The organism is Phytoactinopolyspora alkaliphila, assembly GCF_010550695.1.
In the GTDB taxonomy this organism is placed as follows: domain Bacteria; phylum Actinomycetota; class Actinomycetes; order Jiangellales; family Jiangellaceae; genus Phytoactinopolyspora; species Phytoactinopolyspora alkaliphila.
The window spans coordinates 115,343-172,344 of the sequence record NZ_JAAGOB010000012.1 but is presented as its reverse complement, the minus strand read 5'-3'; the positions used below and the strand labels follow the sequence as shown (position 1 = coordinate 172,344).

Genomic DNA, 57,002 nt, shown 5'->3' with positions numbered 1-57,002 from the left:
GTGTTCGGGCGCACGCTGGAAGGTGACGGTATGAACGAACGTGCGGCAGAACAAGGGTGACACGCCAGGAGGACGACATGCAGGCACACACGGGAGATCATCTGGTCATCGAGGGCGCGAAGGTCGGTCTGAGTCGCCGTGACGGAGAGATCCTGGAGACCCACGGCCCCAACGGCCAGCCGCCGTTCCTGGTCCGGTGGGCGGACAGTGGTGCCGAGGCCCTGGTCTATCCGGGTCCGGATGCTCACGTGCAGCCAGTCCACGACAATCACGCACGGTGAGCATTCCGCACGCCTTCGCGTGACCGTGCCCCGGCACCGCGGACCGGACGACCAGGCACAAGATACGCATACCCGCTGTAATCGGACATGCAGGCGACCGGGTAGTCTCGTCTCCTCCCCTGTCGTCGGAGGCTTTCGAACATGCCCGGTCGCCACGCTTCCGCGGTGCACAAGGATGTGCCGTGGAGCAGGATCCTGGCCATTGTGGTGGCGGCCGTCGCGGTTCTCGGCGCAGGCGCGCTCGGCGTACGCGAGATCATCGATGCTCGTGCCGATTCCTGCGATTCCACGCCGGTCGCGGTGGCGGTGGATCCGGCATTGGCCGAGGCGGTGACCGATCTCGCGCGTGAGTACGAGACCGACGCCCGGCGGTCGCCCGATACATGTGTCCAGCTGAGCGTCAGTGGCGCCGCGGGGGCGGACGTGGCGAGCTCGCTCGGTGGCGCGCAGCGTCCCGCCATGTGGATACCCGACAGCAGCACATGGACGTTGCGCGTCGACGAGCCCGACGCACTGGAGAACCTCGGCCAGGTCGCCAGTTCGCCCCTGACGGTCGTGACGGCTCGTTCGGCGGCCGCGGAACTCGGCTGGCCCGATGGCGACTTCTCCTGGCAAGCCCTCGCAGCCAATGATCAGGTGCGGGTTTCTGATCCGGCGACCACGGCGGAGGGTCTGACGAGCGCGCTCGCGATCCACGCCGCTCTCGGCGAGCTCGACGACGTTCAGCGTGTGGGTGCGCTCTCCGCGATGTCGCGGGCCGTGGTGCCCACCATCAGCGACGCGTACGCGAGCTTGTCGGAGGGCGACTCCGGCATCATCGTGGCCAGCGAGCAGTCCGTCATCGCGCACAACGCGTCCGCGGACGGGGCGGGCGTCGTGGCGATCTACCCGGTGGAAGGCACGTTCGAGCTCGACTTCCCAGCCCTCGCGGTCACGCCGGCCGACGCACCGCAGCGCTCCCGGGAGATCGTCACCGGTTTCGCCGACTTCTTGCAGAGCGCCGAGGCTGCGGACCGTCTGCACGCCGCCGGGTTCCGCGATCCCACTGGAGCGGCGGCACCCGGGGCAGGCATTACCGACGGCACTCAGCCGGCGATGCCGGAACTGCTCGAGCTGCCCGAGTCCGAGGCGGTGGCGCAGTTCATGCAGCAATGGGCCGCGCTCTCCCAGGAGATGCGCATGCTCACCGTGATCGACGTCTCCGGCTCGATGAACGAGAACGTCCCCAGCGGTGGCAGCAGGATCGAGGTCACCCGCGACGCCGCACTCGAGGCGGTCGAACTATTGCCGGCCAGCAGCGAGGTGGGCCTCTGGGTCTTCTCGATCCTGCGTGACCCGCCGGACCGTCACCACTTGGAGCTCGCGCCGGTGGGCCCGCTGAACGAGGAGACCGAGGGTCTGCCGCACCGGGACGAACTCACCGCAGCCTTGGAGAGCCTGCCTGAACGCGTCGTCGGTGGCACCGCCCTCTACGACACCACGCTCGCCGCCTTCCGCCACATGCAGGAGACGTACGTACCAGGCAAGGTGAACTCCGTGGTCCTCATGACCGACGGCCGGGACGAGGACAATCCGGCGAGCATCGGGCTCGACGCCCTGATCGACACGCTTCGCGACGAGTTCGACCCACAGGCCCCGGTCCCCGTCATTACCATCGGCTTCGGGCCGGATGCGGACATGGCCGCCCTGCACGAGATCTCAGACGCCACCGGGACCACGGCGTATCAGGCCGAGGACGCCGACGACATCGAAGAGGTCTTCCTGCGGGCGATGATCGAGCGGCAATGCCGCCCGGATTGCTGACATTTCGGGCGCCGGTACCGGCGAGTCGTTCGCTGCCTCGAGTGTTGATCGATTACGATCAAGAAAACGGACACGTGCCTCGTGCTGGGGAGACACATGAAAGTGACGGGTCCCGTTCTGGCTGGTTGCGTCATCGGCCTGATCGCGTTCAACATGGGCAACGGCGCGGGTGAAACGTCGGACGACGTCGCCCGCGGCGCTGGTGACGGCGTCGTCTCCGACGGCAATTCGGCAGACGACGAACGCAACTCCGGAGACGACGACCGCAACTCTGGAGACTCTCCCGGCGACGACGGGACCAGAGGCGACGACCACGACGGCGAGGATCATCCGGGCTTCCCGGATACCGGCGGCGCGTCGGTGCCGGATCTGCCAGTCGCCAGCGACGGTACGGCTTCGGTGACCTTGACGTTCGACGACGGCCCGCATCCCGTCCACACGCCGCAGATCCTGGACATGCTTGCCGCCCACGACACCACCGCTGTGTTCTGTGTGGTTGGCGAGAAAGTCGACGAACGGCCCGAACTGGTCAGGCGCATCGTCGCCGAGGGCCATACGTTGTGCAACCACTCTTACCACCACGACGTCGATCTCTCTCAGAAGCCGTCAGACATGATCGAGAAAGACCTCGAGGACACCCTGGTGGCTATCGAGAAGGCCGCGCCGGGTGCGCCGGTGCACTTTTTCCGTCAGCCGGGCATGTTCGTCACCGCGGAAGTGGCCCCGGTCGCCGACAAGTACGGCTTGGAGATCCTCGACTGGACGGTCGATCCCAGAGACTGGAAGCGCCCGGAAGCCCGCACCATCGTGGAACGGGTGACCGACCAGGTCCATCCCGGGGCGGTCATTCTCCTGCATGACGGCGGCGGCGACCGGACCGAGACGGTGAAGGCGCTCGCCCAGATCCTCGTCGTTCTCGAAGCTGCCGGCTACCAGGCCGTCGTGCCTGCCCCGTCCTAGGGGCCTCGCGTTCAGGCCGGGACCACCGCGCCGTCCTCCGACGGGCCCGCCGCCGGTTCCTGGAACTGCTGCCGGTACAGCTCCTCATACCGTCCGCCCACCGCGAGCAGGTCCGCGTGCGTGCCACGCTCGACGATCCGTCCCTCATCGATGACCAGGATCTCGTCGGCGGCCCGCACCGTGGACAGCCGGTGGGCGATGACGATCGCGGTGCGGCCGGCCAGCGCCTCTCCCAATGCTTCTTGCACCGCAGCCTCCGATGTGGAATCGAGGTGTGCCGTCGCCTCGTCGAGAATGACCACCCGCGGCTGAGCAAGGAGCATCCGGGCGATCGTGAGCCGCTGCCGCTCACCGCCGGACAGCCGATAGCCTCGCTCCCCCACGATGGTGTCCAGCTCGCCTGGCAGTGCTGCGACGAGCGTGTCGATCCTGGCCCGGTGCAACGCGTCCCACAGCTCGTCGTCGGTGGCCTCCGGGCGTGCCAGCAGCAGGTTCGCGCGGACCGAGTCGTGGAACAGGTGGCCGTCCTGAGTCACCATGCCGACGGTCCGCCGGACGGACTCCGTCGTGAGCTCCCGAACGTCCTCGCCCGCAAGCCGGACCGCACCGTCGTCGACGTCGTAGAGTCGCGGAATCAGCGAGGCGATGGTGGACTTCCCGGCGCCGGAAGAGCCCACCAGGGCGATCATCGTTCCAGGTTCGGCCCGGAACGACAGATCACGCACCACCTGCGTTCCCCCGCGGTTGTCCAGCTGAGCCACCTCCTCGAGGGAGGCCAGCGACACCTTCTCCGCGGTCGGGTAAGCGAAGGTGACGTGATCGAACTCGACCGAGACGGGACCGTCCGGGACCGGGCGCGCCGTAGGCGACTCGCTGATCAGTGGCTTCAGGTCCAGCACCTCGAACACCCGGGAGAAGCTGACCACGGCGCTCATCACCTCCACCCGAGCGCTCGCCAGTGCCGTCAGCGGAGCGTAAAGCCTGGTGAGGAGGAGCGCGAGTGAGACGACCGCGCCGGCATCGAGCTCTTGGCGGAGGGCATAGAACCCGCCGAGGCCGTACACGAGGGCAAGCGCCAAGGCGCCCACCAGCGTCAATGCCGTGATGAAGACCCACTGCACCATGGCGGTCTTCACGCCGATGTCCCGCACCCGGCGAGCCCGGGACGCGAACTCGGACAGTTCCACATCCGGTCGGGCGAAGAGCTTGACGAGAGTGGCGCCGGGGGCCGAGAACCGCTCGGTCATCTGCGTGCTCACGGTGGAGTTGTGGTTGGCCGCTTCCCGCTCAAGGCGGGCCAGGCGGGAGCCCATCCGCTGTGCGGGAAGGACGAACACGGGCAGAAGGACCAGCGCCAGCAGCGTGATCTGCCACGAGATGCTAAGCATGACGGCCAGCGCGAGCACCAGCGTCACGATATTGCTCACAACGCCGGACAGAACATCGCTGAATGCGCGCTGGGCCCCGATGACGTCGTTGTTGAGGCGGCTGACGAGAGCTCCGGTCCGGGTGCGGGTGAAGAAGGCAATCGGCATCTTCTGGACGTGGTCGAACACCGCCGTGCGCAGGTCAAGTATCACTCCCTCGCCGATCCTGGCCGAGAACCAGCGTTCGACCAATCCGACGCCGGCTTCCGCCACGGCGATTCCCGCGATGACGATGGCCAAGGTGACGACCAGGCTGGCCGCTTCACCCTCGACGATCGCGTCGACCACCCGCCCGGCCAGTACTGGTGTCGCCACGGCCAGCGCGGCGCCGACGGCGCTCAGGATGAGATAGCCCACCAGCTCACGCCGGTGCGGCGTGGCGAACGTCGCGATCCGCCGCAGCGTGGCCCTGGAGAACGGGCGGCGGTCCTCCTGGGCATGCATGGCGTTGTATACCGCCGTCCATGCCGTCACTTCCATACTCATCCGTGAGACCTCCTGGCCTGTCAACCCCGGCCGGGTCAGTCCTCTTCCCGCCCGTGGGTTCCCGACTCTAAGACCTAAACCAATATTGAGGTCAACCGGCTCACTCCCAATGATCATGTAAACCATGCGTTCTCTTGCGATACCAGGTCTGCAGGCATGGTGAAGCACGAGAAGACATGGTTTACATGATCATTTGGGGCGGGCCGTCACAGGGTGAGGTAGGCGTCGACGAGGGTCTGGCCCCATACGACGGCCAGTACCATCCCGACCAGCATCGGTGGGCCGAACGGGATGGCGCTGCGCCGGCCCGCCCGACCGGCGACGATCAGCAGCAGGCCGAGCAGCGCACCCACCACGAAGGCGCTGAAGACTCCGAAGATCAGCACCGGCCATCCGATCCAGCCCAGTAGCAAGCCGATCACCGCGCTGAGTTTGACATCGCCCAGGCCGAGGTCGCTCGGGCGCAGCACCGCCAGGAAGAGATAGAAGGCGACGCAGGCACCGGCACCCGCCCACGCCCGGGCATAGGCTCCCCATTCGCCATCCACCCCGGCGGCCACCGCGAGCGCCACCGCGGCGCCCACCAGTGCTGGGTACGTCAACCAGTCGGGCAGTCGATGCTCGCGGATGTCCACGTAAGCCATCGCCACCCCGAGCGCGCCTACCAGAAGAAATGCGGGCAGGGCCGACGAGAGTTCGGCACGTGCCAAGCCCATGAAGGCCCAGATCCCCGCCGCCGACACTCCGAGAATGACCGGGAGGCCGTGAAGGCTGGACAACTCGCGATACGACGTGACAGCAGGCTCGCCGTCCGCCGGTGCTCGGTCCGGGATCCGGGAGATGCCCCACGGCAGCGCGGCGCCGACCATCAGGCCGGCCACGGCGAGTAGCGCGATCACGTCGCGGTGCGGGTGGCCAGGGCCTGCTCGGCGGAATCACGCAGCACCTTGACCGGCACCTCGCTGCCGGTCATCAACGTGATCTGTTCCAACGCCTGATGGACGAGGAGATCCAGGCCATTGACGACGACGCCTCCGCCAGCGGACCAGCCGGCAGCCAAGGGTGTCGGCCAGGGGTCGTAGATCACGTCGAACAACACCCGAGCCGGTGCCGCGGCGCCGGCCAAAGTGCTGGCGTAGGCGTCGACCGCACCACCCGGCGCCGTGTTCACGATGAGCTGGGCCTCATGGCAGTGCTCCGTCACGTCCCAGCCGGCGTGGCGTGCGGAGTGCCCGAACGCCTCCGCCACGTCGAGTGCTGCTTGTGCCCGCTCCGCGGAGCGGGCGTGGACGTGGGTGGAGCCGGCATCGAACAGACCCATGGCTGCCAGGACGCTCGCGGCGGTGGCTCCGCCTCCCCACACGCACACCGTCTCCGGCGCGGGCACTCCACGCTCTCGCAGGGCGGCGATGAAACCGGGCACGTCGGTGTTCTCGGCGAACCACCCGTCATCGGAGCGGATCAGGGTGTTCGCCGCGCCGACACGCCGGGCGAGATCCGACGTCTGCGTGGCGACCTGGAAGGCCACCCGTTTGAGGGGCATGGTCAGTGAGAGCCCTCGCCAGTCTTCGTCGAGGCCGGCGATGAAGTCCGCGAACGTCTCCTCGTCGACCTCATGGGCGGAGTACCGCCAGTCGAGCCCCAGGTGGCGGTAGGCCGCGCGATGAATCACCGGCGACAGCGAGTGCACCACGGGCGCGCCGAGCACCGCGCATTCGCGGCGTCGGCCCGGCATCGCGTCGTCCGGCGAACCGTTCAGCACTGATCGCTCTCCCGGCAGTACGCGCGCAATTCCTCCACGTTCGCGTTGTGCTCCGCCTCGGTGGCGGCGAACTTCGTCTCGCCTGTCTCCAGGTTCACCGTCACGAAGTAGCAGTTGCCCTCTTCCGCCGGATCCACAGCCGCGGCCAGCGCAGACTCTCCGGGTGAGGCGATCGGTCCGGGTGGCAGCCCGCCGTTCACGTAGGTGTTGTACGGCGAGTCGATCTGGCGCATCTCACGGGACGTGAAGACCGACGAGTAGTCGTCCACCGCGTAGTGCACCGTGGAGTCCATCTGAAGACGCCTGTCCGGCACTCCGGCGTCCGCGCATGCGCCCGAGAGCCGGTTGTAAATCACGTCTGCTACCAGAGGCATGTCCGCCTCGGAGCCGACCTCACGCTGGATGATGCTGGCCACGGTGACGACCTGCCGGACACTCAACTCCCGCTCGTCAGCACGGACGGTCAGGTCGAGCGAACGCTCCGCCTGGTCGAACCGGTCCACCATCGACTGCAGCAGGAACTCCGGCGTCGTGTCCTGCCGAAGATCGTACGTGGCGGGGAACAGGAATCCTTCGGCCTCGCCCTCGGCGTAGTCCGGTAGTTCGACCGACTCCAACGCCTCGGTCAGCGCCTCCTCGTCGAACTCGGTGTCCCGGGCCAGCCGCGCGATGGTCTGGCGTTCCCGGAAGCCTTCGGGAACGGTGACCCGCTCCGTGACCCCGCCACCTTCGATCAGAGCCGTGACCGCGTCTTCGGCGCTCATCTGCTGGGCGAGGGTGTAGGTGCCGGGCTGGATGGCGCCGCCGTTACTCTCCGCGGCCTGGACGAACGCCTCCCGGCTGGCGACGACGTCGGCTTCCTCGAGCACGCCACCCATCGCCCGTAGGCTGGCACCCTCTTCGATGGTGACGGTCACCTCACCGGTGCCCGGGCCGGGATAGTCTTCGGCGCCTTCGAACATGTCCGAGAACGAGCCGAGAATGGCGCTGCCGCCGTAGTAGATGCCGGCGAGCAGGCCGCCCACCACCGCCAGGGAGAGGATCACGGCGAAGAACGAGCCGATCTTGCGCTTCTTGCGCTTCCTGCGTCGTCCACCCCGGCGTCGGCGAGGAGGCGCCTCGGCGTCTTCAGCCGCATTGCCCACGTAGCTCATGACGCTGCTGTCACAACCTCTCCCGGCGGCGCTCCCTGTGTGCGCTCGGCGTCCAATGCGTCTTGCAAGATCACCATCGCGGCCGCCTGGTCGATCGTCTGCCGCCCGCGCCGGGCGGACACCCCACTGGCTCGCATGGCACGGGCCGCCACCGAGGTGGTCATCCGTTCGTCGACCAATCGGACAGGACATGGTGACACATGTTCAGCCAAAGTGGTAGCAAACGCGCGTACCTCTACCGCCGCCGGACCCTCGTCGCCGGAGAGGCTCCTGGGGAGTCCCAGCAGCACTTCAACCGCCTCTCGTTCGCGTACCAGGGCGGCCAGCCGGTCGAGATCGCCCGGTCCCCGCGGAACGGTTTCCACCGGGGAGGCGAGGACCCCGTTCGGGTCCGAGGCCGCCACCCCGATGCGCACCTTGCCGAGGTCCACCGCCAGTCTGACGCCGCGGCGCATCGCCGGGTCAGCCCCCACGCGTCACAGTCTCGCCGACGAGGTGCTCGACACGGCCGAGCGCCTCGGTGGTCTTCGCCGGATCGGTGCCCCCGCCCTGGGCGACGTCGTCCTTGCCACCGCCTCCGCCGCCGAGAGTCTGCGCGGCCACGCGGACCAGGGACCCGGCCTTGAGGCCCCACTCCCTGGCTCGTTCGTTGGTGGCGACCACGACCGTCGGGCGGCCGTTGGACCCGACCGAAGCCATCGCCACGACGGACGGAGCATCGGATCCCAGCTTGCCGCGGACGTCGAGCACCAGTCCGCGAAGCTCGTCGGCGGCGCTTCCGGCCGGGGCCTCGTGCGCGACGAACCGGACACCATAGACGTCCTTAGCGCCCGCGGCCAGCTGCCCCGCTTGCGCGCCGAGCTCCTGGGCCCGCAGCGCGGCGAGCTTCTTCTCCGCGTCACGCACCTGGGCGACTAGCCGGGATACCCGCTCCGGCAGCTGTTCGGGCTGAACGTTGAGGGTGTCGGCGAGCTGGCTGACCAGCGTGCGCTCCTTGGCGAGGTAGCGGAAGCCCTCGATGCCCACGAAGGCCTCCACCCGGCGCGAGCCGGCGCCGACCGAGCTCTCGCCGGTCAGAGTGACCAAGCCGATCTGCGAAGAGTGGGAGACGTGCGTACCTCCACAGAGCTCGCGCGACCATTCGCCGCCCATCTCCACGACGCGGACTTCCTCGTCGTAGGTCTCGCCGAACAGGGCGAGCGCACCGATCTCTCGCGCCTTCTCCAGCGGCATGTACGTGGCTGAGACGGGCAGGTCGCGACGGATGCCCAGGTTGGCGGCCTCTTCGACCTCACTGCGCGTGACCGGTCCCAGCGCCTGTCCCCACGCGAAGTCCAGCCGCAAATAGCCCGGCTTGTTGTAGGAGCCGCTCTGCAGCGCCTGCGGGCCGAGCACCTCGCGCAACGCCGCGTGCACGACGTGCGTGCCCGAATGCGCCTGGCAAGCGCCGACACGCCATTCCGGATCGACCTGGGCGAAGACGTCCTGGCCGCTGAGCAGCTCACCTTTGCGCACCCGGACACGGTGCACGATCAGACCCTTGACCGGGCGCTGAACGTCGAGCACCTCGAGTTCAGTGCCGTCAGCCGTGATGAGGCCGGCGTCGCTGTCCTGACCACCGGATTCGGCGTAGAAGGGCGTCCGGTCGAGGACGAGCTCGACGGTCTCGCCCTCGTGCGCGGCGGGCACGGTCTCGCCGTCGCGCAGCAGGCCCCGTACTCGCGTGTCGGTCCTGAGCTCCTCGTACCCGGTGAACACTGTGGGGCCGGCCGCACGCAGCTCCCGGTACGCGCTTGTGTCCACGCCGCCGGTCTTCTTCGCGCGGGCGTCCGCCTTGGCGCGGTCGCGCTGCTCGGCCATCAACCGCCGGAACTCGCCCTCGTCCACCGCGAGGCCCTGTTCAGAGGCCATCTCCAGGGTGAGGTCGATGGGGAAGCCGTAGGTGTCGTGGAGCTTGAAAGCCGTACTCCCGCCCAGCGTGGCCTGACCCGCCTTCTTGGTGTCGGCGGCGGCCACGTCGAAGATCTGCGTCCCGGTCTGCAGCGTCTTGCGGAACGTCTCCTCCTCGGCGTAGGCGATGCGCGAGATGCGGGTGAAGTCGCTCTCCAGCTCTGGATACGCTGCCTTCATCGCGTCCCGGCTCACCGGCAGCAGCTCGGGCAGCGTGCGCTCGTCGACGCCCAGCAGCCGCATGGCGCGCACACTGCGCCGCAGAAGGCGGCGCAGCACGTAGCCCCGGCCCTCGTTGGAGGGGGTGACGCCGTCGCCGATGAGCATCAGGGAGCTGCGCACGTGGTCGCCGACTACCCGCATGCGGACATCGTCCCCGTGATCGGCCCCGTAGCGCTTGCCGGTCAGCTCCGACGCGCGCTCGATCACGGGGAACACCTGGTCGGTCTCATACATGTTGTCGACGCCCTGCAGCAGGTAGGCGACCCGCTCCATGCCCATGCCGGTGTCGATGTTCTTCGACGGCAGGTCACCGACCACCCGGAATTTCTCCTGGCTCTCGACGTCGGTGATTTCCTCCTGCATGAACACCAGGTTCCAGATCTCAAGGAACCGGTCCTCGTCCACCACCGGACCGCCGTCGGGACCGTGCTCGGGTCCGCGGTCGTAGTAGATCTCGCTGCACGGGCCACCGGGGCCTGGCTGGTGGGTGTGCCAGTAATTGTCCTTGAGCCCGCGCCGCTGGATTCGCTCCTCGGGCAGGCCCGCGATCTTCCTCCACAGGGCGGCCGCTTCGTCGTCGTCGTGATAGACCGTCACCCAGATCTTTGCCGGGTCGAAGCCGTATCCGCCGTCGGCCTGCGCCCGCGTGATGAGCTCCCACGCGTACCCGATGGCGCCTTCCTTGAAGTAGTCACCGAACGAGAAGTTGCCGTTCATCTGGAAGAACGTGCCGTGCCGCGTGGTCTTGCCGACTTCTTCGATGTCCGAGGTCCGGATGCACTTCTGGACGCTGGTGGCGCGGGCCCACGGCGCCGGCTGCTGCCCCGTCAGGTACGGGATGAACGGCACCATGCCGGCGATGGTGAACAGCACCGACGGATCGGGTGAGATCAGGGAAGCGCTGGGGACGACCGTGTGACCGTTCCGTTCGAAGTGGTCGAGGAAGCGGCGCCGGATCTCGGCGGTTTCCATGATCAGTGGGTGCCTCTCCGCTGGTAGTTGTGAGCAAGATCATCAAGCGCGGCGAGGTCCGCCGGGCCGCTCTCACCATTTTCGTCGATGCCGAGAGCGTGGCGGAGCTCGGTGTCGCGTTCGGCCATGCTCGCGCGGACGTCGTCGGCGAACTCGCGGATGGACGCCGAGACCGAGCCGAAGGTCTTGGAGACCTGGCCGGCCGCGCCCTCAGGGGTGAGGCTCTCCGCCGCCCTGGTCAGCTTCCGGACGACAAGCACCCCGGCCGTGGCGCCCAGCGCAATCCAGAACAGCCGCTTCACCGCTGCCCTCCTCGTCCGCGCCGGCCGCCGTCCCGGCGGTGGGCCATGGCCCGGCGTACTCCGTACGTGAACGCCGCCACCCGGACCATGGGACCACCCAAGGTCGCCGCGAACAGTGACGACATCGCGGCCACGTTGGTGGTGACCGTCTGAGCGTTGGAGGTGATCGCGTCGACGCGCTGCAACTGCGCGTTGGTGGACGCCAGCAGCGCATTCGTCTCATCGACCGTCACAGCCGTCTTGGCGACATGCTCCTGGCGCAGGTCGCGCACGGTATACGTCAGTTCGTCGACGGTCTTGCCGAGCTTGATGACCGGCAGCGCCAGAATGGCTACCAGTGCGACGAAGGCCACGGCCGCGATGAGCCCAGCGATCTCGCCTACGGACATGGAAGTGCCGCCCTTTCCGTGCAGGGTTCGTGTTCACCGTTCGAATTCTCAGCCCGACCCTACCGCGCCGATCTCTTCGGTGCTCCCCCCTTCGGCGCGTGTGACGCGCCGAAGCGCCCGGGGAGACGCCTGGGCAAGAGTTGGCAACCGCTTGCGCTCGGCCGGGCGGCGTGGCTCGATACTCTGTGGAGCGCGGCGGAAACGGCCTGCGCCCTGGCGAACAGCGAACTCGGAGAATCATGAAGATCAACCAGGTTGACGTGCTCATCACCAGCCCAGGCCGGAACTTCGTCACGTTGAAGATCACTACCGACGACGGCGTGGTGGGTTACGGCGACGCCACGTTGAACGGCCGCGAGCTGGCCGTGGCGTCGTATCTGCGTGACCACGTGAGCGCGTTGCTGATCGGGCGTGACGCCCACCGGATCGAGGACACCTGGCAGTACCTCTACCGCGGTGCGTACTGGCGGCGCGGGCCGGTCACCATGGCCGCCCTCGCCGCCGTCGACGTCGCACTCTGGGACATCAAGGCCAAAGTGGCCGGGCTGCCGCTCTATCAGCTGCTCGGGGGCGCGAGCCGCCGCGGTGCGCTCGCCTACGGGCATGCCAGCGGATTCGACACCGAAGCGCTGTTCGACTCCATCCGCGCACACCTGGAGCTCGGCTACCGCGCGATCCGTGTCCAGACCGGTGTGCCTGGACTGGAATCGGTCTACGGAGTGGCGGCAAGCACCAAGATCGGCGAGCGGTACGACTACGAGCCCGCGCGGCGCGCTGCTCTGCCCACAGAGGAACAGTGGGACACCAGGTCCTATCTGCGGCACCTGCCCGCGGTGTTCGAGGCCGTGCGCAACGAGTTCGGACCGGACCTGCCCCTGCTGCACGACGGGCATCACCGCATGACCCCCATCCAGGCCGCGAAGCTGGGCAAGGCGCTCGAGCCGTACGACCTGTTCTGGCTCGAGGACTGCACACCCGCGGAGAACCAGGAGGCGTTGCGGCTGGTCCGTCAGCACACCACCACGCCCCTGGCCATCGGCGAGATCTTCAACACAGTCTTCGACTATCAGACGCTGATTACCGAGCAGCTCATCGATTACGTACGCTCCGCCGTGACCCACACGGGTGGCGTGTCTCCGATGAAGAAGCTGTTCGACTTCGCCGCTCAGTACCAGATCAAGTCTGGTGTCCACGGCCCGACGGACATCTCCCCCGTGGGCATGGCCGCCGCTTTGCATCTCGACATCGCCATCCACAACTTCGGCATCCAGGAGTACATGCGCCAGTCGCCGGAGACGCTGGAAGTGTTCCGCACCAGCTACACCTTCGAGGACGGCCTGTTGCATCCCGGCGAGACCCCCGGCATCGGTGTGGAGTACGACGAGGACCTGGCCGCCAAGTTCCCCTACGAGCCCGCGTACCTGCCCGTCAACCGGCTACTGGACGGCACCGTCCACGACTGGTGAGATCGGCCGCGGGGCTGGATCGCTTCCTTTTGAGGAACACGGATCGGCTGTCCTGCGCCCGACGGCCACTTCTGAGCTCAGGGTTGACTTCTCTGCCGTGAATCGCGTTTCGGCCGCGCTTCTGGCCCTGCAACGCGATCCTGAGCGAAGAAGTCAACCGTCGGCAGTGAAGTCCAAGCTGCGAACCGCAGCCCCGTACCGACGGGTCGCGGGATCGCCAGTGAGCCTCAAGCGAGCGAGACAGCGACCATGGCGATCGCGGATCCGGCGAACACCACGGTGTTGCGGATATAGGTCTGCGCCCGGACCCAGCCTGGAAAGGCACCCTCGGCCGCCTCAAGGAAGGGCAGGACCTGGACTCCGGCCAGTGCCGGGTCGCCCTTGCGGCGGAAAGCGGCCTCGACGGATTTCACGGCCGTCAGATTGCTGTACACGATCGCGATGTTCATCAGCATGACCAGGGCGCAGAAGACCCACGTCAGAACCGGGGCCGCATCCGCCCCAGCGACGTTCATGCCGGCGATGACGATCATCACCGCGGCGACCGTGGCCGGAGCGGCGGTCTCGTGGCCTCCGGCATCGAATCGGATCTTGTTCTCCTCCAGCACCTGTGGGCGCACGCCCTGACGGCGCAATTCCCCTACTGCAGCCGCCTTCGCGGCAGGGCCGTACCGATGGCGCACGACCGGGATGCTGACGAAGGCGACGGCGACGAGCAACTGCATGATCGCGGCGAGGATGTTCATGGCGTGCTCCTGACTTGAACTAAGTGCAAATTCGTTGTGGAGATCACGCTAGACCATTACTTGAACAATGTGCAAGAGGCTCGTTGAACTTTGTGCAACTCCCCGCGTACCGTGAGGCCATGGCACGTGACACCCTCACCCGGGACCAGATCGTCAGCACCGCCGTCGAACTCCTGGATGCCGAGGGCCTCGAGGGTCTGAACATGCGTGCCCTGGGCAAACGGCTCGACTCCGCAGCCACGGCGATGTATTGGCATGTCAGAAGTAAGGACAATCTCGTCTTGCTCGCCACCGACCGGGTATGGCGTGAGCTCGAGCTGCCTGACCTCGACATCGTCGGCTGGCGTGCCGCGGCCACGATCATGGCCACCGACCTCTATCGCATGTTCACCCGCCATCCCTGGCTGGTGCAGGCCTTTGCCGCGCACGTGGTCTACGGAGAAGGCAAGGCCCGTCACGACGATCACAGCCTTGCCACCTACGAGGCCGCCGGTTTCACCGGTGGCCAGGCGGATCAAGCGGCCGCCGCCGTCTTCACCTATGTCCTCGGCAATGCTGCCGGTGCTGCCGCGGCCGCCTCACTCAGCCGGAGAACCGGCGCGGACCACGCGACGGAACAACGACTCCATGACGCAATGGCAGAAGCACACGAGATCGCCATGCACTACCCGCGGCTGCGTGTCCGCCTCGACGGCCCGGCCGCGGCCGGCTACGCTGCCTCCCCCGACAAGACCTTCGAGTTCGGTCTTCAAGCCCTGCTCGACGGCCTGGAACGGCAACTCACTCGCCGCGGATGATCTTCCGCAGCCGCGCGTACCGATCGGCGTAGTCGCGCTCGGCTCCGCGCGTGCCGGGGTAGTAGTACTGCTTGGCGACCACGGAGTCCGGGGCGTACTGCTGTTCCACCACTCCCCTGGGATCGTCGTGGGCGTATGCGTAGGAGGTCCCGTGGCCGAGCTTCTTCGAACCCGAGTAGTGGGAATCGCGCAGATGTGGCGGCACGGCGCCGGCCAGACCGGCCCGGACATCGCCCACGGCGGCGCCGATCGCCTTGACCACACTGTTGGACTTGGGTGCCAGGGCTAGGGCGATCACGGCGTGCGCCAGGGTGATCTGCGCTTCCGGCCAGCCGATGAGCTGGACGGCCTGGGCGGCCGCCACGGCCGTCTGCAACGCTGTCGGGTCCGCCATCCCGATATCCTCGCTGGCGAGGATCACCAGCCGGCGGGCCAGGAACCTCGGATCCTCCCCCGCTTCGGCCATCCGGGCCAGATAGTGCAGGCCGGCGTCGACGTCACTGCCCCGGATCGACTTGATCAGTGCACTGGCGACGTCGTAATGCTGGTCCCCGTCCCGGTCGTACCGGACAGCGGCGCGGTCGACGGCCCGCTCGGCGATCTCCAGGGTGACGGTCTTGTCGTCGGTGTCGCTCGCGGCTCCCGCGGCGGCCTCCAGGTAGGTCAGAGCCCGGCGCGCGTCTCCGCCGGAGAGCCGGACAAGGTGCTCGCGTGCGTCGCCGTCGATGGTGACGGACCCGGCCAGGCCGCGCTGGTCGGTGAGAGCCCGGTCCAGCACGGCCTCGATGCTGTCCTCCTCGAGCGGCTCCAGCGTCAGCAGCAGCGAACGGGACAGCAGGGGGCTGATGAGAGCGAAGAACGGATTCTCGGTGGTGGCGGCCACCAGTGACACCCACCTGTTCTCCACGCCCGGCAGGAGGGCGTCCTGCTGCGTCTTGGAGAAGCGGTGAACCTCATCGACGAAGAGCACGGTGCCGATGCCCGAGCGGACGAGCTCCCTGCGGGCGTTCTCCATGACGCTGCGGACGTCTTTCACGCCGGCGGTCACCGCCGAGAGCTCTACGAACCGCCGTTGGGTGGCCCGGCTGACGACGTAGGCGAGGGTGGTCTTGCCAGTCCCGGGAGGGCCCCAGAGGACGAGCGCCATCGGCTGGTCGTCCTCCACGAGCCTGCGCAGCGGTGTGCCCGGACCCAGAAGGTGTTCCTGACCGACGATCTCTTCAAGTGCCCGCGGGCGCATCCGCACCGCCAGCGGCTGCCCGGAGTAGGACTCGTCGGCCCCGGCCAGTGAACCGCCCGACGTCACGGGCGCAGCCGCCGGGCCGAAGAGGCCGTCTTGTTCCATGCGCACGAGCCTACGTCGTCTGCCTCCCTGTCCGGGGGTCGGCCGACGCCTGTGGCGGATCAGCGAACAGCTTAGGGCACGAAAGAGCGGTGGCGTGGCATCCCAAGACATGGGACCACGCCACCGCTATTTGGGGGGCCTTACTTTCATTTAACACCTTCACACGCACGCCATGGGTTGTCAAGGCTCTATGACCAGCCCGTCATATCGTTCAATACCAAAGCCACGACAACCAGACACGATCGGTATCGAAGGAGTCAGATTCGCGGACTTCCGCGGCGGCGGGTGGCACGAGCAGTTCGCTTCCGGGGCCGGATCACCAGGTGAGCGGAGTCCACGCCCGGCGCCGGGGTGAAGCTGCGCCGGGAGACCTTGCCCGCCATGGTTATCTCGTACCGCGCTTGCCACCATGCCGTCTCCTCGTCTCTCGGCGCCGGCGCTGAGACCCGTTTCGCGAAACCCCACTCGACGAGGAGGTCGACGCTGGTCACCGCGGTCTGCCTGGAAAGCAGACGGCGCAGCAGCTCGGTGGATATCGAGTACGGGATGTTCGCCACGACGGCGAAGGGTCGCCGTGGCAGCGGCACCGTCCTCGCATCTGCCACCACGACGCGCACTGCTTCGCTTCCGTCGAAGCGCCGGTGCAGCCGGTCGGCGAAACCTGCACTGCGTTCAACGGCGATCACCCGCGCGCCGGTGCGAGCGAGCGCCGCTGTCAAGACGCCGGTGCCAGCGCCGAACTCGAGCACGAGATCGCCTGGTCCCACACCGGACGAGGTGACGAGCCGCCGGACCACTCCGGGGTCGCGAAGGAGGTGAATTCCGGATCTGTTCTCTGGTGTACGTGGGGAATGTGAGTGCGAGCGCACGGATCATCACAGCCATCTCTTCGTGAACGAACAGGAGTCACAGCTGAGCTCGCTTGACGCGGGCCCCCGGTGCCGGACTTGTGCTCGCCGCCGTCATGGGGACATGACAAACCGCACCATTGGCCCAGGAGGAACACGGGGACTGGCGCGGCTGACGGCACACCGTGGCTGGACGAACCAGCCGGGCGGTTATGCCGTGGCTGTGTGGCGCAGCCGGCGAGCGGCCGTGCCTGTGATGGATGCGCACATGCCCGCCATACTATCGGAGCTCGAGCGACTCACCGGCCCATCGACGGCGAGCCCACCGATCGTGCGTGACAAGTACGACCGCGAGGTCGGACTTCACCACGGCGTCCTCGAGTTCCTCCACCAGGCCCAGCGACAGATGATTGGTCGGCTCGTCCAGGAGGAGCACATGAGGCCGCGACACCAGCAGACGGGCCAGCGCGAGGCGACGCTGCTGACCGACCGAGAGCCGTCCCACCGGCGTCTGGAACTCCCAACCGGGCAGCAGGCCCAGGCTCGCGAATTCGGATTGATACTCTTCCGGCTGGCCCTCGCGACCGGCCGCGAACGCCGCGAGCGCGGGCAGAGCCGGATCGGGGAACGAGCCTTCCTGCGGCAGCCAGCCGATGCGCAGCCCACGAGCACGCAGCACGGTCCCCTTGACCGGCACCAGCGCGCCGGCGAGGATGGCGAGCAGCGACGACTTCCCGGCACCGTTCGGCCCGGTGACGAGCAACCGGGTGTCACCGGTCACGTCCAGTGCGGCCAGGGCCACCCTGCCGGGGACATCCACGTCGCGGGCTGCGATGAGGACGCCGTCGCGTGGCTTCTCGTCCAGTGCCGCCGCCAAGGTCAGCTCGCTCGGCGGCTTGGGAACACGGTTCACCTCGAGATCTTTCAACCGGTTCTCGGCATCGCGCACCCGGCGGGCCACCGCGGCGTCGACCTTCTGCCCGAAAAAGTACGGCTGGAACTTGTCGTTGTCGCGCCGGGCCCGATTGGTGTGTCCGACCTGGTGCGCCGTGCTCCGCATCGCCGCGCGAGCCGCGTTCACGTCGTCGTTCCATTGCTGATACGCCTGCTCCCACCGGAGCCTGGCCGCGGCCTTGCCGTCGAGGTAATCCGTATAGGCGCCGGTGTACCGAGCAGGCCCGACCGATGGCACGTCCCCTCGGCCCACCCGCAAGGACGGATCCAGGTCCAGGATCGAGGTGCAGACCGCGTCGAGGAACGCACGGTCATGCGACGCCGAGATCACCACACCGCGGTGCTCGCGCAGCGTCTCTTCGAGATACGCGAGAGCGTCGTCGTCGAGGTGATTGGTCGGCTCGTCGAGCAGCATGATGTCCGGCGCCCGAGTGAGGGCCAGGGCGAGCGCGAGCCTGGCACGCTGGCCGCCTGAGAGGGCACCGACCGGACGTGATGTGCTGATCTCACCCATGCCCAGGCCGGCCAGCGCACGTGCCGCTCGGGCATCGGCCGACCATCCCTCGCGGCGCTCGAACTCGTCGAGAAGCTCGCCGTACTCGAGGAGAGCCGTATCCGCCCCGTCGCCGCCCATGCGTGACTCAAGGACCCGCATCCGCGCCTCCATGGCACGGAATTCGGCCAGTGCCGCGTCCAGCGCGTCGGCGATCGTGCCGCCCACCGGGAGGTCAGGCTCCTGATCGAGATAGCCGACGCTGCCGCGCGTCGTGACGGCGCCGGCGTCGGGTTGCTCGATGCCGGCCAGGAGCCGCAGCAGGGTGGACTTCCCCGCGCCGTTCTCGCCCACGAGCCCGAGCCGCTCGCCTGGGCCGGCGTCGAAGCTGATGTCCTGGAACACGGTTCGGCGGCCGTAGGCGATGGAAAGATCACGTGCGGAAAGATGAAACACCTGATGACCTCGAGCTGGTCGTGAGATGCCCGCCGGGCTTGCTGCCTCGGGCGCGGGCCGGAATCAGGTGTCAGATGAGCATCGCGTCGACAACAATAGCAGGCCGCGTCCCGATCGTCCGAACATGGATGAATGCGACCCGTTGCCACGAGTCGCATTCATCCGTTTCACATCACGCCCGGCGCTGGGGATCTCTCCCCCGACAGCCGGCGCGGGTCACAGGTTGTAGCACGTGCCGTCCGGGCTCTTCCAGCTCTTGCCGCCCCTGTTCTTGCAGTTGTGGGCATCGCGGTTGTTCAGGACCTTCCCGGTGCAGTTGCGGCCCGACCAGCACTCGCCGGCCACCTGTGGATCGTAGTCATCCGGCAGTGGCGGGCAGTCCCCGGTGGCTCTCTCGTCCGGCTGCTGTGTCATGTCGGTCTCCTTCTGAATTGTCGATCGAATCTGAACGGTGGACTGGTTACCGGCCTCGGACTTCTCGCGCCGCGAAGACCTGCCGGTAGTCGAGTTGCTTGCTGCTCTTCGTGTCCCAGGTGTTGTCCGGGTTCAAGGTCACGGTCAAGGCGGTGTTGCCCCCGGTGTAAGCCAGCTCCTGGAAGTTCGAGACGCTCGATCCGTCGACCATCTGGCCCTGCACGTAGTTGCCCGCGTCGATGTAATAGGTCGGGTGCAGCGTGAACGTCTGGGACAGATTGGGGCCGGCGTTCGTGGCGCAGACCGAGTTGCCGTCCAGTGTGATCGCCACGGAGCTGGCCTGGTCGCTGGGCAGTGGCACAGTCGGCGCGTCCGTGACCCAGAGCGTCTGGCCATCGGGATTGCCGTTGACCGGAGTGAGCTCGAAGTCCTGGTTGTAGGACAGCTGTGCCTTGCATTGGTCGGCTGCGTTCGGGTTGGCCGGAAGCTTGCCGCTGCCGGTCCATTGGTATCCGGCGCCCGTTCCCTGGGCAGACCACGCGAATCCCCATGCGATGTCCCAGGTGAAGACGTACTGGTTTTGAGCGTTGATGGGCTGGGTCAGCCAGGCGAGGCTGAGCGTGTCGTACGCCGACGAGGCCGGAAGGGTGGCGAACACGGCGAACGTCGGGCGGTCGAGCTCCGAGTTGTTGATCACCGTGAGGCTGTAGGAATTGGGCATGTCTCCCCCGTAATCGGAGAAGCCGCGATGGCGGCTGAGCAGTGACTTTCACTGCATGTCACTCAGTGTGACGACTCAGTAACTCTCCGTCATCATCAGAATTGTTGAATCCTTCGCATTTGCTCCAGGACGGGCGCTTCCCGACATGAGCGGTACGTCAACGCGACGGCGGCGACCTGTGACGACACTCTGAGCTTGGTCAGTACGGCATGAATGTGGCTTCGCACCGTGGGCAGCGAGACGAGCTCCCGCGCGGCGATCTCGGCTGCCGACTGCCCGGCCAGCAGCGCGCTGAGCATGTCCAGCTCACGGCTGGTCAGGGCCTCGAATCGTCGCGCCTCCTCCTCCCGCGCACGCAGAGACTCGGCCAAGGGGACCGGTTCTGGCACCGGTTCGATGCGCCGGAGGGCACGGTCCAGGGTGCGGACCAGCGCCGTCAACGGCTGCTCCGCGTCGGCGACGGTGACCGGGCCGAAGCGTTCGACGACGTCGGCCAGGGACGTCAGTGCGGCTCGCGTCGCGACGGCGACGATGCCCATGTGCCGTTGCCGCGCCAGGACCGGACGCACGTCCGGCAAACGCCCCTCGGTGTCCGCCACCAGGACGAATCTTCCCGTCGGCGCACGCTCATCCCCGGCCGCCGCCAGGTGCCCCTCGGTGACGACCCGAATAGCACGCCAGCCGACGACGGCTAGGGCGGCGGCGAGCGCGGCGGATAGGACGGCGTTTCCCGACACCACCCATAGCGGGGCATGTTCACGTTCCGCTACGTCACGTACAGTTACGTGATCATCACTCTTAGTCACATTTCAGCGTGGCTGAAAAGCTGGATCAGGCGGACACCGCCTCGGTCACACAACCGCCACGACGCTACGACACACTGGAGTCGGGGAGGACATCGATACCCGCCTCCTTGCGCTGCTGCGCGGTGATCGCAGCCGGGGCGCTGGTGAGCGGGTCGTAACCACCGCCGGTCTTCGGGAAGGCGATCACGTCCCGGATCGACTCCGAGCCAGCGAGCAAGGCGACCATACGGTCCCAGCCGAACGCGATGCCGCCATGGGGAGGCGCCCCGTACTTGAAAGCGTCGAGGAGGAACCCGAACTTCTCCTGCGCCTGCTCCGCGGAGAGGCCCATCACGTCGAACACCCGCTCCTGCACGTCCCGGCGGTGAATACGGATGGAGCCGCCGCCGATCTCGTTGCCGTTGCAGACGATGTCGTAGGCGTAGGCGAGGGCGCTTCCCGGGTCGGAGTCGAACGAGTCGATCCATTCCGGCTTGGGTGAGGTAAACGCGTGGTGCACCGCGGTCCAGGCCCCGGAACCGACGGCGACGTCGTCGGTCTCCGAGACCGGCTCGAACAGGGGCGCGTCGACGATCCACACGAATGCCCACTCGTCCTCGGCGATGAGCTTGGCCCGCTTGCCGACCTCCAGGCGCGCGGCGCCGAGCAGGGACTGCGAGGCTTTGCGCGCGCCGGCGGCGAAGAACACGGCGTCACCGGGAGCGGCACCCACAAGCGCCGGCAATCCGGCCTTCTCCTCGTCGGAGAGGTTCTTGGCCACGGGCCCGGACAGCTCACCATCGGATCCGACCAGCACGTAAGCCAGACCCTTCGCGCCCCGCGCCTTCGCCCACTCCTGCCACCCGTCGAGTTCCTTGCGGGTCTGGGACGCGCCACCGGGGAACACCACGGCGCCCACGTACGGAGCCTGGAACACCCGGAACGACGTGTCGGCGAAGTGAGCGGTCACCTCGGTGATCTCCAGCCCGAACCGGAGGTCGGGCTTGTCGCTGCCGTACCGGTCGAACGCCTCGCTGTACGTCATCCGCGGGATGGGCGTGGCCACATCCACGTCCACGAGGCGCCACAAAGCGGCGATGATCCGCTCGCTCAAGGCGATGACGTCATCCTGCTCGACGAAGCTCATCTCGATGTCGAGCTGGGTGAACTCGGGCTGGCGATCCGCGCGGAAATCCTCGTCGCGGTAGCAGCGGGCGATCTGGAAGTAGCGTTCGAGGCCCGCCACCATGAGCAGCTGCTTGAACAGCTGCGGGGACTGCGGCAGGGCATACCACGAGCCAGGCCGCAGCCGGGCAGGGACAAGGAAGTCGCGCGCGCCCTCGGGCGTGGAGCGCGTCATGGTGGGCGTCTCCACCTCCACGAACCCGTCTCCGAGCAGCACGTCACGAGCCACCCGGTTCACCTCACTGCGCAACCGGATGGCCGCTGCCGGCCCGCTGCGCCTGAGGTCCAGGTACCGGTGCTTGAGCCGGACCTCTTCACCGACGTCGACGTGGTCGTCGATCTGGAACGGCAACGGCTCGGCCTCACTGAGGACCTCGACGGTGTCTGCGAGCACCTCGATCTGGCCGGTGGGCAGCGCCGGGTTCTCGTTGCCCACCGGGCGCGCGGAGACCGTGCCGGTCACCTTGACACAGAACTCGGCACGCAGTCCGTGGGCCACCGACTCGTCGCGCACCACCACCTGAGACACCCCCGAGGCGTCCCGGAGATCGAGGAACGCCACTCCCCCGTGATCGCGCCGCCGGGCCACCCAGCCGGTGAGCGTGACGGTCTGTCCGGCGTGGTCGGCGCGCAGCGTACCGGCCTCATGGGTGCGGAGCACGTGGGGGTCCTCTTTCGGTGGTGGCTGAACGGATTGGCGGCGGGCCGATGGAACGGCCCGCCGCCTGTGATCCTACGTAAACCCCGCCCGGGGACGCGACCCGGTTATGGAGTCGCCATCCGGGTTCAGCGTTCAGCCGGGCTGCGCTTGAGCAGCTGGCCTTCCGGACTGTTCAGGTACTCGCGGGTCTCGCGAGCCACCATGCCGGCCAGAATCAGCAGGCCCACCAGGTTCGGCAGCGCCATCAGGCCGTTCGCCACGTCGGAGAACGTCCAGACAGTCTCCAGCTCGGTCACCGCTCCGACGTACACGACGGCGACGAAGACGAGCCGGAAGGGCACGACGCCGGCCCGACCCACCAGGCGCTCGACGTTGCGCTCGCCGTAGTAGCACCAGCCGAGCAGTGTCGAGAAGGCGAAGAACGCCACGCTCACGGCGACGACGTTGTCACCCCACTCTCCCGGCAGCCCGGTCTCGAACGCCAGGGAAGTCATCTCCCCACCGGTCAGACCGCTCTGCCAGGCGCCGGAGACGATGATGACGAAGCCGGTGAAGCTCACCACCACGAGCGTGTCGATGAACGTCTGGGTCATGGACACCAGTGCCTGACGCACCGGGTGCGTGGTCTTCGCCGCGGCCGCGGCGATGCCGCCTGTCCCGAGCCCGGACTCGTTGGAGAAGATCCCGCGTGCGACACCGTAACGCAGCGCGTGGATGAACAGCGCGCCCAGGAACCCGCCCGCGGCCGCGGTGCCGGTGAAGGCGTCGGTGAAGATCAGCGAGACCGCGTCCGGCAGCTCACCGACGTTGGCGAGCAGAACCCAGGTGCCGGCCAGCAGGTAAACGACGATCATCAGGGGCACCAGCGCGGCGGTGACCTTGCCGATCACCTTGATGCCGCCCAGCACCACGGCGGCGGCGCCGACGGTCAGAACGAGGCCGGCCACCCACGTCGGGACGTCCCACGACGCGTTCGCCGTCGCGGCGACGGTGTTGGACTGGGTCATGTTGCCGATGCCGAAACTGGCGATGATCGCGAAGACCGCGAACGTGACGCCGAGGATCGGTCCGAGCCGCCCCTTGATGCCCCTCGTCAGGTACATCTGGGGACCGCCGCTCTGTTCACCGGCGGCGTCCGTGCGGCGGAACTTCACACCGAGGAACGCCTCGCTGTACTTCGTCGCCATGCCCACGAGGCCGGTGATCCACATCCAGAACAGCGCACCGGGACCACCAAGGTAGATCGCGGTTGCGACACCCGCGATGTTGCCGACGCCGACGGTAGCGGCAAGCGCCGTGCTCAGCGCCTCGTAGTGCGTGACGTCGCCTTCACCGGTGATGTCCTTGCGTTTGACCAGCCCCAGCCGGAGCGCACGCCCAAGCGTGCGGAACTGGATGGCGCTGAGCCGCCAGGTCAGGTAGAGGCCCGTGCCGAGGAGCAAGGGAATGAGAATGCCGAAGAAATCCTGGCCGTCCCAGATCTCGCCACCCCACACCCAGCCCGAAGCCCGGCCGAGAATGTCGTTCACCGTGTCCATGTCCACGCTCCTTTGGAAATGACTGCTGGACATGGTGGCGTGCACACGGCGAGTTGGCTAGTACCCGGGGCAGGTAACTATCGAGTTGTTACGAAACGTTATGTGGTGAGCCGCTTGAACACCTGGTCGAGGGCCACGGATTCCTGTTCCCCGGTCTGCAGATCCTTCACCTGTGCGACTCCTTCGGCCAGGTCGCGCTCGCCGAGAACGACGGCGTGCCTGGCGCCGCTGCGATCGGCCGCCTTCATCGCCCCCTTGAGCCCGCGCCCGCCCACGGCGATGTCGGCACGGACTCCCGCTCTGCGCAATTGTGACACGACGCCGAACAGGGTCCGAGCTGCTTCGTCCCCCAAGGGCACGGCGTAGACGTCAACACCGGTCTTGCCGGGCAACGGCAGCCCTTCGGCTTCCATCGCCAGCAGGGTGCGGTCCACGCCCAGGGCCCAGCCGACGGCAGGTAACCGCGGGCCTCCGATCAATTCCGACAGGCCGTCGTACCGGCCGCCGCCACCGACCGCCGACTGTGCTCCCAGCCCGTCGTGGACGAACTCGAAGAGTGTGCGCGTGTAGTAGTCCAGCCCGCGCACCAGGCGCGGATCGTCTTCGAAATCGAGGCCCGCGTCAGCGAGCCGCGTCCGCACGACGTCGTGGTGTGCACGGTCGCCGGCGGAAAGGAACTCGGTGATGACCGGGGCGTCGGCGAGCGCCGCCTGGATCTCCGGCCGCTTGTCGTCCAGGACGCGCAATGGGTTCAGCTCGGCTCGGCGCGCGGTGTCTTCGTCCAGCTCGAGCGTGCCCAGGAACTCCTGCAATGCGGCACGGTATGCCGGCCTCGACTCGTCCGAACCGAGGGAGTTGATCACGATCCGCACGTTTTCCAGGCCCAGCTCCCGGTAGGCGTCGGCCGCGAGGACGATGAGCTCGGCGTCGCTGGCTGGGTCCTCGGTACCCAGGACCTCGGCACCGACCTGCGAGAAGTGCCGGTACCTGCCCTTCTGCGGCCGCTCGTAGCGGTAGTACGAGCCTGAGTACCAGAGCTTCACCGGCAATGCGCCGCGGTGCAGGCCGTTCTCCAGTGCGGCGCGCAGAACGGGGGCGGTCCCTTCCGGGCGCAGCGTGACGTCGTCGCCGCCGCGGGTGGTGAACGTGTACATCTCCTTCGTCACGACGTCCGTCGACTCACCGACGCCGCGGACGAACAGTTGCGTCTCCTCGAAGGACGGGGTCTCGATGTAGCCGAACCCGGCCCGTCGCAACGGCTCGGCCATGGCCTCCCGCACAGCCAGAATCGCCTCGGCGCGCGGAGAGACCAGATCGTAGGTGCCCTTCGGGGCACGGAACATCGGCTGGTTCACAGGAGTGTCCTCTAGAAGTTGTTCAGATAGGGGTTGGTGACACGCTGGCGGCCAAGTGAGTCGCCTTCGCCATGACCGGGCAAGATTGTGATGTCATCCGGCAGCCCGTCGGCCTCCGGATCGGCGATTCGCCGGAGGGTATCGTTCATCATCTCGCCATCGCCGCCGGGGAGGTCGATCCGTCCCACGGTGCCCGTGAAGAGCACGTCACCGGTGAAGCAGACACCAGCCGACCCCACCGGCCCGGCCACGTGGTACAGGACCGAGCCCTCCGTATGACCCGGCGCGTGTATGACCCGGATGGTCAGCCCGGCGATCTCGATCACCTGGCGGTTGCTCACCGGGCGGACGTCCGGGGGCGGCGACCAGTCCGCGGCTAACCCGGCGAACATAGGCGCGAACTCGGGTCCGAGCGTCCCGATCGGGTCCTTCAGCCGGTAACGATCAGCCTCATGTATGTAAACCGGCAGGTCATCGCGACGGCACAGCTCAGCGAGAGAGAACGTATGGTCGACGTGGCCGTGGGTGACCAGCGCGGCGACCGGACGTAGACCGTGTTCGGCGACTGTCACGTCGACCTGCTCCTTGACATTGAAGCCCGGGTCGACCAGCACGCACTCGCCCGCACCTTCGGGTGCGACGACGTAGCAGTTGGCACCGAGGACGGGGCTGACGATGGCGACGAGGAACACTCGGAGAAGGTTACCGGTCCGCAGCGTGCGCATTCATCCCGGATTCGTGTGCGTGGGCCGCCCAGGCACGCCCACACCGCCGGGTGGACTATCGTCCGGCGATTTTTGCCGCGAACTCGTTACCAACGCAAGGGCGGAACCTGCCTAGACTGTCCCTTCGAACACCATCACCGTTCCTATGCCTTCACCCGACCCCGGATGAGGACCCACCGTGACGCACATCCCCGGCAGCCCTGAGCCAGAACCCACCCCGGCCTCCGCCGCCGAGACCGCGGCAGCGCAGCAGCCGGCCCCCGACTCGCAGGATGCCGCACCCGAGACTGTCGCCTCCAACGAATGGGGGCGGGTGGACGCCAAGGGCGAGGTCTTCGTCCGTACCGCCGAGGGTGAGCGCTCGGTCGGTTCCTGGCAGGTCGGCCAGCCGGAACAAGCGCTGGCGTTCTTCGGGCGCAAGTTCGACGACCTCGCTGTCCAGGTCGATCTGCTGGAGCAGCGGCTGGCGTCCGGAGCCGCCGCGCCCGACGAGACTGCCGCAGGCGTGCGCAAGCTGCGGGAGGCGCTCACGGATGCCAAGGCCGTGGGTGATCTCGACTCGCTCAGCAGCCGGCTCGACGCTGTCGAGGCGCAGATCGACGAACGCCGAGCGGAGCGCCGAGCCGCTCGCGCCAAGGCTCAGGAGGAGGCGCAAGCCCGCAAAGAAGCGATAGCCGAGGCCGCCGAGAAGATCGCCGAGGGTAACGACTGGCGCGGCGGTGCCGACGAACTGCGTCTCCTGCTCGAGGAGTGGAAGTCTCTCGCCCGGCTCAGTCGCGCCACCGACGACGCATTGTGGCGCCGGTTCTCCACGGCGCGCACACACTACACGCGCCGGCGCAAGGCACACTTCGCCGAACTCGCCGAGCGCCGCGAGGCTGCGAAGTCCATCAAGGAGCGGATCCTCAAGCAAGCCGAAGAGCTTTCCACGTCGACGGACTGGGGCCCTACTGCGCGCCGGTATCGTGACCTGATGGCCGAATGGAAGGCCGCAGGCCCGGCACCGCGCAATGTCGAGGACACACTCTGGAAGAAGTTCCGGGCCACCCAGGACACCTTCTTCGAAGCTCGCGCCGCGAACCAGGCGCAGCGCGACGACGAGGAGAGTGCCAACCTGGAGCTCAAGCAGGCGCTGCTCGTCGAAGCCGAGGCGTTGCTGCCGATCACCGATTGGAAGGCCGCCCGGGCACAGCTGCGCGGCATTCAGGAACGCTGGGAGCAGATCGGGCACGTGCCCCGGGACGCCCGGCGCGGCGTGGAAGGACGGTTGCGCAAGGTCGAGGACGCCATCCGTGACGCCGAGCAAGCCGAATGGACCCGCAGCAATCCGGAGGCCTACGCCAGAGCCCAAGCCACCGTGGACCAGTTGCAGAACCTCATCAGCGACCTCGAGCAGAAGGTCGAGAAGGCGCGCGCCACGGGTAATGAGCGCAAGCTGCGTGAGGCTGAAGAAGCGCTGGCGGCCCGCCGCTCCTGGCTCGAGCAGGCGGAGCAGGCCCGGGACGAGTTCGCCGGCTAGCTGCCGAGTCGCCTTGGTCTAGGTACGGTCGCCGGGAGCAGCAGCCCCCTGCGCGCGTCGCGTTCCGTGGCGGTGAAGCATGCCACGAAAAGCTCTTAAAGTGCGCGCAGGCCATCGTTCTCCCCGCGCCCAGCGCGCCTCTAGTTGGAGACCGCGGGGATGCCGCTGGTGAGGCGGTAGGCGTCGAAGACTCCTTCGACGCCGCGCACTGCCTTGAGCACGTGGCCGAGGTGCTTGGGATCTGCCATCTCGAAGCTGAACCGGCTCTTCGCGATCCGGTCGCTGCCGGTGGCGACGGTGGCGGACAGGATATTCACGTGCTGGTCGGACAGGACCCTGGTCACGTCGGACAGCAGCCTGGCACGGTCCAGCGCCTCCACCTGGATGGCGACCAAGAACATGCTGTTGGAGGTCGGTGCCCACTCCACGTCGACAATGCGGCCCTGCTGTTCGCGAAGCGAGTCGACGTTGACGCAGTCGACTCGGTGCACGGATACACCAGAGCCGCGGGTGACGAAGCCGACGATCTCGTCGCCGGGCACCGGCGTACAACATCGAGATAGTTTGACCCAGACGTCCGTGACGCCCTTGACCACGACGCCGGGATCGCCGCCGGCTCGCCGCCGGGGCCGATCCGGGCTGGCCGCCTCGGCGGCGTCCTCGCTGGTACCTTCCTCGCCGCCGAGAATGTAGACGAGCTTCTGTACGACGCTCTGGGCGGACACATGGCCCTCACCGACAGCCGCGTACAGCGCCGAGATGTCCACGTAGCGCAGCTCGTCGGCGACGGCCGTGAGTGCCTCCTGGCTGAGCATCCGCTGCAAGGGCAAATCCTGCTTGCGCATAGCGCGGGCGATGGCATCCTTGCCGTGCTCGACGGCCTCTTCGCGGCGTTCCTTGGAGAACCACTGCTTGATCTTGTTACGTGCCCGGGCACTGGTGACGAAGGTCAGCCAGTCGCGGCTCGGCCCAGCGCCCTGCGCCTTGGAGGTGAACACCTCGACGACGTCGCCGTTGTCGAGCTTCGACTCCAGCGGGATCAGGCGGCCGTTGACCCGCGCACCGATGGTCCGGTGACCCACCTCGGTATGCACGGCATAGGCGAAGTCGATGGGTGTGGCGTCGGCGGGCAGTGCGACAACATCGCCCTTGGGAGTGAAGACATAGACCTCGTTCGACTCCATCTCGAAGCGGAGGGACTCGAGGAACTCTCCTGGGTCCTCGGTCTCCTTCTGCCAGTCGAGGAGCTGGCGCAGCCACGCCATGTCGTTGGTGCCGTTGCCGTCTGGGGCGGCGGTGCTGCTGCGCGATTCCCGCCCGGTGTTGCTCTCTTCCTTGTATTTCCAGTGCGCCGCGATGCCGTATTCGGCCCGGCGGTGCATCGCGAAGGTACGGATCTGCAACTCGACCGGCTTACCCTGCGGACCGATCACGGTGGTGTGCAAGGACTGGTACATGTTGAACTTCGGCATCGCTATGTAGTCCTTGAACCGGCCGGGTACCGGGTTCCAGCGCGCATGGACGATGCCGAGGACGGCGTAACAGTCGCGCACGGACTCGACGAGCACGCGAATGCCGACCAGATCGTAGATGTCGGTGAACTCGCGGCCGCGGACGATCATCTTCTGATAGATCGAGTAGTAGTGCTTGGGGCGGCCGCTGACCGATGCCTTAATCTTCGAGGTTCGCAGATCGCTCTGCACCTTGCCGATCACGGAGACCAGGTAATCGTCGCGCGACGGCGCGCGCTCGGCGACCAGGCGCACGATCTCGTCGTACACCTTGGGATGCAGCGTGGCGAAGGAGAGGTCTTCCAGCTCCCATTTGATGGTGTTCATGCCGAGCCGGTGCGCTAGCGGAGCGTAGATCTCGATGGTCTCGCGCGCCTTGCGCCGTGCCGACTCCTTGGGCACGTACCTCCAGGTTCGAGCGTTGTGCAGCCGGTCGGCGAGCTTGATCACCAGCACCCGGATGTCCTTGGCCATCGCGATGACCATCTTGCGGACCGTCTCGGCCTGAGACGCCTGGCCGTACTTCACCTTGTCCAGCTTGGTGACCCCGTCGACCAGCATGGCGATCTCGGCACCGAACTCTTCGCGCAGCTCGTCCAGGCCGTAGTCGGTGTCTTCGACCGTGTCGTGGAGCAAAGCCGCCGCCAGCGTGGGGGGCGTCATTCCAAGCTCGGCCAGGATGGTGGCGACCGCCAGCGGGTGCGTGATGTACGGATCACCGCTCTTGCGCTTCTGGCCGCTGTGCGCCTCGCGGGCGATGTGGTAGGCACGCTCGACGACGCTCAGGTCCGCCTTGGGATGCGCGGCCTTGATGGTGCGGAAAAGGGGCTCGAGGGCAGGCTCGGACTGCTGGCGTTGGGAGGTCAGCCGCGCGAGTCTCGCGCGCACCCTCACCGGTGCCAGCGCACCGCTGGAAGCGTTCTGCTCAGCCACCGAGCTCCTTTCGCTCTCTACGAAGGAGACAACACAGTCTAGGCGTCGGATGTTTCCTGGCCTACACCAGAGCCGGTCTCTCGGCCCAAGGTACCCCGTCCAGGGCCGGCTGTGCGGCGAAGCAGCGGTTCTGCCGGTAGGCGATGGCGTCGTCGCCGCCTGCCGGGGACTCGGGCTTCTTACAGGCTGAGCAGAGCACTGACCGGAACGTCGGCGAGCTTCTCCCGGCCCCGCAGAAAGCCGAGTTCCATCAAGACGCTGACCGCGACCACCTCGGCACCGGCAGCACGCACCAGATCTACCGTGGCGCGCACGGTGCCGCCGGTGGCCAGCACATCGTCAATGATCAGCACCCGCTCGCCGGGCATGAACGCGTCCCGGTGGACCTCGATGGTGGCCTGCCCGTACTCGAGCGCATAGCTGGCCGACGACGTCTCGGCCGGAAGCTTGCCCTCCTTGCGGACCGGTACGAATCCCGCGTCGAGATGGTAGGCGACCGGAGCACCGAGAATGAAGCCGCGAGCCTCGATGCCGACCACCGACGTCACATCGTGGCCGACGGCTGCTTCAGAGAGCAACCGGACGGTGGTCGCGAAACCCGCCGGGTCTCGGAGCAGCGGCGTGATGTCCTTGAACGTGACGCCTGGCTGCGGCCAGTCGGGTATGTCGCGGACGTGCGACAACAGCAGGTCGCGATCAGCCTGGCTGATCATCGGGAGCGACGACGCCGCTGTTAGCGCGACTCGCTGCCGTTGGCCGGATCCTGGCTGGCCCGCTCGTCAGGCTTCGACAGCGTGTCCTCGGATTCGCTCAACGGCTCGTCGAGAGACTCCTCGGTCAGCGGGTCAGCAGACTCGGGGCTGTCAAGCACGTTGACGATGGCGCGGCGCACGTACCGGTTGGTGACGCCGGGCGAGACCTCGATCTCGACCTCGTCGTCGTCGAGCGCGACGACCGTGCCGAGCAGTCCGCCACCGGTCATGACCTTGCTGCCCACGGCCAGCGTCTGCTGCATCGTCATCATCTGCCGACGCTGGCGTTGCTGCGGCCGGATGAGCAGAAAGTAGAAGACCGCGATCAAAAGGATCGGGAGCAGCAGTGCTTCCATCAGAGACAAGCTTCCTTCGATTAGGGGGTGACCTCGAGCGTTCGCGCGATTCTAGTGCCCAAGGCGATCATTCTCGAACCAGGGCCTGCCACCATGTCGGCATCCCCGTGCACATCACGCCTCGTCGACGTTATCGAACAAGTCTAGCTCGCCGTGGCCCCGGAACGGAGCCTGCGCCGGTGCGACCATCCCGAGATGACTCCACGCGGCCGGCGTGGCCACTCTGCCACGGGGAGTCCGCGCCAGCAATCCGGCCCGCACCAGGAACGGCTCAGCGACCTCCTCGACCGTCTCACGCTCTTCGGCGACCGCCACGGCCAGCGTTCCCAGCCCCACCGGCCCGCCACCGAAGTTTTTGCACAACGCCAGCAGCACTGCCCGGTCGAGGCGGTCCAGCCCGATCTCGTCCACTTCGAACACCCGCAGCGCGGTGCGCGCGATATCTCCCGTGACCACGGCGTCAGCGCGAACCTCGGCGAAGTCGCGTACTCGTCGCAGGAGCCGGTTGGCGATCCGGGGCGTGCCGCGGGATCGCCCGGCGATCTCCCGGGCGCCGTCGTCGCGCAGGTCGACGTCGAGGAGGCCGGCGGAGCGGAACAGCACCTGTTCGAGCTCTTTGGGCTCGTACAGGTCCAGGTGTCCGGTGAAACCGAATCGGTCCCGCAGTGGCCCCGGGAGTAGGCCCGTCCTGGTGGTGGCGCCCACCAGTGTGAACGGTGGAAGCTCGAGCGGGATGGCGGTGGCTCCCGGACCCTTGCCGACTACCACGTCGACGCGGAAGTCCTCCATCGCGGTATAGAGCAACTCCTCCGCCGGCCGGGCCGTGCGGTGGATCTCGTCGAAGAAGAGCACGTCGCCCTCGCTGACAGAGGACAGGATGGCGGCGAGGTCGCCTGCGTGCTGAATGGCCGGACCGCTGGTGATCCGGAGCGGCACGCCCATCTCGGTGGCGACGATCATGGCCAGGGTCGTCTTGCCGAGCCCTGGCGGCCCCGACAGCAGAATGTGGTCTGCGCTGCGGCCGCGGCCCCGGGCCGCGTCCAGAACCAGGGACAGCTGCTCTCGCAAGCGCTCCTGCCCGATGAACTCGGCCAGGCTGCGGGGACGCAGTGCCGCCTCGAGCGCCCGCTCGTCGGCCGCCGCTCCCCCGCTCATCATCCGGGAGCCGGCGTCGTCCTCGTCACCGAAGTTGCTCACGTGGGCAACCTACCCAAGACGGCGGGCGGCCCGAATAGCAAGACGGGCGCGGCATCGGAATGAGCGAACGGGCCATCACACACGGCGGCGGTCATTTCGCCAGCGTCCTGAGCGCGGCCTTCAACAAGGACGGGACGTCGGCCTCGTGACCGTTCTCGGCCGCCAGCGGCGTGATCTGCTCGACCGCGGCGTCTGCGTCACGAGCGGACCAGCCCAAGCCGAGCAACGCTCCACGGACCTGCTCCGGCCAGCCGCCCGACGGTGTGCCCGCCCGCCCACCCTCCGGGGGGATCGCACCGGCGGAGCCGCCGAGCTTGTCCTTGAGCTCGATGACGATGCGCTGGGCACCTTTCTTGCCGATGCCGGGAACCTTGGTCAGCGCCGCAAGATCCTCCATCGCGACGGCGCGGCGAAGGTCGTCCGGCGAGTGCACAGCAAGCATGGCCTGGGCCAGCCGCGGCCCGACCCCGCTCGCGGTCTGCACGAGCTCGAACACCGTGCGCTCGTCGTCGGTGGCGAATCCGTACAGCGTCAGCGAGTCCTCACGAACCACCAGACTGGCCGCGAGCTGGGTCTGCGCGCCGACGCGCAACTCGGCCGAGGTCCCCGGGGTGCATTGCACCGCGAGGCCGATGCCGCCGACGTCGACCACCGCCTCCGTCGGCCGGACGCTGGACACCACTCCACGCACAAACGCGATCATCGCCTCGCTCCGTTCTTCGCGGCGGCAGCAGCCAATCGGCTCGCCGCACCTCCGCGCCACACCTGACAGATGGCCAGCGCCAGCGCGTCCGACGCATCAGCGGGGGTCGGCTTCCCCGCGAGCCGGAGCAACCGCATCACCATGAACGCGACCTGCTCCTTGTCGGCTCGGCCATTGCCGCTGACGGCGGCCTTCACCTCACTCGGGGTATGCGTGGCGACGGGCAGCCCACGACGGGCCGCCACGAGGGCCGCGATCCCGCTCGCCTGAGCGGTGCCCATGACCGTCCGGACGTTGTGCTGACTGAACACCCGCTCGACGGCGACCGAATCAGGCGCGTGCTCGACGATCCACTTCTCCAGCACGGACTCGATGGCCAGCAACCGTTCGCCCAGTTCGAGCTGCGACGACGTCCGGATAACGTCGACAGCGACGAGCCGCAGCGGCCGTCCCGGCGCGCCTTCCACGACGCCGACGCCGCACCGGGTCAAGCCTGGGTCGACACCCAGCACGCGCATATGCCCTCCACCGAACACTAGTTCGGGCAACACCTTACTCGCACGCGACCGGCCGGCCGGCGCCGACGCGCCGATGCGTCCAGTCCGGCGATCGGGCAGGCGGCTCACGTGCTTCGCGCTCAGGTTTGGCAAACCTCACTTGCACTAGTTAAAGTAAGCCTTGCCTCAGCCGCCGTGCGGCGGGGACCAGCCACAGCACAACCGCTCCCTCCGCGCCCGAACGCTTCAGCGCGGGAATCTCATACCGGAGGTCACACCCTTGCGGGTTCGCATCAAGGCTGCCGGCGCGGCCCTTCTTGTCCTCCTCCTCGCTGCATGCGGGTCCGGCGACGACGCCGATCTGACGGTCTATTCCGGGCGCAGCGAGAGCCTCGTGGGGCCTGTCATCCAGCAGTTCGAGGACGCGTCCGGGCTGACGGTAGACGTGCGTTACGGCAGCACCGCCGAAATGGCCGCACAGATCCTGGAGGAAGGGCAGAACTCGCCCGCCGACGTGTTCTTCGGGCAAGATGCCGGAGCGCTGGGCGCGCTGTCCGCCGCCGGCCTGCTCGCCGACCTGCCCGCCGGCCTGCTCGAGCGGGTGGCCGCCACCTACCGCTCTCCCGAGGACCACTGGGTCGGGCTCTCCGGCCGGGCACGGGTCGTGGTCTACAACACGGACGTGCTCGATGAGGACGACCTGCCGGACACGGTGGCGGAGTTCACCGACCCGGCCTGGCAGGGCCGGATCGGCTGGGCGCCGCCCAACGCTAGCTTCCAGGCGTTCGTCACCGCGTTGCGCGTGCTCGAAGGCGAGGAGGCCACGGCGGAATGGCTCGAGGCCATGCGGGACAACGGCACGCAGGCATACGAGAACAACATCGCCGTGGTCGACGCGGTGGCTGCCGGTGAGATCGAGGCGGGCTTGGTGAACCACTACTACCTCTACCCGAAACTGGCGGAGGCGCCGGATCTCCCGGCGGCCAACAAGTTCTACGGTGACGGCGACCCGGGTGCGCTGGTCAACGTCGCCGGCGCGGGCATCCTGGCCACGTCGGAGAACACCGAGGCGGCCACGGAGTTCGTGGAGTACTTGCTCAGCGAAGCCGGACAGCAGTACTTCGCGACCGAGACCTGGGAGTTCCCTCTGGTCAAGGGGATGGCTCCGCCGGATGGCATGCCGACGCTTGAGTCTCTCGACCCGCCCGCCATCGACCTCTCCGAGCTCGAGGACCTCGAAGGAACACTGCAGCTGCTTCAAGAGACCGGGGTCTTGTAGAACGTGGCCAGTACGCGGCGGTTCTCCGGCCGGGCGCTCACTGTAGCGGCCGCCGCAGTCGCGATCCTGGCCCTACTGCCGCCTGCCTACCTGATCATCCGCGCCACCGAGAGCGGACTCGAACGGGCGTGGGAGGTGCTCGCCGAGCCTCGCACCATCGAGGTCCTGGTGAACACCGTGGGACTGATGGCCGGGGTGACAGTGGGGGCAATCCTGATCGGAGCGCCACTGGCCTGGCTGACCATCCGCACCGACGTGCCGGCACGCGGCGTACTGACCGTCCTCCTGGCGCTGCCGCTCGCGTTGCCCTCGTACATCGCCGCATACGCCTACGTGTCGTTCCTCGGTCCGCGTGGCCTGCTTCAGGGCTGGCTGCAGCCGCTCGGCGTGGACCGGCTGCCGTCGATCTACGGTTACTGGGGCGCGTGGTTCGTCCTGACGATCATTTCCTATCCCTACGTGTTCTTGACTGTGCGGGCCACTCTCCGCCGCCTGGACCCGAGCGCCGAGGAAGCCAGCCGTACGCTCGGCCAGAACGCCTTCGGGACGTTCCGGCGGGTGGTGGTGCCAGCCTTGCGTCCGGCCCTGGTCTCCGGCGGGTTGCTCGTGGCGCTGTACGCGCTCAGCGACTTCGGCGCGGTTTCGATGCTGCGCTTCGACGCGTTCACCAGGGTCATCTATGTTCGCTACAACGTGATCGACAGATCCGCCGCTTCCGTGCTGGCGCTGCTGCTGGTGGCCCTCGCGGTGGTGGTGCTGGTGCCAGAACTGCGGGCCCGGCGCGCAGCCACCACACATCTGCATGCGGGCTCACGCCGGCCGCGGTCCCAGCCGCTCGGCCGGTGGCGTTGGCCGGCCTTCGCCGCCGGATGCGCGGTCTTCGCGCTGGGCGCTGCACTTCCCGTCGGCGTGATCGTGCTGTGGCTGATTCGCTGGCTGCGCACGGGCGAGCCGGTGCGCCTGGCCGGCGAGCTGGTAGCGAACAGCCTGCAGGCATCGGCGCTGGCGGCTGTCGCCGTCGTGGTCGCCGCCTGGCCGGTCACTATGCTGGCCACCCGGCACCGCACTCGCACGGGGCGTGTGCTCGAGGGCTTCGGCTGGATCGGCTACGCGCTCCCCGGAGTGGTGGTGGCCCTGGGCCTGGTCTCGTTCGGTGCCCGGCACGTGCCGTCGGTGTATCAGACGATCACGATGCTGGTGGTGGCATACGTCGTGATGTTTCTCCCGCTTGCGCTCGGGCCCATGAAGAGCTCTGTCCAGCAGGTCAACCCGGCGTGGGAGGAGGCGTCCCGCACACTCGGGTACGGGCCGGCCCGGACGTTCTTCTCCGTGGTCATGCCGCTCTCCCGCTCCGGCGTGCTCACCGGCGCCGCCCTGGTCTTCCTGACCGTCATGAAGGAGTTGCCGGCTACGCTCATGCTCGCGCCCACGGGCTTCTCCACGCTCGCCACTCAGGTGTGGAGCACCACGTCGGAGAACTTCTACGGCGCGGCCGCCCTGCCCGCGCTGACGCTGGTCGTGCTCGCCAGCGTCCCCACCGCCGTGCTGGCCCTGCGTGACGATGCGCGCCCGCGACGGCAGACCCGGTCACGGCGCTCGGACCTCGTTGAGTTGCCCCCGGCCACACCGGTGGACCGGGCACCGGTTCTCGTCCCCGTCGGCGCCGCGGGCGGGGGCCGAGCGTGACCCTGCCACTCCCCCTTGAACGGGAACCGGCCACGCCGGCGCCGGCCGTGCGGTTCGCCGCGCGCCTCGACGTACACGGAGACCGGCTCGCCGTCGCCACGGACGGGCTCGAGTTGTCCTACCGTGAGCTGGCCGCGCGGGTGGACGCGGCGGCACGACAGCTGGGCGACACCCGCCGGCTGGTGCTGATCGCGGCGTCGAACGACCTGGAGTCTCTTGTCTGGTACCTGGGCACGCTCCGGGCCGGGCACGTCGCGCTGCTCGTGCCGCCGGGCCACGCGGACTCGCTCGCGGACGCTTACGACCCCGACGTGGTTCTCAGCCCGGCCGGCGGGGCATGGCAGCCCGATGAGCGGCGCCCAGGCTCCACCCATGATCTGCATCCGGACCTCGCGCTGCTGATGAGCACGTCCGGATCGACCGGCTCGCCCAAGCTGGTGCGGCTGTCGCACGAGAATCTCCAGTCCAACGCCGAGGCGATCGCCGGCTATCTCGGTGTCCGGGCGTCCGATCGCTCCGCTACGACACTGCCGATGCATTATTGCTACGGCCTGTCCGTCGTCCACAGCCATCTGGCCGTCGGCGCCGGCCTCATCCTCACCGAACTGTCGGTAGTGGACGCGTGCTTCTGGGACCTCTTCCGGGCACACGCCGGAACGTCGTTCGCCGGAGTGCCGCACACGTTCGATCTCCTCGACCGGGTGGACTTCGCGAGCATGGAACTGCCCGGTTTGCGCTACATCACCCAGGCGGGAGGCCGGCTGGACGCGGAGCGGGTACGCGGCTATGCACAGCTCGGCCAGCAGCGCGGCTGGGACCTGTTCGTCATGTACGGCCAGACCGAGGCGACCGCCCGGATGGCCTATCTGCCGCCGGACCTCGCGGCGTCGCACCCGCATACCGTCGGTGTGGCCATCCCCGGAGGCTCGTTCTCCCTGGAGAGACGGGCCGATGACCCGCCCGGTGTCGGAGAGCTCGTCTACGACGGACCGAACGTCATGCTCGGCTACGCGGACACGCCCGCGGACTTGAGCCTCGGCCGGAACGTCACGTCGCTGCGTACCGGGGACCTCGCCCGTCTGACCGACGCCGGACTGTACGAGATCGTCGGCCGCCGGGCCAGGTTCGTCAAGGTCGCCGGCCTCCGGGTGGACCTTCAGCAGCTGGAGGCGGTTCTCGCGGGGCGCGGGCTGATCTCCTGTTGTGCAGGAACGGACGGGCGTCTCGCCGTCGCCGTGGAGGGTGGGCACGATGCCGACGAAATCTGGCGGTTCGTCATGGAACGGTGTGGGCTTCCGGGGCATGCCGTCGACGTCCGCACCGTCGTCGAAATCCCGCGCTTGTCCACCGGCAAGCCGGACTACCAGGCCGTGCTTGCGCTCTCCGAGCGTCGGCCGGCGGATCCCGCCGTGGCCACGGCACCTGCCGGGGATCCGGCCCGCCTTCGGGATCTGTTCGCGGAGCTTCTGAACCGGCCCGACGCGACCGAGGACGACACGTTCGTCGAGCTGGGCGGAGACTCCTTGTCCTATGTCGAGATGTCGGTCCGTCTGGAACACCTCCTCGGTCAGGTGCCGGCGAACTGGCACACCACTCCGATCCGGGACCTGGTGCCCAGCCCTCGGCGCCGGCTGTTCGGCGGGCGCACCGCCGAGACCAGCGTCCTCCTGCGTGCCGCGGCTATCGTCGCGATCGTCGGTACACATGCCGGCCTGTTCAGCGTGCTCGGCGGTGCTCATGTCCTCCTCGCGGTGGCCGGCTTCAACTTCGCGCGTTTCCGGCTCACGTCGGCAGGACGTCTCGTCCGGCTGCGACAGCAGCTGGGCAGCATCGCGCGGATCGCCGTGCCGAGCATGGTGTGGATCGCCGCCGTCGTCGTCGTGTCCGGTACGTACGGCATCGCCAACATCGCCCTGCTCAACGGGTTCCTCGGCTCCCCCACCTGGGACAGCCGCTGGCACTTCTGGTTCGTCGAGATCCTGGTGTACATACTGCTCGGTCTCGCCGCACTCCTGTCGATTCCGTGGGCCGACCGGCTCGAGCGGCGATTCCCGTTCGGGTTCGCCCTCGGCTTGGTGGCCGCCGGGCTCCTCACCAGGTTCGAAGTGGTCGGGCTCGGAGTGCCCCATATGCTGCCGGCACTGTGGCTGTTCGCGCTCGGATGGGCGATGGCGCGCGCCACGCGCGTGTGGCAACGCCTGCTGCTCACAGCCGTCGTCGTCGCTACGGTGCCGGGCTTCTTCGGCAATCCGTCGCGGGAAGCTCTGATGATCGGCGGGCTGATGCTCCTGCTGTGGACGGCCAGCGTCCCGTCGCCCGCTCTAGCCAGCCGGCTGGCCGGTCTCCTGGCAAGCAGCTCCCTGTACATCTATCTGATCCACTGGCAGGTCTATCCCCACCTCGTCGGCGTCGATCGGGGCCTGGCCGTCGTGGCCTCCCTGGTGGCCGGGGCCGTGGCGTGGCTCGTGGTCAGGGCTGTCCAGCGTCGCCTGATGCGCTGAGGGCTCGCCCAGCGTGACGGGAGTCGACTGCCGACCGGTGGTCGGCGCACCAGGCACGGCAGCCGCGCGGCTATCCTGTGACCTGTGAGCGACGAATCGACCACGCGGGGAGAGCAGGCGGCTGAGCCGTCCGAGAACGAGTATCGCGAGTACTTGGCCCAGCTCCGCTCGGTTCCTGCGGACCGCATAGTGCTGGAGACCATGAGCGGCGTCCTGACCGCCGCGCAGGCCAAGATCGGCCGGAACGACGCCCGGCTCATGATCGACCTGAGCGCGCTCATGCTCGATCATGCCCGTCAGTACCTGCCTGCTCAGCAGGCCCAGCAGTTCGATCAGGTTCTCGGTCAGCTGCGGATGGCCCAGGTCCAGGGCGAGCAGGCGGTTGCGCAGCGGGGCGCGCCAGAGGAGAACGACCTGCCGCGGCCGCCCGCTCCCCCGGCCACGGCAACCGGCGCGGCGGCGCAACCCGCTCAGTCCCAGCAACCCTCACCAGCCTCCAAGCTCTGGGTTCCCGGCCGCTGAGGACTGCCGCTCCCGGTGGCCCGCCTACTGAGCGGCTGCTGGCCGGCGCACATAGGCGACGGCGGCGGACGGACCGCTGTATGTGAGCCTGACCCGCTCGTCGCGGTGCGCGAGGGGCGCCCCCGGCGTCCGCACGCGCAAGACCTCGTCGCCGACGCGGACGAGCGACACGGTGTCGTGGCCGTAGAACTCGACCAGCTCCACCCGGGCAGAGCCGTCGGTATCGAGGCTCAGCGCGAGTGACTCGGGCCGGATGAGCACCTCCACCGGTCCGGATCGCTCCGCGTCTAGCGGCACGATTCCCAGCGCCGTCGACGCGGTGAGACCAGAGGCATGCCCCGGTACGAGATTCGCGTCGCCGACGAAGCGGGCCACCCATGCATCCGCGGGCCGCGCGTAGACCTCCGTAGGAGGAGCCTGCTGGACGACGGCGCCATCCCGGACGACCGCCACCGTGTCGCCCAGGACGAACGCCTCCTCCTGGTCGTGGGTGACGAACATGGTGGTGACGCCCAGCTTCGTGAGCAGCTGGTGAACCTCGGTCCGCACCTGGCCGCGCAACGCGGCGTCGAGGTTGGAGAAAGGCTCGTCCAGGAGAAGCACCGCCGGGCGCGGGGCGATGGCCCGGGCGAGCGCGATCCGCTGCTGCTGCCCTCCGGACAACGTCTCCGGAGCGCGGTCCGCGAGGGCGCTCAGGCCAACCATCGCGAGTGCGTCGGCGACCCGGCGACGCGCTTCTTCACCGGGCAGTCTCCGGAGCCCATAGGCCACGTTCGCGGCGACGCTGAGGTGCGGGAACAATGCCCAGTCCTGGAACACCATCCCGACGTGGCGGCGCTCCGGAGGGACCATGCGCCGGCCGTCGGTGAGCACGGCGTGGCCGACCGTCACGGTCCCAGCGTCGGCCTGTTCCAGCCCGGCGATGATGCGTAGCAGTGTGGTCTTGCCGCAGCCGCTGGGGCCGAGCAGAGCGAGCGTCCCGCCGGCAGGCACGGTCATCGACACGCCGTGCAGGACCTCGACGTCACCGAAGGACTTGGTGACGCCGGCCACCTGCACACCCGCGGTGGCCATCAGCTGGGTCAAGCTCAGCCGACCGCTTCCATGATCTCGTCGGAGACGTCGAAGTTGGCGAACACGTTCTGGACGTCGTCACTGTCTTCGAGCGTTTCGATCAGGCGGAAGATCTTCTTCGCGCCGTCCTCGTCGAGCGGAACGCTGACGGACGGGATGAACGAGGACTCCGCGGATTCGTAGTCCAGGCCCGCCTTCTGGATGGCGGTGCGGACGTCGACGAGCTCACTGGCCTCGGACCGGATCTCGAACGCCTCGCCCAGGTCCTCGACCTCCTCGGCGCCGGCGTCGAGCACCACCTCGAGAAGTTCGTCCTCCGTGAGCTCTCGCTCACCTTGCTGCCGGGGAACGACGACGACGCCCTTGCGATCGAACAGATACGACACGGAGCCCGGGTCGGCCATCGATCCGCCGTTGCGGGTCATGGCGATACGGACCTCGGAAGCCGCACGATTGCGGTTGTCGGTGAGGCACTCCACGAGGACCGCCACGCCATTGGGCCCGTAGCCTTCGTACATGATGGTCTGGTAGTCGGCTCCGCCGTCCTCGGCGCCGGAGCCGCGCTTGACGGCCCGGTCGATGTTGTCGTTGGGGACCGAAGACTTCTTGGCCTTCTGGATCGCGTCGTACAACGTCGGGTTCGCGGCCGGGTCTCCCCCGCCCGTCCGGGCCGCCACCTCGATGTTCTTGATCAGCTTGGCGAAGAGTTTGCCTCGCCTGGCGTCGACGACTGCCTTCTTGTGCTTGGTGGTCGCCCACTTGGAGTGGCCGGACATCAGTCTAGGCCTCCTTGATGATCTCGAGGAAGTACGCGTGGATGCGCGCATCAGCGGTGAGCTCGGGGTGGAACGACGTGGCGAGCAACCCTCCAGCTCGTACGGCGACGATTCTACCGGCCGAGGTGCTCGCCTCCGGCGAGGCCGGAAAACGGTCCGCCGAGACGCTCGCCTCCGGCGTGACAGGGGTGCTGGTTCCGGCCCGCACCCGGGCGAGGATCTCGACGCCGGGACCGACTTCCTCGACCCACGGTGCGCGGATGAACACCGCCCGGAGTGCTGGGTCCCCGATGGCCGGGAAGTCGAGTTCGCCTTCGAAGGAGTCGATCTGGCGTCCGAAGGCGTTGCGCCGGACGGTGATGTCGAGGCCTCCGATGGTTTCCTGACCTGCGACGCCGTCCCGGATCCGGTCCGCGAGCATGATCATGCCGGCGCATGAGCCGTAGGCTGGCAGCCCGGACTGGATGTGTTTGCGCAGAGGTTCGAGCAGGCCGAAGGTGCGCGCCAGGCGCCACATGGTGGTCGACTCGCCGCCAGGTATGACGAGCCCGTCGACCGCTCCGAGTTCGGCGGCGGTACGCACGGCGCGCGTCTGTGCCCCGAGCGACTCCAGGATGCCCCGGTGTTCGCGAACGTCGCCCTGCAAGGCCAGGACCCCGACGGTCGGTCCGTTCCCCATGTGTACTGATCTCCGATCCACGGGACGACGCCGTCGTGTGCGACGTGCCGCCTCCACCTTTGGTGTGTGCCAACCCGGTTCAACGGTAGTCGCCGGGCCGGGAATTCCGCGCACCGGCCGCTCCGGGTGACGGGTTCACACCGAAGGCGTTGTGACCCGGCCGGGTGGGCGCGAAGCTCCGGGTAATCGAAATGTATGTTTCATTAGCTTTGCCGGGTCCACCGACGTGTCTGGACGGTTAGCCATGACTGCTGATGAAACCTCGCTCGTCCTGGTCACCGGTGGCGGCTCGGGGATCGGCCGGTCCATCGCGCGCAAGTTGGCCCGCTCGGGGCGCGCGTGCCTGATCGCCGGCCGGCGCCAGTCGATGCTCGATGAGACCGCCGAACTGATCGACGACGAGAACGGCACAGTGTTCACCGTGAGCGCCGCCGTCGCGACGGAGGAAGGCCGCAAAACCATCTGGGCGGCCGTGGACGCCCAGACGCACCGGATGACCGGCTTGGTCAACAATGTCGGAGACACCTACATCGCGCCGCTTTTCGCGCAGGACCTGGAGCAATGGCGAGCCAACCTGGCGCTCAACGTGGAGTCGACCGCGTTCTTGTCGTTCGACGCCATCAAGCGGATGAGCGAGTCCGGCGGCGGCAGTATCGTCAACATCGCCTCGGTGTACGGCATGCTCGCGCTCAACCCGGCGTTCTATCCCGGCAGGATCTCCACCGAGACGCCGTTCGGCCCCGGGCGCGTCGCCTACGCGACCTCGAAGGGCGCTGTCCGGCAGATGTCCCGTGAGCTGGCGGTGGCCGCCGCGTCCTTGGGTATCCGGGTCAACACCGTCTCACCGGGAATGATCAAGGTCGACAGCCTTGAACTCGACGATGAGATGATCCAGGGGTTCGGCGAGGCCACACCGATGGGCCGGATGGGCGAGCCCGACGAGGTCGCCTCGACGGTCGCATTCCTTCTGTCAAACGAGGCGAGTTTCGTCACCGGCTCGGAGGTGGTGGTCGACGGAGGATGGACGCTCTGGTGACCAGTGCATCGCGTCTCACGATACCGAGAGCGGATCAGTCGATCACCTGCGTGCGGCCGTCCCATCCCTCCGCCCGCAACTGGGTTACCAGCTGGGGAAGCGCTGATGGATAGACCACAGCCGCGCTGGCGGCAAGCTCGTTCACATTCCACCACCGCGCCTGCGTGACGGACGCTCGCTCGACGTCGGTCCAGCCGTCCGTGGTAACGCCCGGCGCTTCCTGGACCTGGGCGTAATAGAGCACCTCGCGTTGCCGGCAACGCCGCCCGAAATACGTGAACTCCGCCGTCCGCGCGGCGACCGGTCCGACCAGCTCGTCGGCGCTCACGACTAAGCCGCTCTCCTCGAACAGCTCCCGCGCCGCCGCCACACGCTCGGGCTCGCCGGGCTGAAGTCCGCCACCGGGCGTGAACCACCAGCGCCGCTCCGGCTCATCGACGTCGAAACCCTCGAGCAGGAGAGTTCGCCCCCGCGCGTCGACGACGATCGCCCGCGCGGCGTTGCGCACCCAGGCGCCGTCGCGATCCTGTTCCCACTCCGTGAAAACGGCCAGCGGGTCGGGGGCGTTCATACGTCGGCGCGACGCTTACCAGCCGCGCTCGGCCAGCCGGTGGGGTTCCGGCACCTCTTCGACGTTGATGCCGACCATCGCCTCGCCCAGCCCGCGCGACACCTTGGCGAGCACGTCCGGGTCGTCGTAGAACGTGGTGGCCTTCACGATCGCCTCGGCGCGCCGGGCCGGATCACCGGACTTGAAGATTCCCGAGCCGACGAAGACACCCTCCGCGCCGAGCTGCATCATCATCGCGGCGTCCGCCGGCGTGGCGATCCCGCCAGCGGTGAACAGCACGACCGGCAGCTTGCCGAGTTCGGCGACCTCGCGAACGAGCTCGTACGGAGCCTGAAGCTCCTTCGCCGCCACGAACAGCTCGTCCTTGGGCAGCGACTGCAGCTGCCGGATCTGCGCCCGGATCTGGCGCATGTGGGTAGTGGCGTTGGAGACGTCGCCGGTTCCGGCCTCACCCTTGGAGCGGATCATCGCCGCGCCTTCGGTGATCCGCCGCAACGCCTCTCCGAGGTTGGTGGCACCGCACACGAACGGAACGGTGAACTGCCACTTGTCGATGTGATTGGCGTAGTCGGCCGGGGTGAGCACCTCGGACTCGTCGACGTAGTCCACACCCAGGCTCTGCAGCACCTGGGCCTCGACGAAGTGGCCGATCCGGGCCTTCGCCATCACCGGAATGGACACGGTGTTGACGATGCCGTCGATCAGGTCAGGGTCGCTCATCCGGGCGACACCGCCCTGCGCCCTGATGTCCGCTGGCACTCGCTCCAGCGCCATCACGGCGACCGCGCCGGCGTCCTCGGCGATCTTGGCCTGCTCCGGTGTGACCACGTCCATGATCACACCGCCCTTGAGCATCTCGGCCATTCCCCGCTTCACGCGTGCGGTGCCGGTCTCGGAGACCTGGGCGGACGTATGCGACGTGGACTGCGCCTGCTCGGACACGTGTGATCCAACCTCTTTGCCTGAAAGTGGACGTGCTACTGCCAACTCCTTAGTCTACGACCTCCCGGTGCCGAAATGCGCACCGTCCCGTTGTGGCCGCCGCCACGCACAGCGTGGTCTGGTAGCTGCCGAGATCACACGTGGACACCCAGCAACGTGTCGGCCGCGGCGTGCATCAAGGCCGGAGCCGCGTCGTCGTCGCCGCCGGTAGCCAGAGTCGCGTCCGCCCACGCGTCGATCGCCTGAAGCGCTCCGGGCGTATCCAAGTTGTCAGCTAGCCGCTCCCGGATCCGGGACAGCACCAAGAGCCCGTCGACGCCCGACGGTGCCGCCATGGCCGCCCGCCAGCGCCGGAGTCGCTCGTCGGCCGCCCGCAGCAACGCGGGGCTCCACTCCCGGTCGGCACTGTAGTGGTCGGCGTACAGCGCGAGCCGGACCGCATCGGGGTTCGCCCCCTCCTCACGCAGGCTGTGGGCGAATACGAGATTGCCGAGCGATTTCGACATCTTCTCACCCGCATAGCCGATCATCCCGGCGTGAGCGTAAACGCGGGCGAACGGGCGGCCGGTGACCACGTGGGCCTCAGACGCGCACATCTCGTGATGCGGGAAGATCAGGTCGTTGCCGCCCGCCTGCACGTCGATGCCCGAGCCGCGGTCGAGGTGGCGCAACACGATCGCCGTGCATTCGATGTGCCACCCAGGCCGTCCAGGGCCGTACGGGCTCGGCCACGACGGCTCGCCCGGGCGCTCCCTCCGCCACAGAAGGCAGTCCAGCGGGTCCTGCTTGCCGGCCCGGTCCGGGTCGCCGCCGCGTTCGGCGAACAGCTCCCGCATCGTCCCGGCGTCGAGTCCGGACACCTCTCCGAACCGCGGATCGGACCGCACCGAGAAGTACAGGTCACCGTCGACGTCGTACACGGCGGACCTGTCCTTGAGCCTGCCGATGAGCTCGAGCACGGACGGTATGGCATCGACGGCGCTGACGAACTCCGACGGCGGCACGACGCCCAGCCACGCCATGTCGTCACGGAACAGCTCGGTCTGCTCCTCGGCGAGCTCCGCCCAGTTCCGCCCGTCGCGTTCGGCACGCTCCAGGAGAGGGTCGTCGATGTCGGTCACGTTCTGCACGTAACGCACCGTCAGGCCGGCATCCTGCCAAACTCGATTGAGCACGTCGAAGGCGACGTAGGTGGCCGCGTGCCCCAGATGCGTGGCGTCGTAGGGCGTGATGCCGCACACGTACATCGATGCCGAGCCGCCCGGCGCTCCGCCGACGGCCTTCGTCTCACCCGACGCGGTGTCCCTGATCCGGACGGCGACGCCGCGGCCGGGTAGTGAACGTAGTTCGGGAGCTGCCCAGGCACGCATACCCTCAGACCCTAATCGCTCAGAAGACCGGCCACGGCACCGGCATCCGCCCTTGGGGTTCAGGCATCCTTCCCACCTGCAGCAATTCTGCAATCCGTGCCTTCAGGGCGGCGACCTCGCCCTCGTCAAGCAACGCCATGAGACTCTCGCCCAGCTCCGCGTCAAGGCTGTGCCGGAGGCGGGCCAGCGCTGCCCGTTCGTGGTCGGCGAGCTGCTGGCCCGCCCAGCCCCACAGCACGGTGCGCAGCTTGGGCTCCTCGTGGAACGACACGCCGTGATCGACGCCCACGACGCCGGCCATCCGCTCGGCGATCTCCCGGTCACCAGTGAGGATGTGTCCACCTTTGCGGTCGGCATTGTTCACGACGACGTCGAACAGGGCCAGCGCCCGCAAGCCCGGATGGTCGGCGTGCACGAGGACGACGGGGGAACCGTCACCGTCCAGCGCCTGCAGGATCGGCAGCGCGCCTGCCGGTATCCGGTCTGGGGGCACGACGTCCACCCAGGGCGGCGTATCGGTGGCGCCGACCAGCGGGATCTCCAGCTCCGCGCTGTCCAGCACGGAGAGCGATTCCGTTTGCTCGATCCATGCCTGACACATGCCGGGCCCCATAGGGCCGTCGTCGCGCAGCACGGTCGGCGGAACCACGTGCCAGCCGGCAGCCTCGGACACCAGATACGCGGCCACCTCGCGGTTGGCGAGCGTCGCGTCAGGGAAATCCCACAACGGCCGCTCCCCCGCGGTCGGCTTGTACACGCAGCGGGCGTGCTGCTCGCCGTGACTCACCCGCCCGAGCAGAGTGACGTTCGAGGCGACCACGAGCCGCCCCTCGACGGCAAGGTCCCCGTTGGCCAGCAGGCCCAGCAGATCCACGGACCTTCTCAATCCCGCCGGCGATAGCCGTTCTGGCGGGGGCAGATGTGCCCCTGCGGCTCCAAGGCCAGCCCGCAGAGGGGACACGGCGGCCGCCCGGCCGCCACGAGCGCCTGCGCCCGCTTCGCGAATGCCCGGGCCTCGGCTCCGGTGAGGCGCACCACGAAGACGTCCCGGGTGGAGTCCTCCGGGTTCTCCGGCGGCTCCTCGTCCTCCTCCTCGGTTCCGGGCTCGCCCGCCGCGTAAGCCGTGATGACGACCTGCTCCTGTTCGCCGTCCCAGGCCAGGGTGAGCGTTCCCACCCGGAACTCCTCGACGATCGGCTGGTCCAGGGGGTCCAGGTCTTCGGTGTCGGGGGCCGTCATGGGTACGGGCGCCTGTCCGTCCGTGCGCCGCAGGATCTCGTCGAGCATCGCGTCCACCCGGTCCGCGAGGACGGCCACCTGCTCCTTCTCCAGAGCCACGCTCGCGAGCTGTTTATCGTCCCGTGCCTGGAGGAAGAACGTGCGGTCGCCGGGCTCGCCGACGGTACCGGCGATGAACCGGTCCGGCGATTCGAAACGGAACACCTGAGCAGCCACGTCACACACCCTATCCCGCGCCGCCTCCCACGGTGGCATCACTGCGTGGTTGCCCCCGCCGGCCGCGACGGCTCCGGTTGAACGAGCGCAGTTCCGCCGACGTGTCGTTGAGTCGCAGCAGGAAGGGGCGTCGTTCGGTATAGGAGATGGCGGTCACCGAGCCCGGATCGACGACCAGGCGCTGAAACAGGTCGAGATGCATGCCGAGCGCGTCCGCGATGACGGACTTGATCACGTCTCCGTGGGACAACGCCACCCAGACGGCGTTCGGCCCGTGCTCGCGGGCGACCTGGGCGTCGTGGTCCCGCACGGCCTCGACCGCGCGGGCCTGCATCGCCCGCAGCGACTCGCCGCCGGGAAACGTCGCCGCCGACGGATGCTCCTGCACCACCGCCCACAGCTTCAGCCGGCGCAATTCGGCCAGCGGCCGTCCGGTCCAGTCGCCGTAGTCGCACTCCTGCAAACGGTGATCCACCAGCGGGTCCGCGCCGAATGCCTTGGCCGTCTGCCGGCAGCGCTCGAGAGGGCTGCTCACCAGTAGGCTGGGCCGCAGATCCCGCGCGCGTTCCGCCAGGGCGGCGACCTGTTCCTGCCCGGTATCGTCCAGGAGAACGCCTGGACTCCTTCCGGCGAGAGTTGCGGCGGCGTTGGCCGTGGTACGGCCATGACGCACGAGTAAGAGAACAGGCACGTCCTCAGCCTATCCACGGCGTAGAGTGAGCCCCAACCGTCCGATCTGTACTATTTGGCGTGGTGGTTTTCCACATAATGCACAGCTACGGGTCGCACAATGACGGGGAATGGGTTTAGGTATGACGAGGACATACTTCGCGTCCGTGGTATTCCGGCGCCTCCGGCCCACAAGGCCTCGCACCGGGCCGAAAGGAGTAGACACTTTCTGATGCGGCGCCCTCTACGTGACGTCATTGCCGCGGCCTTGGCCAGCTCTGGCCTGGTGTTGTCGGCTCTCGCGATGCCGGCCCAGGTTCACGGGGTAACACCCCAGCCGACGGACTCGCCACCGCCCTCCTCCAGTCCTACCCAGACCACCAGCCCGCCTCCCACGGCCACGCTCACGAGCTCGCCGTCCCCCACGGCTACCGGTACGCCGTCGCCCACGAAGACGCCTACGCCTACCAGCACACCGTCTTCGACACCGACGCCTACCAAGACACCAAGCCCTACGCCGTCACCCACCAAGACGCCCAGGCCCACGCCGTCTCCGACGGACGATCCCACCGCGGAGCCGAGTGACGAGCCGACCGACGAGCCCAGCGACGAGCCGGACGCCGAGGACACCCCGCAGCCCACGTCGCCGTCCACGCAGGACCCGTCGACCGATCCGGAGGACCAGGACCGGCGGGACCCCCAAGAGGTGTACGAGGCCGCGCTGCTGGACGCCCAGACCGTCGCGGTGGCGGAAGCGCAACGTCTGCTGTACGAGATCCTGTCCCAGATCGACGACGCGGACGCCGATCTCGACGCGGCGCGGGAAGAGGCTGAGGCGGCCAAGGAAGCCGACGAAGACGCCCGCAAAGAGCTGAAGATCGCCATTCAGGTCGTCGAGCGCACGCAGCGGGAGATCGAGTCGATCCGCACTCAAACCGACGGCGCACGCGATGCCCTCGGGACTGTGGTTCGAGAGGCCTACCAGAACAACGGACTCGCCACGATCGGCGTACTGCTCGGTGCCGAATCGCCCGAGGATCTCAGCAACCGGTACGTCGGCATGCGGACCTTGCTCCGGGCAAGCGACACCGCACTCGGCCGGCTGGCCGCCGACCAAGCGGACATGCGAAATTCACTGTCGGTTCTGGAAGGCCAGCGCGAGGAGCAGGAGCAGCTCGCCCAGGAAGCCGCCGAGGCCCGCTCGGACGCCGAGAAGGCCGAGGCCCGCGCAAAGAAGGCGCGTACCAACCGGCAAGAGAAACAAGAGGAGTACGAGACCGCCCTCCAGCTGGCCGAGGAGGCCAAGCTCGAGGATTACAAGCTGTACATGGAGCAGATCGACGAGGCCACCGCGGTCGGCGAGTATCTCGGCGGCCTGGCCGAGGAAGATTTCGGGCCCGGATACGGCACCGGAGACTTCATCCGCCCGGGCAATGGTGCAGTGACCTCGGAATACGGCTCGAGGCTGCATCCCATCCTCGGCTACGTCAAGATGCACACCGGCATCGACTTCGGCCGCGGCGACGGGAACATCTACGCCGCCGACGCCGGAACGGTGATCGAAGCCAAATACAACACCGCCTACGGCAACATGGTGATCGTCGACCACGGTGATTTCGAAGGGCGCCGGCTGACCACGCTTTACGCTCATCAGAGTGGACTCAGCGTCAGCGTCGGGCAGAAGGTCGAGAAGGGCCAGGTCATCGGGAAGATCGGATCCACCGGCTATTCGACGGGTCCGCATCTGCACTTCGAGGTGCGCCTCAACGGGCAGCACACCGACCCGCGGCCCTGGCTACCCTGACGACCCGACCGCCCGGAGTTACCACCACGGCTGTTTTGCGCACGACGATCTTCACGACGGTCGTGGACCGGGCGAAACTCCCACGGCGATCATCACGAGCACGCCGACCAGCACAAACACCGCGGCGGAATCCTACACGGCAATCACCACAGTCGACGTGGGACACGTCGAGTGAATTTCGCCCGCTCTGGACGGCGATTCCCAACACGACCATTCACACACCCGGCCCGATCCCCCGTAGTCCGGCCCAAACCCACACGACGATCACCCACGGCGCCATCACTGGCGGTCTCCAGCCCGAGAGCCCCGACCCAAACCCCCATGGCAATCACCACAGCCGACGGCAGACCACCTCGAGCCCGCCGGCCCTAGGGCCGACCGCCCTCGAGTCCGGCCGCCCCTGGGATCAACCGCCGGTCTTCCGGACCGGCCGCGGCACCATACGACGACCGCCGGTCTTCCGGACCGGCCGCGGCGCCAAACGACGACCGCCGGTCATCGGCCGAGCGGTGGGACCACGCCGGCTACAGGTCAGGCAAACGGCGCGAGCGTGCCCGTCGTCAGGAGGATCAGCGTGAGGGCTCCGAGGAGAATCCGGTAGGTGACGAACGGCGCGAACGAGCCGCGATTCAGCCAGCGGAACAACCACGCGATGACGGAGTAGCCGACGACGAAGGACACGACGGTCGCCACCAGCGTCGGTCCCATTCCGTAGACCGATCCCTCGGACATCGCCGAAGGCCATTCGTAGATGCCGGCGCCCAGAACCGCCGGGATGGCGAGCAGGAAGGCGAACCGCGCCGCCGTCGGACGGTCCAGCCCGAGCAGGAGACCCATGCTGATCGAGGCTCCGGACCGCGACACACCTGGGACAAGGGCGAGCGCTTGCGCAAGGCCGACCAGGAGCGCATCGCGCAGCCTCAGGTCCCCTACCGACCTGTTCTTTGAACCGACGGAGTCCGCGATGCCGAGTACGATGCCGAGCACGATCAACGTGGTGCCGATGATCCACAGCGACCTGAAGTCGCCTTCGATGACGTCCTTCAGGGCGATCCCGGCGACCACGATCGGGACGGTGCCGAGGATGACGAACCAGCCGAGACGGGCCTCGGCGGGGTCGTAGTTCAACCGCCGGTGCTTTCCAGCGGACACGGAGCCCGGTGCGGACGCGGACATCCGTGCCGACCCGGTTCCACCTCCGAACAAGGATCGAGTCCACGCGTTGATGATCCGGCCGATGTCCTTGATGAAGTACAGGATCACGGCCGTCTCGGTGCCGATCTGGGTCACGGCGGTGAACGCTGCACCCGGATCCTGCCAGCCGAACAACTGGGGGTAGATCCGCAGGTGAGCGCTCGAGGAGATGGGAAGGAACTCCGTCAGCCCTTGAAGCACGCCAAGGACAACAGCCTGGAACCATTCCATCGTGCAGTGCGCTCCTCGTCGGAAAGAAGTGGACGTGCCCAGCGGCTGGAGGTCAGTGCCCGGTGCCTGACGCGTCGAGTGCGTCGGCCATAGACCGCAGGGTCTGCACGCGTTCCTCAGCCGTACCCGCCGGCAGTGCTACGGATAGCGTGGTGACGCCCGAGTCAGCATAGACCCGCAACCGGTCGCTGATCCGGTCCTGCGAACCGATCAGCGACGTCTGGTCGATGAAGTCGTGAGGAACCGCGGCCGCCGCCGCCCGGTGCTGCCGATCGAGGAACAGTTCCTGGACCTTGGCCGCGCCCGCCTCGAAACCCATCCGGACCGCCAGCTGGTTGTAGAAGTTCTTCTCCCGGCTTCCCATGCCGCCGAGGTACAGGGCGGCGTAGGAACGCACCTGATCAGCGCAGGCCGCGACGTCATCGCCGATGACCACGGGAACCGTGGGCACCACGTCGAAGCCGTCGAGGGACCGGCCCGCGGCGGCACTCCCGGCGCGAAGGCGATCCAGGGCGACCGCGGCGTGCTCGGGCGCGTAGAAGATGGCGAGCCAGCCGTCGGCGATCTGGCCGGTGAGCTCGAGATTCTTCGGGCCGATGGCCGCCAGATACACCGGAATGCTCTCCCGGACCGGATGCACCGTCAGCTGGAGGGACTTCCCGGGACCGTCCGGCAGCGGCAGCGTCCAGTGCTGACCGTCATAGGTCAGCCTGCCGCGGGACAGCACCTTGCGGACGATCTCCACGTACTCCCGGGTGCGCGCCAGCGGGTGGTCGAACCGTACCCCGTGCCAGCCCTCGGATACCTGGGGGCCGGAGACGCCGAGGCCGAGGCGGAACCGTCCGCCGGACATCGCGTCGATCGTGGCGGCCGTCATGGCCGTGGTGGCGGGTGTGCGAGCCGGTATCTGCATCACGGCACTGCCGACGTCGATCCGCTCGGTGCGGGCGGCGATCCACGACAGCACCGTGGGCGCGTCTGAACCGTACGCTTCGGCGGCCCACACGCTGGCGTAGCCGAGGCGTTCCGCCTCCTGAGCGAGGTGAACATTGTCCTGATGAGTGCCCGAGCCCCAGTACCCGAGGTTCAACGCCAGCTGCACAGGGCGACTCTACCGGTCGTGCGGCTCGCCCCATGACGGGCCCGTCGTCGCGAGTAGGTGCGCTCGGGGCTTTCACTCTTGTGCGCGTCACCACAGCGAGTTCACCAGTGCGGACCGGTGGCCGGCAGGTACGCTCACCCTGTGGAAATGCGACGGCTGGGAAACAGCGGGCTTCGCGTCTCGCGGCTGGCCCTGGGGACACTGAGCTGGGGCCGCGACACCGATGAGCATGAGGCCCGGGAGCAGCTCGAGGCGTTCGTGGAGGCCGGAGGGACGTTGATCGACACGGCCGCCTCGTACGGCGACGGCGCCAGCGAGTCCGTCCTGGGCGCGCTGATCGGCAAGACGGTGCCCAGGTCCGATCTGGTCATCGCCACGAAGGCGGGCCGGTCGGGACCGTTCGGCAAGGATGTGGACGACACGTCTCGCAAAGCTCTGCTGGACCAGCTCGACGAGTCACTCGACCGGCTGGACCTGGACTACGTGGACCTGTGGCAGGTTCACACCTGGCACGACGAGACGCCGCTCGAGGAGACCCTGGCCACTCTGGATTTCGCGGTCGCGTCCGGCCGGGCCCGCTACGTCGGGATCTCGAACTACGCCGGCTGGCAGACCGCATGGGCGGCGGCGCATCAGCGCGGCGGCATCGATCGCGCTCCGCTCATCTCCACCCAGGTGGAGTACTCCCTTGTCCAACGCGGCGTGGAACGCGAGATCGTCCCTGCCGCCGTCCAGTTCGGGATCGGCCTGCTGCCGTGGTCCCCACTCGGCCGCGGCGTGCTCACCGGCAAATATCGTGGCGGCACGCCGGCGGACTCCCGGGCGGCCGCCGCTCACATGGCCGGTTTCGTCGACCCGTATCTGGACGCCCGGTCCCGGCAGGTGGTCGAGGCCGTGTGCACCGCGGCGAGCGGACTCGGTGTTCAGCCTCTGGAAGTGGCACTCGCCTGGGTGAGGGACCGCCCGGGCGTCACGGCACCGCTTCTCGGCGCGCGCACGGCCAACCAGTTGCATGCACAGCTGGCCTGCGAAGACCTCGAACTGCCGGAGGAGATCCGAACCGCCCTGGACGAGGTCTCCGCGCCTGCCCTGTAGCGGGTCACGCAGGGCACTAACCGGTGACCGCTCTGGCCCGGCCGCTGGAGTCGAGGTCAAGGACCAGCACGTCGTCGTACACGCGCCGCTCGGTGCGCTGGAGACGGTAGTCGCCGTCCAGCACGGGAAAGACGTACACAGGAGTCATCGTCACCCGGACGCCGTTCGGGCGCCGCTCGACGTCCACCTCAAGATGGCCGTAGTGCTTTCCGCCTTCGACGAGCTGGAGAACGCCGTCGACCAGCTCCCATCGCTCAGGTTCGTGCTGGTCTGCGGTCCACTCGCTGAAGGGATTGTAGGAAAGCAGCGGATCGTCCAGCGACGAGCCGTCTCGCCGCTCGCCTCGCAGCCCGTCGCCCGCCACACCGACGTCGTAGTAGTACACGCCTACGCCATCGCCGTCCTCGTCGACGAAGCTACGCTCGAACATCTCACTGTGTCCGGACAGCACCGCGGTGACGTCGTACTCCTCGAACATCGGCTGGTACTGGCGCATTGGCGTACCGCCCTGGCCGCTGGTGAAGGCGTGATCCATCGGCAAGCCGTGTTCACCACTGCTGAACGGCGCATGGTGGAACTGCACGAAGATGATCTGGCCACGAGCGCGGGCGTCGGCGAGCTGTTCCTCAGCCCAGTTCCACTGGACACTGCCGGGGTTGAAGTCGGCGAGGTCGGTGCCTCCCGCAGCCTCGTACTCCTCCCGGGTGTAGTTGTTCTGTGTGTCGGTGCCGGGACCGTTGAACTGCTGCCCGGTGGCCTTCTGCTCGTCGGGGTAGTTGGCCGGCGCGTCATCGGGCTCACCGTTGGAGCTGTCCAGGGTGATGACGGTGACGGGACCGTAGTCGACGCGGTAGTAATTGTCCCGGTGCGCCGGCGTGCCGTTGTCCGGCGAGTCGAAGTAGGCGTGGTACTTGTCCCGGCTGCGGACCACCGGCATGCGGTCGTCCGGCGTGCCGTAGCCACCGTTGAGAGCGCCGAAGTTCTCCCAGTTGCCGAGCGCGGGGAGTATGGGGCGCTCCGACAGACCGCCGCCGACCTCGCCGGCATTATGCCGGAAGAACTCGTCCCAGCCCGGCTGGTAGCCTCCGCCCTGCACCAGGTCGCCCGGCATCATCACGAAGTCCGGACGGCGCCTGTCGATGATCCGCAAGTTCTCGCGGTAGCCCTCGTCTTCGGTGAGCATGTACCGCAACGTGCGCACCTGCGACAGTACGGTGGTGCCGAACACGCCGTCCCAGGTGCCGCCTTCCTCAGCGGACGGGCGAGCGGCAAATCCGTCCGCCAGCGCGCCGGGAGCCCACTCCCGCCGCTGGACCCGGCCCAGCGGCTCGGTTTCGGCGTCCGCCAGCGCGACGAACCGGATGCGGTTCCACCGGTCCGTGCTCGGCGCCGTGGAGAAGCCGCCGGACCGCGTCGCGTCACCGGCCCGCACGGTGTACCGGTAGCGACTCCCGGCGCGCAGACCGGTGATGTCGACGGTGTGCTTGTAGTTCCGGCCTTGATGCAACCAGGACCCCTGCGCCAGCCCTGCGATCTCTTGAGCGAGCTCGGCCTCGGTGTAGTCGAGTGCTTCCTCGAGCACCGGCTCGGTGGCATAGCGAGCCGTTCCCTTCAGCCCGGGCCCACGCAGCAGCAGCTCTCCCGGCTCCGCCGTGGTGGTGAACCAGGTAAGCGTCATGCCCTCGTCGGAGGGATTCTGCAGGTACGGGTAGACCCGGAACTCGTGGCTCACGGCTGGCTCTCCCGATTCGGCGTGCGCTGGAACGGCCACCGCCAGCGCCGCGATGCCGATCAGCAGCGGCCTGATCGCCCTGGACAGTCCTCGCACGTGACCACACTCCTCGCATCGACGCTCCGGTTCTGCCGACCGGCGATCCGCCTACGATCACGTCCTCAGCCGTCACCGGGACGGCCGGTCGGCAAACGTAGACCAAAGGCTGGACCAATGATTCTGTCAGTCGTCGTCCGCAATGTCGATCACCTCGTCCAGCCGGTAGATCAGCATCTCGTCGTCGACGACACCGAACGGCTCGTCGACCAGCGTCTCGGTATCTCCCTCGGCGAGCTCCTGCACCCAGACGGTGCCGCCTCGCGGGCCTAGTCCCGATCCCTCGGCCCGCTGGTCGAGTCCGTCGACCCCGTAGGCGTGCAGCATCTGGTACAGCGCCCTTCCGATGTGCGACACGTCGGCCTCGGCCGCCTCACCCGGGTGCGCCGGGTACAGCTCCGCGTAGGCCCCCCGGCCAGCCCGCAGCAGTTCCGCCGGCGCGGTGATGTCGTAGTCGCGCCGGACGAAGACGCCGACGGCGGCCGGCTCGGCGTCAGGGTCCTCGTACTCGATGTCGACGTGCGGGCCCTCCGGGAACTCCCAGGGCGTGACCTCGTCCCGGAGCTCGAAGAGCAGGTCGTCGTAGCGCTCCGCGGCATGACGCAACGCTGTATACGCGGATTGAACAGCGACGTCCGCCTCGCCGGAGCGGGCCAGACAGGCTTCCAGATGGTTCTCGAGGGCCTCGGTGAGGACCTCGAGGGCGGCGTGCAGGCGGCCGCGGTCCTGCGGATCATTCGTCACAATGCACGACCGTACCGGTTGCGTGAGAGCTGAGCACGAGGCGTGGCAAGATATGCGGATGGAACATTCGGTGGCGGCGCGGAGCGGATCGAGGTTCGCCGGCGCCACCGAGTACGAGTTTTGGCACCTCTTCCTTCCCCGGGACACCTCCCGCGGCGCGGCCCGCCGGCTGCTGGCCGAACACGCCGAGTACGGCCGCTGGGAGCTTGCCCGGCTGCGCCGCTATCCCGACGGCACTCGCAAGGTCACCCTCCGGCGGCGGATTCTGCGGGTTCGCCGCACGCTGTGACGCCTCAGCGCCGGCTCCGCGCTCTGCCGGTGGCCAGGCGCTCAAGCCAGATCGAGGAAGCGATCCAGGACGCGGGCGCCGAATCGCAGACTGTCGGTAGGCACGCGCTCGTCGACACCATGGAACATGCCCGCGAAGTCCAGTTCCGGAGGCAGCCGGAGCGGGGCGAAACCGAAGCACCGGATGCCGAGCGTGCTGAACGCCTTGGCGTCGGTGCCTCCGGACAGGGAGTACGGAACCGTGCGCGCGGCTGGGTCCTCCGCGACCAGTGCCGCGCTCATGGCGTCCACCAGGTTGCCGTGGAACTCCGTCTCCACCGCGATGTCGTGGACCAGGTTCTCGCGCTTGACCTTGGGGCCGAGCACCTCGTCGAGCGTGGCCTCGAACTCTGCCTCGTACCCGGGAAGGAACCGGCCGTCCACGTACGCCTCAGCGCGGCCCGGGATGACATTGTGCTTGTAGCCCGCCTTCAGCATGGTCGGGTTGGTGG

Annotated in this window: 54 protein-coding genes (1 of these 54 cut by a window edge); 14 read left to right on the top strand and 40 right to left on the bottom strand. The window is 68.0% G+C overall.

Annotated features, from left to right (window positions below; all coding sequences use genetic code 11):
* The first annotated feature begins 77 nt into the window (after positions 1 to 77).
* The 3 genes from G1H11_RS20230 (at position 78) to G1H11_RS20220 (ending at position 3,044) form a co-directional block, all read left to right on the top strand.
* Positions 78 to 281: a DUF1918 domain-containing protein gene (locus G1H11_RS20230; protein WP_163820396.1), complete on the top strand. Its 204-nt coding sequence runs from the start codon at positions 78 to 80 to the stop codon at positions 279 to 281.
* A 141-nt stretch (positions 282 to 422) separates the two neighbouring features.
* Positions 423 to 2,084, top strand: a complete 1,662-nt coding sequence (locus G1H11_RS20225) for a substrate-binding and VWA domain-containing protein (protein ID WP_163820395.1) — start codon at positions 423 to 425, stop codon at positions 2,082 to 2,084.
* A 96-nt stretch (positions 2,085 to 2,180) separates the two neighbouring features.
* On the top strand, positions 2,181 to 3,044 hold the full coding sequence (locus G1H11_RS20220; RefSeq protein WP_163820394.1) for a polysaccharide deacetylase family protein: 864 nt from the start codon (positions 2,181 to 2,183) through the stop codon (positions 3,042 to 3,044).
* Between the two features lie 11 nt (positions 3,045 to 3,055).
* Here G1H11_RS20220 and G1H11_RS20215 read toward each other — a convergent pair whose 3' ends face one another.
* The 8 genes from G1H11_RS20215 to G1H11_RS20180 all read right to left on the bottom strand — a co-directional run bounded on the left by G1H11_RS20215 (position 3,056) and on the right by G1H11_RS20180 (position 11,708).
* Positions 3,056 to 4,957 (bottom strand): ABC transporter ATP-binding protein, encoded by a 1,902-nt coding sequence (locus G1H11_RS20215; protein ID WP_163820393.1) that lies wholly within the window; start codon positions 4,955 to 4,957, stop codon positions 3,056 to 3,058.
* Positions 4,958 to 5,163: 206 nt separating this feature from the next.
* A complete protein-coding gene (locus G1H11_RS26030) occupies positions 5,164 to 5,856 on the bottom strand; it encodes a prepilin peptidase (protein ID WP_163820392.1) in 693 nt (230 codons plus the stop codon).
* Complete coding sequence (locus G1H11_RS20205) at positions 5,853 to 6,719, bottom strand: shikimate dehydrogenase (RefSeq protein ID WP_216843966.1); 867 nt, start codon at positions 6,717 to 6,719, stop codon at positions 5,853 to 5,855. Before G1H11_RS20205 ends, G1H11_RS26030 begins: the two co-directional genes overlap by 4 nt.
* On the bottom strand, positions 6,713 to 7,873 hold the full coding sequence (gene mltG, locus G1H11_RS20200; RefSeq protein WP_163820391.1) for an endolytic transglycosylase MltG: 1,161 nt from the start codon (positions 7,871 to 7,873) through the stop codon (positions 6,713 to 6,715). Before mltG ends, G1H11_RS20205 begins: the two co-directional genes overlap by 7 nt.
* Positions 7,870 to 8,328 (bottom strand): Holliday junction resolvase RuvX, encoded by a 459-nt coding sequence (gene ruvX, locus G1H11_RS20195; RefSeq protein WP_174257837.1) that lies wholly within the window; start codon positions 8,326 to 8,328, stop codon positions 7,870 to 7,872. The genes mltG and ruvX overlap by 4 nt, the downstream gene beginning before the upstream one ends.
* A 7-nt stretch (positions 8,329 to 8,335) precedes the next feature.
* Positions 8,336 to 11,017, bottom strand: coding sequence for an alanine--tRNA ligase (alaS, locus tag G1H11_RS20190; protein ID WP_163820389.1), 2,682 nt, complete (start codon positions 11,015 to 11,017; stop codon positions 8,336 to 8,338).
* A 2-nt stretch (positions 11,018 to 11,019) separates the two neighbouring features.
* Positions 11,020 to 11,319: a DUF6167 family protein gene (locus G1H11_RS20185; RefSeq protein ID WP_216843965.1), complete on the bottom strand. Its 300-nt coding sequence runs from the start codon at positions 11,317 to 11,319 to the stop codon at positions 11,020 to 11,022.
* A complete protein-coding gene (locus G1H11_RS20180; RefSeq protein ID WP_163820388.1) occupies positions 11,316 to 11,708 on the bottom strand; it encodes a DUF948 domain-containing protein in 393 nt (130 codons plus the stop codon). The genes G1H11_RS20185 and G1H11_RS20180 overlap by 4 nt, the downstream gene beginning before the upstream one ends.
* A gap of 239 nt (positions 11,709 to 11,947) precedes the next feature.
* On the opposite strand from G1H11_RS20180, the gene manD reads away from it, so the two are divergent.
* Entirely contained in the window at positions 11,948 to 13,174 is a 1,227-nt protein-coding gene (gene manD / locus G1H11_RS20175; protein WP_163820387.1) for a D-mannonate dehydratase ManD, read from the top strand.
* 227 nt (positions 13,175 to 13,401) lie between these two features.
* On the opposite strand, the gene G1H11_RS20170 is transcribed toward manD, so the two are convergent.
* A complete protein-coding gene (locus G1H11_RS20170) occupies positions 13,402 to 13,920 on the bottom strand; it encodes a hypothetical protein (RefSeq protein WP_163820386.1) in 519 nt (172 codons plus the stop codon).
* A gap of 119 nt (positions 13,921 to 14,039) precedes the next feature.
* On the opposite strand from G1H11_RS20170, the gene G1H11_RS20165 reads away from it, so the two are divergent.
* Complete coding sequence (locus G1H11_RS20165) at positions 14,040 to 14,717, top strand: TetR/AcrR family transcriptional regulator (protein ID WP_163820385.1); 678 nt, start codon at positions 14,040 to 14,042, stop codon at positions 14,715 to 14,717.
* Here G1H11_RS20165 and G1H11_RS20160 read toward each other — a convergent pair.
* From G1H11_RS20160 to G1H11_RS20115, 10 genes are all read right to left on the bottom strand, one after another.
* Positions 14,701 to 16,062, bottom strand: coding sequence for a replication-associated recombination protein A (locus G1H11_RS20160; protein ID WP_163820384.1), 1,362 nt, complete (start codon positions 16,060 to 16,062; stop codon positions 14,701 to 14,703). The genes G1H11_RS20165 and G1H11_RS20160 overlap by 17 nt on opposite strands.
* Positions 16,063 to 16,319: 257 nt before the next feature.
* Positions 16,320 to 16,931, bottom strand: coding sequence for an rRNA adenine N-6-methyltransferase family protein (locus tag G1H11_RS20155; RefSeq protein WP_174257813.1), 612 nt, complete (start codon positions 16,929 to 16,931; stop codon positions 16,320 to 16,322).
* A gap of 259 nt (positions 16,932 to 17,190) precedes the next feature.
* Positions 17,191 to 18,813, bottom strand: coding sequence for an ATP-binding cassette domain-containing protein (locus tag G1H11_RS27210; protein WP_163820382.1), 1,623 nt, complete (start codon positions 18,811 to 18,813; stop codon positions 17,191 to 17,193).
* 216 nt (positions 18,814 to 19,029) lie between these two features.
* Entirely contained in the window at positions 19,030 to 19,227 is a 198-nt protein-coding gene (locus G1H11_RS20145; protein WP_163820381.1) for a hypothetical protein, read from the bottom strand.
* A gap of 46 nt (positions 19,228 to 19,273) precedes the next feature.
* Entirely contained in the window at positions 19,274 to 19,948 is a 675-nt protein-coding gene (locus G1H11_RS20140) for a hypothetical protein (protein ID WP_163820380.1), read from the bottom strand.
* A 95-nt stretch (positions 19,949 to 20,043) separates the two neighbouring features.
* Positions 20,044 to 20,685, bottom strand: coding sequence for a LuxR C-terminal-related transcriptional regulator (locus G1H11_RS26650; RefSeq protein ID WP_163820379.1), 642 nt, complete (start codon positions 20,683 to 20,685; stop codon positions 20,044 to 20,046).
* Positions 20,686 to 20,818: 133 nt separating this feature from the next.
* Positions 20,819 to 22,579, bottom strand: a complete 1,761-nt coding sequence (gene aspS / locus G1H11_RS20130) for an aspartate--tRNA ligase (RefSeq protein WP_163820378.1) — start codon at positions 22,577 to 22,579, stop codon at positions 20,819 to 20,821.
* Between the two features lie 125 nt (positions 22,580 to 22,704).
* Positions 22,705 to 24,117: an alanine/glycine:cation symporter family protein gene (locus G1H11_RS20125; protein WP_163820377.1), complete on the bottom strand. Its 1,413-nt coding sequence runs from the start codon at positions 24,115 to 24,117 to the stop codon at positions 22,705 to 22,707.
* A gap of 98 nt (positions 24,118 to 24,215) precedes the next feature.
* Positions 24,216 to 25,460 carry a histidine--tRNA ligase gene (gene hisS, locus G1H11_RS20120; protein ID WP_163820429.1) on the bottom strand — a complete coding sequence of 415 codons (1,245 nt, stop codon included), beginning with the start codon at positions 25,458 to 25,460 and terminating at the stop codon, positions 24,216 to 24,218.
* Between the two features lie 23 nt (positions 25,461 to 25,483).
* On the bottom strand, positions 25,484 to 26,164 hold the full coding sequence (locus G1H11_RS20115) for an MBL fold metallo-hydrolase (RefSeq protein ID WP_163820376.1): 681 nt from the start codon (positions 26,162 to 26,164) through the stop codon (positions 25,484 to 25,486).
* A gap of 211 nt (positions 26,165 to 26,375) precedes the next feature.
* On the opposite strand from G1H11_RS20115, the gene G1H11_RS20110 reads away from it, so the two are divergent.
* Positions 26,376 to 27,716, top strand: a complete 1,341-nt coding sequence (locus tag G1H11_RS20110; protein WP_216843962.1) for a DUF349 domain-containing protein — start codon at positions 26,376 to 26,378, stop codon at positions 27,714 to 27,716.
* Positions 27,717 to 27,856: 140 nt separating this feature from the next.
* Here G1H11_RS20110 and G1H11_RS20105 read toward each other — a convergent pair whose 3' ends face one another.
* The 6 genes from G1H11_RS20105 to ruvC all read right to left on the bottom strand — a co-directional run bounded on the left by G1H11_RS20105 (position 27,857) and on the right by ruvC (position 33,686).
* Positions 27,857 to 30,160: a RelA/SpoT family protein gene (locus G1H11_RS20105; RefSeq protein ID WP_343074890.1), complete on the bottom strand. Its 2,304-nt coding sequence runs from the start codon at positions 30,158 to 30,160 to the stop codon at positions 27,857 to 27,859.
* Between the two features lie 179 nt (positions 30,161 to 30,339).
* Positions 30,340 to 30,873: an adenine phosphoribosyltransferase gene (locus G1H11_RS20100; RefSeq protein WP_163820375.1), complete on the bottom strand. Its 534-nt coding sequence runs from the start codon at positions 30,871 to 30,873 to the stop codon at positions 30,340 to 30,342.
* Between the two features lie 20 nt (positions 30,874 to 30,893).
* A complete protein-coding gene (gene yajC, locus G1H11_RS20095; RefSeq protein WP_163820374.1) occupies positions 30,894 to 31,268 on the bottom strand; it encodes a preprotein translocase subunit YajC in 375 nt (124 codons plus the stop codon).
* A gap of 114 nt (positions 31,269 to 31,382) precedes the next feature.
* Positions 31,383 to 32,426: a Holliday junction branch migration DNA helicase RuvB gene (gene ruvB / locus G1H11_RS20090; RefSeq protein WP_163820426.1), complete on the bottom strand. Its 1,044-nt coding sequence runs from the start codon at positions 32,424 to 32,426 to the stop codon at positions 31,383 to 31,385.
* A 130-nt stretch (positions 32,427 to 32,556) separates the two neighbouring features.
* Positions 32,557 to 33,168 (bottom strand): Holliday junction branch migration protein RuvA, encoded by a 612-nt coding sequence (ruvA, locus tag G1H11_RS20085; RefSeq protein ID WP_163820373.1) that lies wholly within the window; start codon positions 33,166 to 33,168, stop codon positions 32,557 to 32,559.
* Positions 33,165 to 33,686, bottom strand: a complete 522-nt coding sequence (gene ruvC / locus G1H11_RS20080; RefSeq protein ID WP_163820372.1) for a crossover junction endodeoxyribonuclease RuvC — start codon at positions 33,684 to 33,686, stop codon at positions 33,165 to 33,167. Before ruvC ends, ruvA begins: the two co-directional genes overlap by 4 nt.
* Positions 33,687 to 33,945: 259 nt before the next feature.
* Here ruvC and G1H11_RS20075 point away from each other — a divergent pair, with 259 nt between their 5' ends.
* The 4 genes from G1H11_RS20075 (at position 33,946) to G1H11_RS20060 (ending at position 39,653) form a co-directional block, all read left to right on the top strand.
* Complete coding sequence (locus G1H11_RS20075) at positions 33,946 to 34,944, top strand: iron ABC transporter substrate-binding protein (RefSeq protein ID WP_174257811.1); 999 nt, start codon at positions 33,946 to 33,948, stop codon at positions 34,942 to 34,944.
* Positions 34,945 to 34,947: 3 nt separating this feature from the next.
* Complete coding sequence (locus G1H11_RS20070) at positions 34,948 to 36,630, top strand: ABC transporter permease subunit (RefSeq protein WP_163820371.1); 1,683 nt, start codon at positions 34,948 to 34,950, stop codon at positions 36,628 to 36,630.
* Entirely contained in the window at positions 36,627 to 39,131 is a 2,505-nt protein-coding gene (locus G1H11_RS20065) for an AMP-binding protein (RefSeq protein ID WP_216843961.1), read from the top strand. The genes G1H11_RS20070 and G1H11_RS20065 overlap by 4 nt, the downstream gene beginning before the upstream one ends.
* Before the next feature lie 84 nt (positions 39,132 to 39,215).
* The gene (locus G1H11_RS20060) at positions 39,216 to 39,653 is read left to right on the top strand and encodes a hypothetical protein (RefSeq protein ID WP_163820370.1); all 438 of its coding nucleotides are present in this window, start codon (positions 39,216 to 39,218) and stop codon (positions 39,651 to 39,653) included.
* A gap of 24 nt (positions 39,654 to 39,677) precedes the next feature.
* On the opposite strand, the gene G1H11_RS20055 is transcribed toward G1H11_RS20060, so the two are convergent.
* Genes G1H11_RS20055 through pdxT form a run of 3 tightly spaced genes read right to left on the bottom strand, consistent with a single transcriptional unit; the run spans position 39,678 to position 42,182 of the window.
* Positions 39,678 to 40,739, bottom strand: coding sequence for an ABC transporter ATP-binding protein (locus G1H11_RS20055; protein WP_216843959.1), 1,062 nt, complete (start codon positions 40,737 to 40,739; stop codon positions 39,678 to 39,680).
* Between the two features lie 2 nt (positions 40,740 to 40,741).
* Positions 40,742 to 41,503, bottom strand: coding sequence for a YebC/PmpR family DNA-binding transcriptional regulator (locus G1H11_RS20050; protein WP_163820369.1), 762 nt, complete (start codon positions 41,501 to 41,503; stop codon positions 40,742 to 40,744).
* A 4-nt stretch (positions 41,504 to 41,507) separates the two neighbouring features.
* On the bottom strand, positions 41,508 to 42,182 hold the full coding sequence (gene pdxT / locus G1H11_RS20045; protein ID WP_163820368.1) for a pyridoxal 5'-phosphate synthase glutaminase subunit PdxT: 675 nt from the start codon (positions 42,180 to 42,182) through the stop codon (positions 41,508 to 41,510).
* Between the two features lie 244 nt (positions 42,183 to 42,426).
* Here pdxT and G1H11_RS20040 point away from each other — a divergent pair, with 244 nt between their 5' ends.
* Positions 42,427 to 43,218, top strand: coding sequence for an SDR family NAD(P)-dependent oxidoreductase (locus G1H11_RS20040; protein WP_163820367.1), 792 nt, complete (start codon positions 42,427 to 42,429; stop codon positions 43,216 to 43,218).
* A 34-nt stretch (positions 43,219 to 43,252) separates the two neighbouring features.
* Here the strand turns inward: G1H11_RS20040 and G1H11_RS20035 are convergent, their stop codons facing one another.
* The 7 genes from G1H11_RS20035 to G1H11_RS20005 form a co-directional block, all read right to left on the bottom strand.
* Entirely contained in the window at positions 43,253 to 43,789 is a 537-nt protein-coding gene (locus G1H11_RS20035; protein ID WP_163820366.1) for an NUDIX hydrolase, read from the bottom strand.
* 15 nt (positions 43,790 to 43,804) lie between these two features.
* Complete coding sequence (gene pdxS, locus G1H11_RS20030) at positions 43,805 to 44,731, bottom strand: pyridoxal 5'-phosphate synthase lyase subunit PdxS (protein WP_163820365.1); 927 nt, start codon at positions 44,729 to 44,731, stop codon at positions 43,805 to 43,807.
* Between the two features lie 134 nt (positions 44,732 to 44,865).
* Complete coding sequence (gene mshC / locus G1H11_RS20025; protein WP_163820364.1) at positions 44,866 to 46,101, bottom strand: cysteine--1-D-myo-inosityl 2-amino-2-deoxy-alpha-D-glucopyranoside ligase; 1,236 nt, start codon at positions 46,099 to 46,101, stop codon at positions 44,866 to 44,868.
* Positions 46,102 to 46,120: 19 nt separating this feature from the next.
* Positions 46,121 to 46,975, bottom strand: a complete 855-nt coding sequence (locus G1H11_RS20020) for an SCO1664 family protein (protein WP_216843958.1) — start codon at positions 46,973 to 46,975, stop codon at positions 46,121 to 46,123.
* 8 nt (positions 46,976 to 46,983) lie between these two features.
* Complete coding sequence (locus G1H11_RS20015) at positions 46,984 to 47,556, bottom strand: DUF3090 family protein (protein ID WP_163820363.1); 573 nt, start codon at positions 47,554 to 47,556, stop codon at positions 46,984 to 46,986.
* Between the two features lie 10 nt (positions 47,557 to 47,566).
* Positions 47,567 to 48,247, bottom strand: coding sequence for an MSMEG_4193 family putative phosphomutase (locus G1H11_RS20010; protein WP_163820362.1), 681 nt, complete (start codon positions 48,245 to 48,247; stop codon positions 47,567 to 47,569).
* A 296-nt stretch (positions 48,248 to 48,543) separates the two neighbouring features.
* Entirely contained in the window at positions 48,544 to 48,879 is a 336-nt protein-coding gene (locus G1H11_RS20005) for a hypothetical protein (protein ID WP_163820361.1), read from the bottom strand.
* A 52-nt stretch (positions 48,880 to 48,931) separates the two neighbouring features.
* Between G1H11_RS20005 and G1H11_RS27205 the strand changes: the two genes are divergently transcribed.
* Entirely contained in the window at positions 48,932 to 50,029 is a 1,098-nt protein-coding gene (locus G1H11_RS27205) for a peptidoglycan DD-metalloendopeptidase family protein (protein WP_163820360.1), read from the top strand.
* Positions 50,030 to 50,560: 531 nt separating this feature from the next.
* Here the strand turns inward: G1H11_RS27205 and G1H11_RS19995 are convergent.
* Both G1H11_RS19995 and G1H11_RS19990 read right to left on the bottom strand, forming a co-directional pair.
* On the bottom strand, positions 50,561 to 51,454 hold the full coding sequence (locus G1H11_RS19995; protein ID WP_163820359.1) for an undecaprenyl-diphosphate phosphatase: 894 nt from the start codon (positions 51,452 to 51,454) through the stop codon (positions 50,561 to 50,563).
* Positions 51,455 to 51,506: 52 nt separating this feature from the next.
* Positions 51,507 to 52,556 carry an LLM class F420-dependent oxidoreductase gene (locus G1H11_RS19990; RefSeq protein WP_163820358.1) on the bottom strand — a complete coding sequence of 350 codons (1,050 nt, stop codon included), beginning with the start codon at positions 52,554 to 52,556 and terminating at the stop codon, positions 51,507 to 51,509.
* 141 nt (positions 52,557 to 52,697) lie between these two features.
* On the opposite strand from G1H11_RS19990, the gene G1H11_RS19985 reads away from it, so the two are divergent.
* Positions 52,698 to 53,651 carry an aldo/keto reductase gene (locus G1H11_RS19985; protein ID WP_163820357.1) on the top strand — a complete coding sequence of 318 codons (954 nt, stop codon included), beginning with the start codon at positions 52,698 to 52,700 and terminating at the stop codon, positions 53,649 to 53,651.
* 16 nt (positions 53,652 to 53,667) lie between these two features.
* On the opposite strand, the gene G1H11_RS19980 is transcribed toward G1H11_RS19985, so the two are convergent.
* Positions 53,668 to 55,329: a metallophosphoesterase gene (locus G1H11_RS19980; protein WP_163820421.1), complete on the bottom strand. Its 1,662-nt coding sequence runs from the start codon at positions 55,327 to 55,329 to the stop codon at positions 53,668 to 53,670.
* A 276-nt stretch (positions 55,330 to 55,605) separates the two neighbouring features.
* The gene (locus tag G1H11_RS19975) at positions 55,606 to 56,223 is read right to left on the bottom strand and encodes a hypothetical protein (protein ID WP_163820356.1); all 618 of its coding nucleotides are present in this window, start codon (positions 56,221 to 56,223) and stop codon (positions 55,606 to 55,608) included.
* Positions 56,224 to 56,281: 58 nt separating this feature from the next.
* Between G1H11_RS19975 and G1H11_RS19970 the strand changes: the two genes are divergently transcribed.
* Positions 56,282 to 56,512, top strand: a complete 231-nt coding sequence (locus G1H11_RS19970) for a DUF5703 family protein (RefSeq protein ID WP_163820355.1) — start codon at positions 56,282 to 56,284, stop codon at positions 56,510 to 56,512.
* A gap of 41 nt (positions 56,513 to 56,553) precedes the next feature.
* On the opposite strand, the gene G1H11_RS19965 is transcribed toward G1H11_RS19970, so the two are convergent.
* Positions 56,554 to 57,002, bottom strand: the 3' end of a protein-coding gene (locus tag G1H11_RS19965; protein WP_163820354.1) for a M20/M25/M40 family metallo-hydrolase. It continues 883 nt past the right edge of the window; only the last 449 of its 1,332 coding nucleotides appear in the window; the start codon falls outside the window, past its right edge; it ends in the stop codon at positions 56,554 to 56,556.

What these genes read in the sequence shown, in the direction of transcription:
- G1H11_RS20220 (WP_163820394.1), top strand. Translation starts at nt 2,181, where the DNA reads ATGAAAGTGACGGGTCCCGTTCTGGCTGGTTGCGTCATCGGCCTGATC.
- G1H11_RS20035 (WP_163820366.1), bottom strand. Translation starts at nt 43,789, where the DNA reads ATGAACGCCCCCGACCCGCTGGCCGTTTTCACGGAGTGGGAACAGGAT.
- G1H11_RS19995 (WP_163820359.1), bottom strand. Translation starts at nt 51,454, where the DNA reads ATGGAATGGTTCCAGGCTGTTGTCCTTGGCGTGCTTCAAGGGCTGACG.
- ruvX (WP_174257837.1), bottom strand. Translation starts at nt 8,328, where the DNA reads ATGCGCCGCGGCGTCAGACTGGCGGTGGACCTCGGCAAGGTGCGCATC.
- mshC (WP_163820364.1), bottom strand. Translation starts at nt 46,101, where the DNA reads ATGCGTGCCTGGGCAGCTCCCGAACTACGTTCACTACCCGGCCGCGGC.
- G1H11_RS20165 (WP_163820385.1), top strand. Translation starts at nt 14,040, where the DNA reads ATGGCACGTGACACCCTCACCCGGGACCAGATCGTCAGCACCGCCGTC.
- ruvC (WP_163820372.1), bottom strand. Translation starts at nt 33,686, where the DNA reads ATGCGCGTGCTGGGTGTCGACCCAGGCTTGACCCGGTGCGGCGTCGGC.
- ruvA (WP_163820373.1), bottom strand. Translation starts at nt 33,168, where the DNA reads ATGATCGCGTTTGTGCGTGGAGTGGTGTCCAGCGTCCGGCCGACGGAG.
- mltG (WP_163820391.1), bottom strand. Translation starts at nt 7,873, where the DNA reads ATGAGCTACGTGGGCAATGCGGCTGAAGACGCCGAGGCGCCTCCTCGC.
- G1H11_RS20050 (WP_163820369.1), bottom strand. Translation starts at nt 41,503, where the DNA reads ATGTCCGGCCACTCCAAGTGGGCGACCACCAAGCACAAGAAGGCAGTC.
- G1H11_RS20145 (WP_163820381.1), bottom strand. Translation starts at nt 19,227, where the DNA reads ATGACACAGCAGCCGGACGAGAGAGCCACCGGGGACTGCCCGCCACTG.
- G1H11_RS20100 (WP_163820375.1), bottom strand. Translation starts at nt 30,873, where the DNA reads ATGATCAGCCAGGCTGATCGCGACCTGCTGTTGTCGCACGTCCGCGAC.
- G1H11_RS20160 (WP_163820384.1), bottom strand. Translation starts at nt 16,062, where the DNA reads ATGGAACAAGACGGCCTCTTCGGCCCGGCGGCTGCGCCCGTGACGTCG.
- G1H11_RS19980 (WP_163820421.1), bottom strand. Translation starts at nt 55,329, where the DNA reads ATGACGCTTACCTGGTTCACCACCACGGCGGAGCCGGGAGAGCTGCTG.
- alaS (WP_163820389.1), bottom strand. Translation starts at nt 11,017, where the DNA reads ATGGAAACCGCCGAGATCCGGCGCCGCTTCCTCGACCACTTCGAACGG.
- ruvB (WP_163820426.1), bottom strand. Translation starts at nt 32,426, where the DNA reads ATGATGAGCGGGGGAGCGGCGGCCGACGAGCGGGCGCTCGAGGCGGCA.
- G1H11_RS20140 (WP_163820380.1), bottom strand. Translation starts at nt 19,948, where the DNA reads ATGCCCAATTCCTACAGCCTCACGGTGATCAACAACTCGGAGCTCGAC.
- yajC (WP_163820374.1), bottom strand. Translation starts at nt 31,268, where the DNA reads ATGGAAGCACTGCTGCTCCCGATCCTTTTGATCGCGGTCTTCTACTTT.
- pdxT (WP_163820368.1), bottom strand. Translation starts at nt 42,182, where the DNA reads ATGGGGAACGGACCGACCGTCGGGGTCCTGGCCTTGCAGGGCGACGTT.
- G1H11_RS20170 (WP_163820386.1), bottom strand. Translation starts at nt 13,920, where the DNA reads ATGAACATCCTCGCCGCGATCATGCAGTTGCTCGTCGCCGTCGCCTTC.
- G1H11_RS20040 (WP_163820367.1), top strand. Translation starts at nt 42,427, where the DNA reads ATGACTGCTGATGAAACCTCGCTCGTCCTGGTCACCGGTGGCGGCTCG.
- G1H11_RS20180 (WP_163820388.1), bottom strand. Translation starts at nt 11,708, where the DNA reads ATGTCCGTAGGCGAGATCGCTGGGCTCATCGCGGCCGTGGCCTTCGTC.
- manD (WP_163820387.1), top strand. Translation starts at nt 11,948, where the DNA reads ATGAAGATCAACCAGGTTGACGTGCTCATCACCAGCCCAGGCCGGAAC.
- hisS (WP_163820429.1), bottom strand. Translation starts at nt 25,460, where the DNA reads ATGTTCCGTGCCCCGAAGGGCACCTACGATCTGGTCTCTCCGCGCGCC.
- G1H11_RS20225 (WP_163820395.1), top strand. Translation starts at nt 423, where the DNA reads ATGCCCGGTCGCCACGCTTCCGCGGTGCACAAGGATGTGCCGTGGAGC.
- G1H11_RS19970 (WP_163820355.1), top strand. Translation starts at nt 56,282, where the DNA reads ATGGAACATTCGGTGGCGGCGCGGAGCGGATCGAGGTTCGCCGGCGCC.
- G1H11_RS20230 (WP_163820396.1), top strand. Translation starts at nt 78, where the DNA reads ATGCAGGCACACACGGGAGATCATCTGGTCATCGAGGGCGCGAAGGTC.
- G1H11_RS20125 (WP_163820377.1), bottom strand. Translation starts at nt 24,117, where the DNA reads ATGGACACGGTGAACGACATTCTCGGCCGGGCTTCGGGCTGGGTGTGG.
- G1H11_RS20215 (WP_163820393.1), bottom strand. Translation starts at nt 4,957, where the DNA reads ATGAGTATGGAAGTGACGGCATGGACGGCGGTATACAACGCCATGCAT.